Origin of the sequence: Pseudoalteromonas rubra (assembly GCF_005887115.1) — a bacterium.
Taxonomy (GTDB): domain Bacteria; phylum Pseudomonadota; class Gammaproteobacteria; order Enterobacterales; family Alteromonadaceae; genus Pseudoalteromonas; species Pseudoalteromonas rubra_F.
This window is the reverse complement of the sequence record NZ_PNCJ01000015.1, coordinates 115343-173013: the sequence shown is the minus strand read 5'-3', so window position 1 is coordinate 173013 and position 57671 is coordinate 115343. Positions and strand designations below refer to the sequence as shown.

The 57671-nt window shown below is 48.3% G+C and carries 44 protein-coding genes and 1 tRNA gene (2 of these 45 running past the window's edge); 22 read left to right on the top strand and 23 right to left on the bottom strand.

What is annotated here, in order from left to right:
* The 11 genes from fabZ to CWB98_RS11415 form a co-directional block, all read right to left on the bottom strand.
* On the bottom strand, nucleotides 1–261 hold the 5' portion of the coding sequence (gene fabZ, locus CWB98_RS11465; RefSeq protein ID WP_138545004.1) for a 3-hydroxyacyl-ACP dehydratase FabZ. The gene continues 186 nt to the left of window position 1, outside the view; the window shows 261 of its 447 coding nt (coding positions 1–261); its start codon is at nucleotides 259–261; its stop codon lies beyond the left edge, outside the window.
* A complete protein-coding gene (locus CWB98_RS11460; RefSeq protein ID WP_138545003.1) occupies nucleotides 258–1364 on the bottom strand; it encodes an ABC transporter permease in 1107 nt (368 codons plus the stop codon). The genes fabZ and CWB98_RS11460 overlap by 4 nt, the downstream gene beginning before the upstream one ends.
* Entirely contained in the window at nucleotides 1361–2125 is a 765-nt protein-coding gene (locus CWB98_RS11455; RefSeq protein WP_054013675.1) for an ABC transporter ATP-binding protein, read from the bottom strand. The genes CWB98_RS11460 and CWB98_RS11455 overlap by 4 nt, the downstream gene beginning before the upstream one ends.
* Before the next feature lie 2 nt (nucleotides 2126–2127).
* Nucleotides 2128–4353, bottom strand: a complete 2226-nt coding sequence (locus tag CWB98_RS11450; RefSeq protein WP_138545002.1) for a beta-ketoacyl-[acyl-carrier-protein] synthase family protein — start codon at nucleotides 4351–4353, stop codon at nucleotides 2128–2130.
* Complete coding sequence (locus tag CWB98_RS11445) at nucleotides 4340–5869, bottom strand: hypothetical protein (protein ID WP_138545001.1); 1530 nt, start codon at nucleotides 5867–5869, stop codon at nucleotides 4340–4342. The genes CWB98_RS11450 and CWB98_RS11445 overlap by 14 nt, the downstream gene beginning before the upstream one ends.
* The gene (locus CWB98_RS11440; protein WP_212751134.1) at nucleotides 5866–6414 is read right to left on the bottom strand and encodes a MaoC family dehydratase; all 549 of its coding nucleotides are present in this window, start codon (nucleotides 6412–6414) and stop codon (nucleotides 5866–5868) included. Before CWB98_RS11440 ends, CWB98_RS11445 begins: the two co-directional genes overlap by 4 nt.
* Entirely contained in the window at nucleotides 6374–6646 is a 273-nt protein-coding gene (locus tag CWB98_RS11435; RefSeq protein ID WP_054013672.1) for a phosphopantetheine-binding protein, read from the bottom strand. Before CWB98_RS11435 ends, CWB98_RS11440 begins: the two co-directional genes overlap by 41 nt.
* A 19-nt stretch (nucleotides 6647–6665) precedes the next feature.
* Nucleotides 6666–8300, bottom strand: a complete 1635-nt coding sequence (locus tag CWB98_RS11430; RefSeq protein WP_138545000.1) for an HAL/PAL/TAL family ammonia-lyase — start codon at nucleotides 8298–8300, stop codon at nucleotides 6666–6668.
* Between the two features lie 229 nt (nucleotides 8301–8529).
* On the bottom strand, nucleotides 8530–9189 hold the full coding sequence (locus CWB98_RS11425) for a GIN domain-containing protein (protein ID WP_138544999.1): 660 nt from the start codon (nucleotides 9187–9189) through the stop codon (nucleotides 8530–8532).
* A 1317-nt stretch (nucleotides 9190–10506) separates the two neighbouring features.
* Nucleotides 10507–11019, bottom strand: coding sequence for a DUF2141 domain-containing protein (locus CWB98_RS11420; protein WP_138544998.1), 513 nt, complete (start codon nucleotides 11017–11019; stop codon nucleotides 10507–10509).
* Nucleotides 11020–11245: 226 nt separating this feature from the next.
* A complete protein-coding gene (locus tag CWB98_RS11415; RefSeq protein WP_138544997.1) occupies nucleotides 11246–12709 on the bottom strand; it encodes a collagenase in 1464 nt (487 codons plus the stop codon).
* Nucleotides 12710–13123: 414 nt separating this feature from the next.
* On the opposite strand from CWB98_RS11415, the gene CWB98_RS11410 reads away from it, so the two are divergent.
* Both CWB98_RS11410 and CWB98_RS11405 read left to right on the top strand, forming a co-directional pair.
* Nucleotides 13124–13540, top strand: a complete 417-nt coding sequence (locus CWB98_RS11410; protein ID WP_138544996.1) for a VOC family protein — start codon at nucleotides 13124–13126, stop codon at nucleotides 13538–13540.
* 80 nt (nucleotides 13541–13620) lie between these two features.
* Nucleotides 13621–14994, top strand: a complete 1374-nt coding sequence (locus CWB98_RS11405) for a winged helix-turn-helix domain-containing protein (protein WP_138544995.1) — start codon at nucleotides 13621–13623, stop codon at nucleotides 14992–14994.
* A 47-nt stretch (nucleotides 14995–15041) separates the two neighbouring features.
* Here CWB98_RS11405 and CWB98_RS11400 read toward each other — a convergent pair whose 3' ends face one another.
* Nucleotides 15042–17840: a hypothetical protein gene (locus tag CWB98_RS11400; protein ID WP_138544994.1), complete on the bottom strand. Its 2799-nt coding sequence runs from the start codon at nucleotides 17838–17840 to the stop codon at nucleotides 15042–15044.
* 232 nt (nucleotides 17841–18072) lie between these two features.
* Between CWB98_RS11400 and CWB98_RS11395 the strand changes: the two genes are divergently transcribed.
* On the top strand, nucleotides 18073–19512 hold the full coding sequence (locus tag CWB98_RS11395; protein WP_138544993.1) for a S41 family peptidase: 1440 nt from the start codon (nucleotides 18073–18075) through the stop codon (nucleotides 19510–19512).
* Nucleotides 19513–19729: 217 nt separating this feature from the next.
* The gene (locus tag CWB98_RS11390; RefSeq protein ID WP_138544992.1) at nucleotides 19730–20959 is read left to right on the top strand and encodes an MDR family MFS transporter; all 1230 of its coding nucleotides are present in this window, start codon (nucleotides 19730–19732) and stop codon (nucleotides 20957–20959) included.
* 139 nt (nucleotides 20960–21098) lie between these two features.
* Here CWB98_RS11390 and CWB98_RS11385 read toward each other — a convergent pair whose 3' ends face one another.
* Nucleotides 21099–25523, bottom strand: coding sequence for an AMP-binding protein (locus CWB98_RS11385; protein ID WP_138544991.1), 4425 nt, complete (start codon nucleotides 25521–25523; stop codon nucleotides 21099–21101).
* A 375-nt stretch (nucleotides 25524–25898) separates the two neighbouring features.
* Here CWB98_RS11385 and CWB98_RS11380 point away from each other — a divergent pair, with 375 nt between their 5' ends.
* The 3 genes from CWB98_RS11380 to CWB98_RS11370 all read left to right on the top strand — a co-directional run bounded on the left by CWB98_RS11380 (nucleotide 25899) and on the right by CWB98_RS11370 (nucleotide 28107).
* The gene (locus CWB98_RS11380; RefSeq protein ID WP_171045632.1) at nucleotides 25899–27068 is read left to right on the top strand and encodes a PQQ-binding-like beta-propeller repeat protein; all 1170 of its coding nucleotides are present in this window, start codon (nucleotides 25899–25901) and stop codon (nucleotides 27066–27068) included.
* A 215-nt stretch (nucleotides 27069–27283) separates the two neighbouring features.
* Nucleotides 27284–27688 carry a hypothetical protein gene (locus CWB98_RS11375; protein WP_138544989.1) on the top strand — a complete coding sequence of 135 codons (405 nt, stop codon included), beginning with the start codon at nucleotides 27284–27286 and terminating at the stop codon, nucleotides 27686–27688.
* Between the two features lie 47 nt (nucleotides 27689–27735).
* Nucleotides 27736–28107: a DUF4440 domain-containing protein gene (locus CWB98_RS11370; protein ID WP_138544988.1), complete on the top strand. Its 372-nt coding sequence runs from the start codon at nucleotides 27736–27738 to the stop codon at nucleotides 28105–28107.
* A gap of 52 nt (nucleotides 28108–28159) precedes the next feature.
* Here CWB98_RS11370 and CWB98_RS11365 read toward each other — a convergent pair whose 3' ends face one another.
* Nucleotides 28160–29344 (bottom strand): cellulase family glycosylhydrolase, encoded by a 1185-nt coding sequence (locus CWB98_RS11365; protein ID WP_138544987.1) that lies wholly within the window; start codon nucleotides 29342–29344, stop codon nucleotides 28160–28162.
* Nucleotides 29345–29711: 367 nt separating this feature from the next.
* On the opposite strand from CWB98_RS11365, the gene CWB98_RS11360 reads away from it, so the two are divergent.
* The 3 genes from CWB98_RS11360 (at nucleotide 29712) to CWB98_RS11350 (ending at nucleotide 32532) form a co-directional block, all read left to right on the top strand.
* A complete protein-coding gene (locus CWB98_RS11360; protein ID WP_138544986.1) occupies nucleotides 29712–30122 on the top strand; it encodes a DUF2809 domain-containing protein in 411 nt (136 codons plus the stop codon).
* A 264-nt stretch (nucleotides 30123–30386) separates the two neighbouring features.
* On the top strand, nucleotides 30387–31505 hold the full coding sequence (gene glf, locus CWB98_RS11355) for a UDP-galactopyranose mutase (protein ID WP_138544985.1): 1119 nt from the start codon (nucleotides 30387–30389) through the stop codon (nucleotides 31503–31505).
* A gap of 4 nt (nucleotides 31506–31509) precedes the next feature.
* Nucleotides 31510–32532, top strand: coding sequence for a beta-1,6-galactofuranosyltransferase (locus tag CWB98_RS11350; protein WP_138544984.1), 1023 nt, complete (start codon nucleotides 31510–31512; stop codon nucleotides 32530–32532).
* Nucleotides 32533–32593: 61 nt separating this feature from the next.
* On the opposite strand, the gene CWB98_RS11345 is transcribed toward CWB98_RS11350, so the two are convergent.
* Together CWB98_RS11345 and CWB98_RS11340 are read right to left on the bottom strand one after the other, a co-directional pair.
* A complete protein-coding gene (locus CWB98_RS11345) occupies nucleotides 32594–35167 on the bottom strand; it encodes a reprolysin-like metallopeptidase (protein WP_138544983.1) in 2574 nt (857 codons plus the stop codon).
* Between the two features lie 357 nt (nucleotides 35168–35524).
* Nucleotides 35525–35920 (bottom strand): hypothetical protein, encoded by a 396-nt coding sequence (locus tag CWB98_RS11340; protein ID WP_138544982.1) that lies wholly within the window; start codon nucleotides 35918–35920, stop codon nucleotides 35525–35527.
* A 544-nt stretch (nucleotides 35921–36464) separates the two neighbouring features.
* On the opposite strand from CWB98_RS11340, the gene CWB98_RS11335 reads away from it, so the two are divergent.
* The 4 genes from CWB98_RS11335 (at nucleotide 36465) to CWB98_RS11320 (ending at nucleotide 41555) form a co-directional block, all read left to right on the top strand.
* Nucleotides 36465–37226, top strand: coding sequence for a substrate-binding periplasmic protein (locus CWB98_RS11335; RefSeq protein WP_138544981.1), 762 nt, complete (start codon nucleotides 36465–36467; stop codon nucleotides 37224–37226).
* A 335-nt stretch (nucleotides 37227–37561) separates the two neighbouring features.
* A complete protein-coding gene (locus tag CWB98_RS11330) occupies nucleotides 37562–39193 on the top strand; it encodes a trypsin-like serine protease (RefSeq protein WP_138544980.1) in 1632 nt (543 codons plus the stop codon).
* Between the two features lie 59 nt (nucleotides 39194–39252).
* On the top strand, nucleotides 39253–40467 hold the full coding sequence (locus CWB98_RS11325; RefSeq protein ID WP_138544979.1) for a hypothetical protein: 1215 nt from the start codon (nucleotides 39253–39255) through the stop codon (nucleotides 40465–40467).
* Between the two features lie 65 nt (nucleotides 40468–40532).
* Nucleotides 40533–41555, top strand: coding sequence for a tetratricopeptide repeat protein (locus CWB98_RS11320; RefSeq protein WP_138544978.1), 1023 nt, complete (start codon nucleotides 40533–40535; stop codon nucleotides 41553–41555).
* Here the strand turns inward: CWB98_RS11320 and CWB98_RS11315 are convergent.
* The 5 genes from CWB98_RS11315 to CWB98_RS11295 form a co-directional block, all read right to left on the bottom strand.
* On the bottom strand, nucleotides 41552–42235 hold the full coding sequence (locus CWB98_RS11315) for a response regulator (RefSeq protein WP_138544977.1): 684 nt from the start codon (nucleotides 42233–42235) through the stop codon (nucleotides 41552–41554). The genes CWB98_RS11320 and CWB98_RS11315 overlap by 4 nt on opposite strands.
* Nucleotides 42232–43674, bottom strand: coding sequence for an ATP-binding protein (locus tag CWB98_RS11310; RefSeq protein WP_171045631.1), 1443 nt, complete (start codon nucleotides 43672–43674; stop codon nucleotides 42232–42234). Before CWB98_RS11310 ends, CWB98_RS11315 begins: the two co-directional genes overlap by 4 nt.
* A gap of 63 nt (nucleotides 43675–43737) precedes the next feature.
* The gene (locus CWB98_RS11305; protein WP_138544975.1) at nucleotides 43738–44241 is read right to left on the bottom strand and encodes a hypothetical protein; all 504 of its coding nucleotides are present in this window, start codon (nucleotides 44239–44241) and stop codon (nucleotides 43738–43740) included.
* 15 nt (nucleotides 44242–44256) lie between these two features.
* On the bottom strand, nucleotides 44257–45756 hold the full coding sequence (locus CWB98_RS11300) for a YHYH protein (RefSeq protein WP_138544974.1): 1500 nt from the start codon (nucleotides 45754–45756) through the stop codon (nucleotides 44257–44259).
* Between the two features lie 212 nt (nucleotides 45757–45968).
* Complete coding sequence (locus CWB98_RS11295) at nucleotides 45969–46874, bottom strand: LysR family transcriptional regulator (RefSeq protein ID WP_138544973.1); 906 nt, start codon at nucleotides 46872–46874, stop codon at nucleotides 45969–45971.
* Nucleotides 46875–47017: 143 nt separating this feature from the next.
* On the opposite strand from CWB98_RS11295, the gene CWB98_RS11290 reads away from it, so the two are divergent.
* The 3 genes from CWB98_RS11290 to CWB98_RS11280 all read left to right on the top strand — a co-directional run bounded on the left by CWB98_RS11290 (nucleotide 47018) and on the right by CWB98_RS11280 (nucleotide 48208).
* Nucleotides 47018–47542, top strand: a complete 525-nt coding sequence (locus CWB98_RS11290) for an NADPH-dependent FMN reductase (protein ID WP_138544972.1) — start codon at nucleotides 47018–47020, stop codon at nucleotides 47540–47542.
* A gap of 157 nt (nucleotides 47543–47699) precedes the next feature.
* A tRNA-Ala gene (locus tag CWB98_RS11285) sits at nucleotides 47700–47775 on the top strand.
* Between the two features lie 118 nt (nucleotides 47776–47893).
* Nucleotides 47894–48208 carry a cupin domain-containing protein gene (locus CWB98_RS11280; protein ID WP_138544971.1) on the top strand — a complete coding sequence of 105 codons (315 nt, stop codon included), beginning with the start codon at nucleotides 47894–47896 and terminating at the stop codon, nucleotides 48206–48208.
* Here CWB98_RS11280 and CWB98_RS11275 read toward each other — a convergent pair.
* The gene (locus tag CWB98_RS11275) at nucleotides 48188–50581 is read right to left on the bottom strand and encodes an ATP-binding protein (RefSeq protein ID WP_138544970.1); all 2394 of its coding nucleotides are present in this window, start codon (nucleotides 50579–50581) and stop codon (nucleotides 48188–48190) included. The two genes, CWB98_RS11280 and CWB98_RS11275, sit on opposite strands and share 21 nt — an antisense overlap.
* Nucleotides 50582–50819: 238 nt before the next feature.
* Between CWB98_RS11275 and CWB98_RS11270 the strand changes: the two genes are divergently transcribed.
* Both CWB98_RS11270 and CWB98_RS11265 read left to right on the top strand, forming a co-directional pair.
* Nucleotides 50820–51752: a cytochrome-c peroxidase gene (locus CWB98_RS11270; protein ID WP_138545052.1), complete on the top strand. Its 933-nt coding sequence runs from the start codon at nucleotides 50820–50822 to the stop codon at nucleotides 51750–51752.
* The gene (locus tag CWB98_RS11265) at nucleotides 51749–54562 is read left to right on the top strand and encodes an EAL domain-containing protein (protein WP_138544969.1); all 2814 of its coding nucleotides are present in this window, start codon (nucleotides 51749–51751) and stop codon (nucleotides 54560–54562) included. The genes CWB98_RS11270 and CWB98_RS11265 overlap by 4 nt, the downstream gene beginning before the upstream one ends.
* Before the next feature lie 4 nt (nucleotides 54563–54566).
* On the opposite strand, the gene CWB98_RS11260 is transcribed toward CWB98_RS11265, so the two are convergent.
* Entirely contained in the window at nucleotides 54567–55022 is a 456-nt protein-coding gene (locus tag CWB98_RS11260) for a DUF3293 domain-containing protein (RefSeq protein ID WP_171045630.1), read from the bottom strand.
* Between the two features lie 77 nt (nucleotides 55023–55099).
* Between CWB98_RS11260 and CWB98_RS11255 the strand changes: the two genes are divergently transcribed.
* The 3 genes from CWB98_RS11255 to CWB98_RS11245 form a co-directional block, all read left to right on the top strand.
* Nucleotides 55100–56221 (top strand): type 1 glutamine amidotransferase domain-containing protein, encoded by a 1122-nt coding sequence (locus CWB98_RS11255; RefSeq protein WP_249364667.1) that lies wholly within the window; start codon nucleotides 55100–55102, stop codon nucleotides 56219–56221.
* Between the two features lie 369 nt (nucleotides 56222–56590).
* Complete coding sequence (locus CWB98_RS11250) at nucleotides 56591–57001, top strand: winged helix-turn-helix domain-containing protein (protein ID WP_054013635.1); 411 nt, start codon at nucleotides 56591–56593, stop codon at nucleotides 56999–57001.
* Nucleotides 57002–57295: 294 nt separating this feature from the next.
* Nucleotides 57296–57671, top strand: the 5' portion of a protein-coding gene (locus CWB98_RS11245; RefSeq protein WP_138544967.1) for a hypothetical protein. Its footprint extends 44 nt past the window's final position; the window shows 376 of its 420 coding nt (coding positions 1–376); it begins with the start codon at nucleotides 57296–57298; its stop codon lies off the right edge, out of view.

Sequence of the window (57671 nt, the reverse complement as noted above, 5' to 3'; positions counted from 1 at the left end):
CGACAACATGCCTGCGCTGTACTCGCTAAAACACAGGCCACTGATCTGTGCCATTGTCTCGATGATCAGCACACCCGGAAAGATTGGCTGATCGGGAAAGTGGCCCTGCAAGCTTGGTTCGTTGTGGCTAATAAACTTGTGCCCTTCGATATATTCGCCCGCTTCAAGACGCACAATGCGGTCGGCAAATTTAAACGGTGCCCTGTGGGGCAGCCGTTCACTCAAAGTGCTTAGGTTGTCTGTAAGCTCAGTGTTGCTCATCCGTTGTCTCCCCAGTCAAAGCTCAGATAGATAGCGATAAACAACACCACCGAGGTGCCTGCGAGTATTGTTAGTTGTGGTGCAACCTGCTGTAATCCAGCGGCTTCGTTGGCCACCAGACGGAAGGCATCGAGGAAAGCGGTGGACGGTAGCCACTGCACAAAGGCTTCAAAAACGTCCGGGAAATAACTGGTTTGGAAATAAATGCCGGACAAGAACATCAGCGGAAAATACAGCATATTGGCGATGCCGGTAGAGACTTCGACCCGGGTGCTGCGGGCGCCGATCAAGACACCTAACAGGCACAGACAGGCAGATCCACAAAACAGCACAACGGCGATATTGGCCCAGTTGCCGGGCGGCTTAAAGTCGAACATAAAGTAGAAAATGGCCAGCAGTAATAATAGCTGGAAGCTCAGTAAAAACAGTCGAGCCAGCACCACGCCCATAATGTAATCCGATTTCTTAAAAGGTGATAACTTGAGGCGTTTAAAAAAGCCCTGCTGGCGATCTGAGACCAGGCCATTGGAGATGGAGAACAGCGCCAGACCAAGGATCTGCAGCACGATTATCCCGGGGATCAACCAGTCGACATAGCGATAGCCGACGATGCTGAGCTGCTGACTACTCAGGGGGTTGCCCGATAATCCGCTTTTCAGCTGCATCAGGTAGTTGATTGCCTTATCGTTAAATTGGTCTGAGTCCCCTGTGGTATAGATTTGTCCCTGATTTAAAATCAACAAGGAGTCATACTGAGCCAGCAAGTTTTGCAATGGACCTGAAGGTTGGATCTCCTGTTGCGCATCGGCCAAAGAGGCCAGAAGCTGTTCGGTTTGCTCCTGACTAAGCGTGATCAGGTTGACCTGCAGGTCGTCTCGCATCAACTCGCGCCAGCGCTTGTCTGGTGCCTCATTGTAGGTCACTGCAACATTGATTTCCTGCAACTGGGTGCTGCCGGAAAAGGCTTTGACCATTAACAGTGCAATCAACACCGGCAATGCAAAGGTCCATAGCATAGCCGCCGGCTCGCGAAAAAAGGGTCTGACATTGAGGAGCATTAATTGCCAGAATGGGTAAAGCTTAGGGCTGATTGTGTGGCTCATGCCATGCCTCCCGAAAGGTCAAATCCGGTTAATTTTAAAAACACGTCGTTCAGGGTCGCCTTGCGTGGCTCTTTGATGACCGGCTCGGCAAAAGTGCGATGGATAATGTCCTGAGGTGAACCCGACTCGATAATGGTGCCCTTGTCGATGATCGCCAGGGTATCGCACAAAAACTCCACTTCATCCATATAATGAGAAGTCAGTATCAGGGTGACACCATCGGCTTTGAGTTTGTTGAGGATCTCCCAGAATTCCTGGCGGCTGGTGGGATCCAGTCCGGTGGTGGGCTCATCGAGAAAGATGATCTCGGGTTTGCCGACCACTGCCATCGCCAAAAAGACCCGCTGACGTTGTCCACCACTGAGCTCGCACAGCCAGTTGTTGCGCTGTGGCGTAAGATTAAACTGCTCCAGCACCTCGTCGATGGCCTGATAGTCCGGGTAAAAGCTGGCGAACAATCTAACCGCTTCCACTACCTTAAGGCGCGCATACATCTCATTTTCCTGCAGCACACCGGCAATGCGACGGCGAAGTTTTTTCTCGTTACCCTGCCACGGCATGCCAAATAATTCTATGCTCCCGGCTGAGGGCTTTTTCAGGCCCTGTAACATTTCCAGTGTGGTGGATTTGCCTGCCCCGTTAGGCCCGATAAAACCAAAACATTGGCCGCGTTCAACCTCAAAGGACACGCCCGCAACGGCCGTTTTTTGTGTTCTGTCATAGACCTTTTTCAGATCTTTGACGGCAATAACCTGTTCCATCCTTAACTCCTTGGTGCCGATGCGACACTATGTAACACACAGCCATGCATTATCTGCTCGGCATTAACAGACACCACCAGCACACGGCACAATGGTGCTTCGCTTGTCTGACTGGACATCTCATCAAGCCCCTGGATCAGGGCCTTTAAACCTTGACTTGCAATGCACAAATGGTTGTCGACCAACGGAGTGACGCTTTGTGCTTGCGGGCATAATTCGCTGAGCAGGTGCTGAGCATGCTGTAGCTCATGTTGGCGAGTTGCCGCAACGACCACATGGTCCACTTCCTCTAAGCTGACCATTTCGGGCAATTGCTTCCCTTGTGCTGTGGAAATGGTAAAGCACGTCACCACTTCGGCCAGCGGTTGGGTGTTTGTCGCGAGCCCGGATTCATTGACCATGACTAGTGCCGCGGCATTCGCCTGTTGGGTGTCTGCTGCATCCACCGCCTGGGCTTGCCAGATCTGTTTACTGCTGTTGCTGCTGTCTTCGCCAGCCACCACCAGTGCCCGCTCAACCCGGTCGGCGCGCAGGTCGTAAAAGGCCTGCCACAAGGCTTGTAAACCCTCGTTACCACAGTCGCTGAAGTTTGCTGCTGTACCCCGGATCGAGTGGGCAATCGCCAGGCTCCCCAAAGAGGCATTCAGCACGGTATCGGTAAACAGGGTGCTCTTGATATTGTTAGCGCCCAGCTTTGCCAGATCATCGTAGTTACGCTCTTGTACTTCACTGCAACCCAGTGCCGTGGCGAAATAGCCGCCGCAGCGAGTCGGGTCGTTTGTTTCACGCTCTAACCCACTGGCCGCCAGTGCAAACTCGGCAGCGCCAATGGCATACTGGGACAAACAACTCATCCGGCGTCGGTACAGTGCCGGGAAATGCGCCTTGAGACTAAAGCCGGCCTCGTCAAGCTTGGCGCTTATGGCTGTTTTATCAGCAGCTGTGCGGATCTGGCTATCGATTCGGGCATGTGCCGCGATAAAAACGCGCTGGTGGGGTGCTGGTTTCTTTGGCGTGAGTACAACCTCTCCACTGGCCAGCACTAAGCTGGTGTTGTGGCCACCAAATGCCGAGTTGGTACTGGCAAACCAGTCAACCTGGTGTTCTGCCAGGCGCTCTCGGATCAGGGCATATCCCTGACAATCCTCACGCACGTCGTTGACGCCCAGAGTCGCTGGCAGGTAACCGTGACGTTGTGCGGCAAGTACAGAGATAAGCTCCAGTGCACCAGCGGCGCCCAGGGCGTGGCCGAAATAGGATTTGGAGCTCGACACTTTTGCTGTCATTGGCTGCTCACCATTGAGGGCTCTGCGGATCCCCTGTAGCTCGGCACCGTCATTAGCCGGTGTCCCGGTGCCGTGGCTATTCACATAGTTTATCTGTGTGCCCGACACGCCCGCATCCGCCAGCGCCATACTGAGTGACCGCGATACGCCCCGACCTTCTGGTTCTGGTGCTGTGGCATGATAGGCATCCAGGCTGGAACCGCTGCCACGTAGCTGAGCAAGTATATTTGCTGCGCGCTGCTGTGCAGCTTCTGCCGTTTCCATCACCACAAACCCCGCGCCTTCTCCCAGGCTCAATCCGGTATCCACGCCATAGGGCGAACAGACGCCGGCAGAGACTGAGCGCAGTGAATGAAAACCGGCATACACCAGTCTGGCCAGCGAGTCGCTGCCTCCTGCGAGCACTATGTCGGCCTTGTTATCGCGCAGTAACTCGCGACCAAAGCTGATGGCGCTGCTACTGGCGGTACACGCTGAGGTAAAACAAAACAGTGGACCGTTCAGGTTGAAATGACTGTGCACATTAGCGGCCTGCCGATAAGCCGGGTATTGTTTGATTTTTTCATTGTCTTGCTGCGCCATTCCTTCAAGCAAAATGTCGGTACCGGAATTGGCATTACCAAAACACAGCGCAACGCGCTTATCGGCCAGTTGTTCGAGGCTTAAACCGGCATCTGCCAACGCTTGTTCCACCGCAGAAATGGCAAACAGGGTAGCAAAGTCGAACTGGTCTGAGCGTGCTTTATGGCTGGTCCTAAACTCGTTGAGCAGGGCGGCATGATGGCTTTCCAGCTGCAACTGAGCAAAATCAGCCTGGGCTCTGACGCCTGAATGTCCGGCAGCCATACTGGCAAACAAGGTTTGGTTGTTGCCGATGGCTGATTCCAGGCCATAGCCGGTGATCACCGCCATGGCGTTGTCATTATGGTTATTGCTTTGCATGAGTTACTTCCAATAGTGAGCTAAGGGTCGTTTTTCCCATTTGATTGAGCGGAAAAGACGGTAGCAGGGCGATATTAGGCACAGGGTAATCGCGAAAGGCGTCCCTGAGTGCCTGCTCGCACGGGTGCTGCTGGCTTTGGGTTTCGACAAAAGCCAGCAGCTGTCCGCCGCGTTTGTCATTGTCGTCTTCGACAAAAAACAGTTTTAATGGCGCCGTACCAAAAAACACCTGTAAACGTTGTTTTGCCTCTTCCAGTGACAAACGTTTTCCTTTGTATTTAAAGACCTTGTCTTTGCGTCCGAGGTGACGTATACGACCATCGCTAAGTAAGGCAATCCTATCCATCATGACGAACTCTGGGTGGTCGCTCAGCAGATAGGGTGAGTGCAATATGGCCGTACCCTGGTCATCCAGCCGCAGTCGGACTTCGGAAAATAAAGTGAAGGTAGCGATACAATCCTGGGCGATTGTCCGAAATCCGATCCCACCAGTTTCGGTACTGCCAAGGACTTCAACCCCACTTAATTGGGGGACTGTTTTCTGTAGCGTGGCAAATTCAGCTTCGCGCCGTGCGCCGAAAGGTGCGCCCGAGCTGATCACCGCGCTGCCCGGAGTCAGGTTTTCATGGGCCAGTAAATCCCAGACACTGGGGACCAGGATATTCAACATGCTGAGCTCGCCACAGGGCGTTGCATCGATATATTGGGCGTCCTGATAGAAAACAGGCTTGTTTAATCGTATCGGTATCAACCAGGTCCAGATAAACCCATACATATGTTGCGGACTGATCAGCGCATTGATAAGCGCATAGCCAGAGAGATCCAGGCTCTGACAAATCCCTTCAGCTTCGGACCACATACTATGCAGTGATTTAAAAAACAAATTTGGCTTTCCGGTACTGCCTGAGGTGAGAAAGCCCACCCTGGCGTTACCTAGCCGGTGCATCAGACTGGCATCTAACCCTGTGCAATGTGGAGTAGCCGGCTCACCGTTATCGGTCCCGGCACACAATTGCTGCCAGCTCAGTCCGTCATTACCGCCAAGCACGGGTGTGCGGCCACTTAGCAGCAAACTAAAGACCGTTAGCATCAGCGCAATGGCATTTTGCTGTGCAACCTGCACTTCCTCTGTTTTACTCAGACGAGCCAACTCAGGACTGAAACTGAGCACCCGATTGAGCAGCTCAACCAGCCCGGCTTCGTCATAATGGCTGCCATCGCTTGCCATAAAACGGTGCAAGTGCTGCTGCGCTACCTGTGTCTGTCCCAGTTGTGAGATGATCAGAGTGGCCAGATCGGCAACGCAATTACGTAATGTATGGCGCTGCGGATAAAGCTTGATGCAGTAGTGGCGCTCGCAATCCGCGATAAGCTGCAACATATCAATAGAGTCTAGAAACAAAGGGGCACCAAGCAGATCGGCCTGATTATCCAGCTCTGCCAGTTCGCTTACTTCTATTTCCAATGAGTGCTGCATCAGCACGCGGATCTGCGCGACAACTTGCTGATGTCTCATACCCGGGGCTCCTGTGCAGTTTCCGTGTTATCTAAGCTGCGTAAACGCTCGGCAAGCCGTTTTTTGCTCGCCGCTTTGGGTGGTAAAACCACTGCCTTACCATCGCTGACCAGTTCGCCTCGCTGGTTGTGCCAGCTGAGTGTTAGTTCAACCTGGCGAGTGTCTGCGAATTTGGCACTGACTTCGGCTTTGGCAAAAATGGTGTCACCGATATAAATAGGCGCGTGAAACCCTATCTCCATCGACAGCACCATTGAGCCAACCCCGGGCAGTTTCATGCCAATAACCGGAGCTATCATGGCGGGCGCTATACCGGCATGAGCTATGCGTCCCTGTAAGCCGAAAGAGTGTGCAAACACCTCATCAACATGCACCGGATTGAAGTCTCCTGTGATGCCAGCGAAGTTATACACATCCGTTTCGGCAATGGTCTTGCTGTGCCCTGCCTGCTCACCTATGGTCAGCTCTCTGAAGGTTTTACCTAGCGTGTACACAATGGCGACCTCAGGCTCTGGCTTCTTCGCTGACAAATTGTGCCAGAGCATTGATTGATGCCATTTTTTCCTTGATCACTTCATTGCCGTAGTTGCTAAACTTCATGCCATACTTTTTCTCGATTGAGACCACGAGCTCAAGCACTTCAATACTGTCCAGTTCCAGGCCGTCGCTTACCAGTCCCTGTTCGTCGTCCAGTTCGTCGATGGAATCCACCACCTCCAGGTTATCTACGATGATGTCCTGTTTGATAAAAGTTCTGATCTGGTCGAAATCAGCCATGTGAAAACTCCTTATTTTATTAGTTATGTAATTGATATTCCGGGAACAGCTTCTTAACCATAGTGTCAATGTCACGGTCCATCGGGCGGTCCTGGATCACTGGGGTGAAGTAGTCGCGTAGTTGCTCAAAGAAACGCATGGATTCGGTATTGAGCTTGTCTGCACTACCATCTTTATCGAGTACGTAAAAAGCCTGACGGATTGCCATAGCGTGGATGGCTATCACAGGTTTCACCAAAGAAAGAATGTGTTTTAAGTCGCGGGCTGCAATGGTGCCCATGCTGACGATATCCTGGTTAAGTGCCTCGGTGGTGCGGGAAAATACGCTCATCGGTGACGCATTCTTCAGTGCTTCAGCGGTCAGTGCCGAGGCGGTGATTTGTACAGCCTTAAAGCCATGGTTGATCCAGGACTCATCCCCTAAGTCGTCAATGGCGACCAGGTTGTTTGGGATCCCGCCGTTCAACCTGTCATCAACTAAAATGCCCAGCTCGCGCTCCAAAAGGGCTGCAAGGTTAGCCAGTTGTGGTTTTAGTGCGTCGCAGACAGCAGCAACATGCCCACCATAAAAGTGCCCGGCGTTGAGGATCAGATCTTTTTGATTGTCGAACAATGGATTGTCATTAACAGAATTAATCTCTGTGGTGATCACCCGTTTGGCCCAGTCCAGGGTATCCAGCAGTGGCCCTATGACCTGAGGCGAACAACGAATGGAGTAGCTGTCCTGTAATCTGAACTGCTCTTTTTTTCCTGCCCCAAATTCATCGTCACTGCGCAGGCGGCGTCCCAGACGCTGCTCCGGGTTTGATAAGCGTTCGTAGATCATCGCAGCGCATTTGATCTGGCCCGGATGTGGCTTGAGGTTGTGTACCTGAGGGTGAAAAGGTGAAGCACGACCGTCTATCAGCTCAACGAACAGTGCCACTTGTTGGCAGCTTAGTTCGATAGCACGTTCAATTTCCAAAAATGACATGACGGCTATACCACACATCACCGATGTCCCATTCATGATGGCCAACCCTTCTTTGGGCTTAAGGCGGTATGGGGTGATATCTAACTCAGCAAATACCTCATTGGTGGGGCGGATCTCTCCACGATAATAGACGTGACGCTTACCGGCCAGTGCCGCGCCTATGTATGACAAAGGCGTTAAATCGCCACTTGCACCAACCGACCCCATAGCCGGGATAGCTGGGAAAATGCGGTGATTTAACAGACATTCCATTTGTTTGAGCAGTTCCCAACTTACGCCAGAAAAGCCTTTGGCATTACAGTTGAGGCGGATCAGTAAGGTCGCTGCACAGATTTGTTCAGGCAGGTAATCCCCGACACCACATCCATGGTAGGCGATTAAATTCTCTTGTAGACTGGCGGCAAGTTCTGGCGATATACGGTTGCTGGCAGAGTTGCCAAATCCTGTAGTAACACCATATATATCTTCACGATTTTCTATTTTATCATCAAGATAATCACGATTTTCTCTGATGATTTTCTCTAATGCAGTATTCAGAGATATATCCACATTAGGGTTGGTTACAAACGAACCTACATCATCGATAAGTAATTCATAGTCGCCCCCGATTTCAAGGGTTAGGTGGTCTGAATTTCTGCTCGTTGATTTTGATACCAAGTCTTTGTCAAATATGTTTTCCATAGTTTATACGCCAATATAATTATTAAGATTACCCATGTGACCTGCACTGTCTGACAAATCCCTTTTCAGATTTTACGCATGCCAAAATAGACTCGCCTTTTAAAAAAGAGAGGTTTAAATTAAAGGGGTGTTTTAAGACGCTTCCTTTTCTTTTACTAATTACTCAAATTACGATAATCCAGAGTATTTATTTAAAAGCGCCCACCTAAGTGGACGCTAAAAAAGCGACTTATTGACAAAGGTCAGTGCGGATTGAGCTTGCAAAGCTCTGACTGACATTGTGTTGAGTCGTTGCGCCAAGGTGCAGGCTAGTGCCGAAAGACAGGTAACCAGACACCGCAGTGGCGTGACACAGTTCGGCGTGGCTGCCGAATTCCAGGCTGAGGTCAACGCTGTCAATGACAAAGTTACCGTCTCTGGCTGTGAAGTTACCGCCCTGAAGCAAGGCCAGATTCAAATGTTCGGTTTGACCTGCAAGGCTAATGTCGGTGCCAACCGTACCTGTAACTGAAACTTGAGACGTATTCACTGCGCAAGATGCAACATCCAGCTTTACGCCAACATAGTTTTCAAAGTTTGAGATAGGTTGATTGGTGTAGATGGCAAGTGCTAAGCGGTTGTCTTTGTTCCACCACTCACGCTCGCTGTAAGCTTCGTTGCTGACACTGAGTTCACCGTTTTGAGATACCAGTTCAAGCACATCAAGAACATGACTTTGTGCTGTCGCGACTACTTTTGGCTCGTTATCACAGTACACGGTTGCTTCGATGCCTTTTTTCAGGGTGAGTTGATCGAACGCCGCTACATTGAATGACTCTTCAGCAGAATGTGCCAAAGAAGCACCTAGTACGCCTGTCGCTAAAACCAGGCTATTTATTGCCGTTTTCATTTAAAACTCCATCTATGAGTAATAAAAAATTAAATCCGTTTATTTGACTTAAACAATAAATTATTACTATCTGTAAAACAGATAAAGCGTAATATACAACATACATTAAAACCAAATAAATATAGAGATATCCAATTTATTGCATGTAAAAAACACAACATTCCAAGGAATTAAATAGCGTGTTGTGTCGGCAAATATAATAACCATAAAAAATGCATGGTCAAGCCATTGTGCAACAGCTTTTTAACCGCTTGTAAGCAAGTGATTATCGAATGGTAAGGGTGGAAAATTAAAAAATAATTACAGAAAACGGTATTTTGAATTGTTCACAACATTAATTAAAAATCTAATATTGGTCAAATAGCAATAATACCAATTGCTGTAGAGTAAAAGCTTTATTTTCAGGTTTCAGATTATTCAATGTGGAATTTGTGTACAATTTCGCGACAAATGTCGGGAACTTGTGTAAAAGTTGTCCCTAAAATGAATTGGTCAAAATAGCGCCACTTAGTAGCGCGCAGGTGTTGGAATTTCCCTGCGGTTGTCGGACCCATTGCTATCACTGCACAATACACAATAAAAAAATGAACCAAAAAAAAGAGAAAAAAATTTCACAGCCAGGTGTATTAAGTTATTCAGTCTGCATACGGAGCTTGTACTGGAGGTCTATTACTCCCCGGCTGGGGGGGATCATGATGGGTTTTATTGGGCCTTATTTGTGACTGGGAGCGTTGAATAACTAAAACTGTAAGTTGCAGCTTACTAAAATTGGTTATGGTAGTGGGCCTGAAAGTTACTGAGCACCACAAAATAACATGGCCACCTCTATTGATGAGCAATCGAATCAGTATTTCTAGTCAATGGGTAGAGCTAATTTGGGTACCTTGGCCGGCTTAGTCGACCTGTTTATTCATCACTATCTCACTGCCGAGGCCCATTTACACTGATATGATACCTATTGGGCACCTTTAGCGCTCGTTTTCGTTGCGTTAAATAGCCGCGATAGGGCGTCATAGCAGCTCAGAAAATACGCTGTAAAATAAGCTTTGAACGAATGTTTGCGCTGACAATAGGCGTCGAAATCACGGAAGAGGGGCTTTGTCTGTTCAGTCATCTGCAACGGAGTGTGCTCAGTGCTTTATTTAGCAGCCTAACTAATGTTGCAGCAATACAGAGTGTCCTAAACATCTTATCTTGTCTTGTGCAGCCGACAGGGGCACCAATACTGATATGTGCTTTGCTCGGCGAGTGTAATCAGCAACAGCTTGGCGCCAAAAAAACCAACTGACTGCACCAGCGCAAGCAATAAAGATAGCGTTACAGCCCGCTTATCTTATTAAGATGAGTTGCCAGTGTCAGATGTACTTCACTGCCTGGCGTCTGAACTGTTATCAAGGCGTCTTCAAAGTCGCCTTTACTAAAGGTGTCATAAATATTATTCGACAGAGCGTAGGGCTCGCTGGGCATACCTAAAAAAGGAAACACCATGCGATCCAGCCCGCCGTCTTTATCCTCGTCATGTACTACATTGATAGCGTAACGGCCTGAGGGGATCCCTTCAAACGTGACGGTTGTGCTCGGCATACTGGGTGAAACCACCTGGCTGCGGAAGTATCTGCTGTCTGTGTCGTTGATGTTATCGTCTGAATGAAAGCTCTCACTGTTGTCGTGTAAGGTCACGATCAACTGCCCTTGTTCGCTGGTGACATTGTCTATCACAACAGTCAAATTGGCCGGCGCGGCATCAGCCGAATTAATACTCTGCGAGCTGGTCGACTGGCATCCGGACAACACCAAAGTGAGTGCTGCGACTAAATAAAGTGGTTTCATAGCAAATCCTGGCTGTAGTTTTTCACGAATACTACCTTAATGTGTTTTCAAAAATATTAACACTGGTTAACACTGATTGCAGTTGTTATTTTTTTAGGAACGACGGGTGTTTTGCTGAGGCCCATGTTTGTACTCATTGTTTGGACCTGATGGCGTTTCTTATATATGTCGCGAAGTCGGCATGATACAACAGCAGGCGTAAACCCTGCTGTTGTGTGCGTCAGAGTTACTTGAGGTCTACCTGAACTTCTATCCAGGCATCGGGTGTTCCGGGCGTACCGCCTTTTTGAGTAGGTGTAATGGTGAATCCGCCCCAATGATCGGTGTAGCTTTTGCCAATGACCAGCTCTGAGTCAGTTTGGTCATCGCCCCACCAGCCAGGTGTTTTCGAACCTGGTGTCATGTCCAGCAAATAAGAGGTGGTTTTCCAAAAACGCTCGTCGCTTTCATTTTCAAAATAGCCTTGCAGGTTGATAAGTACACCGTTTAGCGTTTTGGTGTAGCGATCGTGAGAGGTACGATATTCCAGCCAGTATGTGTATTTGCCGTCACCAGACTTTAGTCTAAGGCCAATGTAGCCGCGGTTATTCGCACCCTGATCAAAGGCGTAAATTCGATAGGTACCCGAGGCGTTGATGACGGGTACTTCACTGTCATTCAGCCAGCCAAAATAGTGTTTATACAAGAGGTTGTAAGCCTGTAAAGAGTGTGCGCCCATGCCCATCATGCTGTACACATTGCCATAATTCAGACTTTCTGTGTCGTAATCACCGACACCAATCACTTTACCCGGACCTGCTTCAATGGCTTTTGCGTGACGCAGCCCCAATGCATGTCCCAACTCATGAGCAACTACCCCAGTTGTGTGGTGGTACAGAGAAATGCTCGGGGGCGCGGCGCTGGAGTTAAAGTTGCCGACCTGAGGGGCAACCATCATTACAACTTGTGCGTTGCCGGGTGCATCCGGATCGATACCCAGGGCCCGGATCTTACTTTTCCACATGGCAGTCCAGCCATGAAAGTCGTTATCGTACGTGCTCTTTGGTTGGTTAATATTTATGACAGGTGTGCTGGTGTCATAGGTGACATTGAAACGCCCATAGGATTGCTGGTCGTAGTAAGTGGTCACCCCCTGCATATCGCTTTCCATAGTCGGCCAATCTAATGGTGTGTCGCTAAACTGAAAGCGATACACCTGAATATTGACGTGATCATACGGATACCCGTCGTTGCCACCGGGTGGCTCCGTTGGAGGCTCTGTGGTATCGGCAGTGCGGCAGGACGTGGCACCTAAGTCGACCACAATAGAGCTGCCGCTGTGATTGCCATCCAGTGTAATGTAGCCCCAATAAGATGCAGGGCGACTTAATACGATACACTGAGCATTACCGGGGGCAGTGGAGCTGGGGTCGCTGCCATCCAGTCTTGGCCAGCCGCCACTTCTGGCGTACAAGTTCAAATCACCAGTGCCATAACCCGTGCTGATGGCAACGCTATCATAACGATTGACATTTGCTACGCTCAGGTAACTGCGTGAGCCTGCTGGCACACAGACTGTCTCTCCATTTTGCAAGGTTCTGCCTGTAAAAGGGGCCGATGAGGCACATTTGTCTTCAAGCTGAGCCGCGAGGGCCGGGCCAGTAAGTAAGGCAAGCAGTGGTATGCACCAACTGTGCTTAATCAGATTCATAGTTGTTTCCTTTACATATGTTGTATTAGCGCTCATGTGAGCGATGGTGTCTTTGTCCGTCGACGGTGGGATGTAATGCGCATTTATCTCTATAAAACAGAAGGATAAATACTCTGTATACTGCATCCTGTGTATCGAGCAGAGCACCTCTGTATAAAAAACAACCAGAGGCAACTTTAATTTAATATATTTTATACAATATTCAAGTTGGGCTGGTGAATTATCCCCGGCGTAGTCTGTAACAAAGAAATTCAAAAAGTGCTTTACCACAACTTAACTTGAGGTTTTATCTTGGCTGCACATCATAAGAAGGAGCCAGGTTATGCCAGTATCCATATTCACCCCCACGCCATTTACGGCGAAGTTATTACGTATTTTCAATGCCACCATGAGTGTTAAATAAGGAGACGTTTTATGTATCTTGAACATGTAAATTTAGTTGTCGATGACATCGAACAGGCCCTGCACTTTTATCAGGCGGCTTTTCCCCATTGGCGTGTGCGCAGTGAAGGGCAGGGAAGCTGGCATGGTAAACCCAGAAACTGGCTGCATTTTGGCGACGATTACCATTACATTGCTTTTAGCGACCACGGTGAGGGTGTCAACCGGGAACTAACGGGTCATTCAGTGGGGCTGGCGCATTTTGCTTATGTAGTACAGTCCATTGACGCGGTGATTACTCGATTGAATCAGGCCGGGTACCCCGTTGATAAAGACGGTGCGCAACACCCCCATCGTAAGAATGTTTATTTTATTGACCCTGCCGGGTTTGAGGTGGAATTTGTTGAATATCTGAGTGATTTGCCCGCCGAACGAAATAGCGATGCATAGAGAGGCAATCGGTACGAGACTTCACAAAAAGTTTACTTTATTATCTGTTTCCAGAGAGGGTTCTATCAGAGGCTGCCGGGATGGCGACAGTCAACATTATTGCTAAACCAGATTGGGTTCTAAATCATCAGCATCAGCAGTTGTACAGTGGTCAGCGAGTTGTCTCGCTAGATGATAAACAGTATGCGCTGCTGATGTTACTGATGGACAATGCCAACACGGATGTGACTAAAGAACAGATCTTTACTACTTTATGGCCGGGCAGAGTGGTCAGTGAAGATGCCATCTATGTCACTGTCACTGGCCTGCGTAAACTATTGGGCGATAATGTTAAACAGCCCAGCTATATCAAAACCATTACAGGTGTTGGCTATCGCTGGGTTGGTCCACAAATAGGCGCAGATAAGTCCGTTTTTTCAAGTTCTCTGATGCTGTGTAGCGCAATATTATTACTGGGGGCCGCTTTGCTTGGCAGTCAGTTTAACATGCTCTCTGATCCCGTTCCTATGTCACCTGAGCAATCTGAAAACTTTCAAAAGGCTCGCTACTTACTGAATAATCAGGCCGAATCTATTGGGCAGAGTATTGCTTTATTGCAGCAATTAACGCTGACCCGCTCAGATTTGATTGAGCCTAAAGTCTGGCTGGCTGATGCGTATTTACGTCAGTTGCAGGAAGACCCGCAGCGCAATCCACATCATCGCAGCCGTGCCCACACATTGTTACAGTCCGTATTGGCCAAAACACCGGAGCACTTAAAAGCTAATTTGTTGATGGCGCAATTATACTTATTGATAGACTTTGAGCCGCAGGCTGCCCGGCGCTATTTCAAAGCTGCCTTGGGACATGCGGAGGGGCACCTCTGGTTTGGTCAGTTTTTAATGGCGACGGGGGATTTTCAGGGCGCGCTTGAACATATTGAGCAATACAGATTGCTGGATCCGAATGGTTATTCCAGTGAGAGTGTCGCCTGGGTCTATACCATGAGTCAGCGCCATGAAGCAGCGCTGGAAGCTTTGCTTAAGTTACAGCCGTATAGCGACACCAGCCGTTTTTATCATACCTGTTTGCGCACGGTTTACGAGCAGCTGGGCGAATACGATAAAGCATTTGCCCAGATGCAGTGGGTGATGCAGGATGCAGGTTACAGCCCATCCCTAATGGCGCAGGTTGAGTCTGCATTTGCCCGCGATGGCTTATCCGGTGTATATCGCTGGTTGTTGCATGAAGATCCATTGCGCGCAGAGATTGGCCATTACACGCCGCCTATGTCACTGGCGCGTTATGCGGTAATGGCGGGCGAGCCCCAGATGGCTGTTGCTTATCTTGAGCAGGCGTTAGACCGGCGTCAGCAGGCTGTGGTGTGGTCGGCGGTAGACCCGGTTTTTACCCCTTTGTACCAGTATCCGTCTTATCAGCATTTTGTTCGACGGTTGGGTATTATTGCCCGATAAAATTAAAAAGGCGCCTTTTTGCGCCTTTTTACATAGTCAGAACCGAGTTAATGCACCCGTCTGAAACGATTGCGCTTTGGCAACAGCAGCGTCATTGCCATCAGTAGCCAGGCCATGCTACCGCCTGACCCACCATCGTTTTTGGCGGTGTTACTGGTGTTGGTTGTGCTCTTTGTGTTGCCCGTGTTTGAACTTGTATTACCATCGGTTGTCGTCTCTGTATCTCCACCGTTACTACTATCCTGTGCGCCAACGTCAGGTTCTTTTTCAGAGTCAGAATTAGAGTTGCCTGTTTGTTTTGAAACGTTAAATTTCAGCACATGGGTGGCTACGGCGCCATGCACGTTGACTGCACTGAAAGGAAGTTGATATAAGCCGGGTTCATAGAAAGTTATTGTGATTGTTGAGCCTGACAAGGTCATGTCTCCTTCAGCGTGGTTGACCGTCACAGCCAATGCATCTGCGACCAGTGTTTTCAGGTCTACCGTGTAAGATTCATTCTGAGTCATCTCAATAAGCAGGCTGTCTTTGGCTTCGGGACCTGGCATAAAGGTATTATGCACTGAAAAGGTTGCAGTTCGCTGATGACCATCGAGCACATTAACCGTGATATTGGTGTCATACGTAACTGTGCCGTCAAAGCGCATCAGGCCTTGTGCCGACAGGGTGAGACCGGCTGGTAAATTTTCTGCTGAAAACGTTAGCTTGCCATGTAAAGAGGCGTTAAACAGCTCGTTGAGGTCAAACTCCGCTTTAACCCCTTGCAAGGTGGTGATGTCCAGTGTGTCGGTAATGGGTTGCAGGACTTTACTGACAAAGACACTGCCCTGGCCATAAAAATGCAGTAGTTGACCCTTTGGTGTATAACTGCCCTTGTAACCGTTGTAGTCACCCAATTCAATCAGGGAGTCATCAACTGATGAGTCAAACACAAAGATCTTGTCGTCACCCTGGTCGGTTAAAAGCATCATCTGTGTTCCACTGAGTGCGTGCGGCGGCGCAAGCAATGTGCCCGGCAAACTGTCTTCTTCAATGAGGGTGTTTTTTTCGATTCTAAATATTTTGATCGCCCGGATGTACTGGTAACCGCGCTGAGTTTCAACAATCAGGCGATCATTGAGCATATAAGTCGACAAGTTTCTGTCGAAGATATCTCCGGAGTCGAGTGGACCAAAAGGTATGGTCGTGTCGTATGTGAGCTCATCGCCTGTGTAGTTATAGCGCACCAGTTGCTTGTTGTCTCTGTCGAACAAATTCAACTGGTTATTTTGGTATAAAAAGTCGACGTCGGTATAGCCGTAATAATCAAACTCAATATCAATGTTTTGAGTGAATTTATGGACATACCCTGTCTGGGTTTTAGTAAAGACAGACAGGGAATTGCCGTCAGTCAGCATGAATTCTGTCTCGTTCAATGCAATGGCTTTGAACCAAATACCCAGAGACCCACTGTTGCTCAAAGTGAGTGTACCACTGAGTGTGCTTAGTGTTTCCTCTTCATCGCTTACACTGTAACGGGTAAACTGGTCGTTATGCAATGCCACCACTTCTTTACCCAAGGTCAGCCATGCTTTGCATTGGTATCTACATTCGGGGGTGAGTGGACTCTCTAGCGGGCTGTCAGATACAAAGGTTTGGCCTTGCTCAGGCGTTAAATGGCTGTGGGTGAGTAAGGTGCCATTGTAACTTAGGCTGCTGTGTTCCCCCAAAGGAAGATTCATTTGGCTGTTACCCGGTGATTTGATGCGCCCCTGCTCTAGCGGCCGGGTTATCCTTTTAATATCATTAATATTTTTAATATCAACGACATTAAGACCCCTGTTAGGCATAAGTAACTTGCTACCGTCCGCGCTGATATCACTGATATTGTAGACCGATGGATTACATTCCAATTCTGTAGCGGTATAGGTATTGGTGTCGTTTAAGCTTAGTGTATGTAAGCAGCCCAGAGTCTGAGCGATTAAACGATCCGCTGTCTGGTGTAAATTATGCACGGTGATGTCAAGCCCAAACAAAGACTCATGGGGCAGTGTAGTGACTGCTGTGACGCTGTTGTTTGTGTCCAGCTCTAACGTGATGGTTTCTTTCCAGTAATGTACCAATAAACGGTTATTGATGGTGTCCAATTTGGTTACAATACGGTTATGGCTGAAAAACTCAAAACCCTGTTCCAGCTTAAGTTCAAACCCCTGGCCACTTTCCTGATACAGGTAGAGTGTTTCTGGAGAGACTGCGACCATCAGCCCCTGTTCTGGATAGCTGTGAAATTCAAGCTCATGAGACGGGGTTGCGTTATTGAAGGTTAAACGGCTGTGCTGTGAAAAGCGATTGTTAGCTTGATCCCAGGCAAATACTTTGCGGACAAAGGTGCCATCTTCTCTCTGGCCGTACAAAATATAATGACCATCCTGAAAGGCTTCGTCGACAAATCTCATTTCCTCAGGCGGCTTGTTAAAGCCAATCTCAGATAATAACTCTAACGAAAAGTCGGCATTGATCTGCCAGATTTTTGCAACTTCATTGGCTTTGTCAATCGAGAGCAGCTTTTTACCATCGTCAGATAGCTCGTACTCCATAATAATGTTTGTCGGTTCAACAAAATGCGACTTAGGATACTGGCGTTTAAAAGTGATGTCCTGGCTATCAACATGATAGAGGGTGTTGCCTTCTCTGCCTTCCCTAAATAGGGTGTTCCCTGCAATTTTTGATACCCCGCCCGAGGCCTCATAATTTATATATTCATGCTCAGCAACTTTGTAGACGCTGAGCTGGCTGACATCTACTTGTGCTTGGGCCTGCTTCATTACGCCCATTATAAAAAGCATGCCAATAATCAGATACTGCATTCAAATTCTCCATGAAAAATCCGGCGACATTCTACAGGATGACGAAAAAGCACTCAACAAAATAGGTACAGGATGTGCTGTCCGCGGACTGTCCGGTGTCCGTCCGGTTGGATTAGGTTTGTTTGTATCTTGTTGATTGTTATTGGTTTATTTTTGGCATGCAAACTGCTCTGTATATGAAAGTGAATATGAGTGACCGCAAAACAAAAACCATAGCGCAAAGGATACAGACATGAACTTTAATACTTCTTACTTCTCGACTCAGGTAGTTAAACCTAAGAGCGAAACATTGAGCAGCTCGCTGAAACGCTTGCTTGGAACGTCACTAGCCGGTGCCCTGATGGTGCTTTGTGGAACGCAAGCTGCAAAAGCAGATGAAACACTCGGGCATTTCTCTGCAGTGTACAGTGCAGAAGCAATCCAGGCCGACATCAATCAGTGGGTTCACTGGGTACATACTACGCACCCGGATCTGACGCACAGTATTCAGGATATTGACGGATTCTATGAGCGAATCGATACATTGCGTGACAGGCTGAATAAACCGATGACTGGCGAGCAGATATGGCGTGAGTTTGCCAGCCTCAATAGCATGATGGCAGATGGCCACCTGAGTATTGGTGACGGTACCAATACGCAATGGCGACAATGGGTGGCGCAGGGCGCTAAATTGTTTCCTTTTGAAGTTGCGTTAAGTGACCGGGGGCTCAAAGTGGTGAGTGAATTGGGTGGGGCACCGTCTGCTCATGATGGCAAATACATTCAAGAGATCAATGGGATTCCTGTAACTGAGGTGGTTGCGACTTTGCTGCAGCGCATAGAGGGCGACAATGTTGCTTTTCGCAGCGCATTACTGACTCGTCGCTTTGCCATGACGTATCGTTTAATGTACGGCATAAAAAACGCATTTACGCTAAAGTTTCAAACAGACGGAGCAGGTGAGTCTGTGCGTGTTGCTGCACTCAACAAGGCACCAGTAAGCATTAAGCAGCGCACCTTCGACGATAATTTTAATCTTAAGTTGCTCGACAATCAGCAGGCTTTGCTGACCATCAAGCAGTTTGGCTGGGATGAACCGGATGCATATTTCCAATTTATGGCTGAGACATTCGAACGACTGAATAAAGCACAGACTAAGCACCTGATGATTGATATTTCTGACAATACTGGCGGAGATGATGTGTACTGGAAACAGGGCATTTTGAAGTATATTGCTACCACTCCATATCGTCATGGCTCGACTTATCAGGTCAGGATTTTGGAAAAATACCGCGACCCGGGTGAGGTCGTCGGCTCAGTGTTATCAGGGGAACTGACAAAAATGACTGAGCCTGAAACGGATCCTGGTTTGTTGTTTAACGGTAAGGTCAGTGTATTGACGGGTCCCCTGACTTATTCATCTTCAGTGTTGTTTGCCAATACTATTCAGGACTATAGTTTTGCAACCCTGGTGGGCACTCCGACAGGCGGGCGTAGCTCGCAAAGTGGGGGGATCCAATTTCTGACGCTCAAACACACAGGTATCCGCGCCGTTACACCTCGCTTTATTCTGGACCGTCCGTCTGGCAAGCAACAAATGACGCCGGTACAGCCAGACATTGTCATCAGTCAGCAAGGTCTGAACAAAGCAGAATTTATTGCCAAAGCATTGAGCGCAACTTACTCGCTGTAATGTGCTTGCTTATACTGAATGATTCCCAACCAGTGCGGCTTTGATGGCCGCATTTTTTGTGTATGGCTGTGTTGCTGTGTGAATTTATTATTGTTTGCACAATCTTGCGCGATGATATGATGAAATTAAGTGTATAACAGACAAGGTTAAGCTTGACCTAAACTTAACTTGAGGAATTAGTCTGGCCATCACAAAAAGAACGATAATAGGGAAAAGTATGGATATAAGTAGTTTACCAGCTCAGCTATCGCGATTCACGCCACTGGTCTGGGTGATGTTGATCGGCAATTTCTTTGTGCGGGCCAGTTATTATATGGTGTGGCCGTTTCTGGCAGTGATGTTGTACGAAAGTTATGGATTGAGTGCCACTGAAGTTGGGTTGTTGCTGACTGGTTCAGCGACTTTGGCGGTCTTCTTAGGGTTTTACACGGGCAATCTGGCGGATCGCTTTGGCCGTACCAAGATGCTTTATATTGCTGTGGTTGTTGGGGTGATTTCCTTTGCAATGCTGGCACTGGCCAATTCATTGTGGTTATTCTCTGTGGCGGTGTTTCTGGCTTGTCTGCCTCGCACCTTGTGGGAAGCCCCCAGCAAAGCTTTGTTAACCGAAGAGCTAGTAAATCCTAAAGATCGGGAGCTGGCGCTACATTTACTGTATTTTCTGGTCAATGTAGGCGCGGCGTTAGGACCGCTTTATGGCTTATGGGCAGGCCTCAATGGAGAGCAGTTTAGCTTTATTTATACCGCGATATCATATCTGGGTTTGTTGGTGGCACTGCTGTATTTCCGGCCCTCAAAGCCAGTCTCTTCGACGACACCCCAATCAGTACCTAACTTTTCTAACTGGCTGAAAATACTCAATAAAGATCGGGCTTTTCTGGTGGTACTGTTGGCTACAACTTTAGTGTACTTTGTGTATGCGCAATGCGATACCAGCCTGGTACAGTATCTTACCCGAGCAGAAGTCCCTGAACTTGCCTGGTTGATCTCTGCCGTGATCATTACCAATTCGTGCGTCATTATTGTATGTCAGTTTCCGCTGCTGCATATCATGAGAAACTGGCGTCTGGAATATCGTCTATATCTGGGTGGCGCCATTTTGGTGGTATCACAAATAATGATGGCCTTTAATGATGTCCACAATACTTGGGGCTGGATCACAGCAATGATAGTGCTTAGCTTGAGCGAGGCGATTATGTTCAGTAATATCAATGTGTATATAGACAGGCTGGCCCCCGATAATCTCAAAGCCAGTTATTTCGGAGCAGCAGGCCTGTGCTCGCTAGGCTACGCTTTCGCGCCCATTTTAGGAGGAATGGTACTGGACCTGTCGAGCGGCGTGATGCTGTTTGTGCTGACCACGCTGACATCGTTTGCGGCTCTGGCCTTTTATAAAATTGCTGAGGGTCAACTGAAAGCAACAACCAGAGTGGTACATGAGGTTTAAGTTACCAGCGTGGGCAGCTTGAATGACCACGCCTGCAACAGTTCAATTTTAATGAGCAGTGCGCCCGGCGTGAAAGCCGGGCTGATTAATGATGGGAGTTGTAGAGCCAAGGGCTGCGGAGTGGGTTAGGCTATCTAGGCTACTCCCCATAGCGTTTCAGTGGCGCCTTTTGCTCAGTGATACTCAGTAACTCAGAAAAGCCGGTTATCATGCTTGATATCATAGTGTCGGACAAAGCACCTTCCACGTAGTGCCAGTTCATGACCAGGTTTTCGCCCGATTGCACTGCGACGATATTCAGCGGCACCCGACGTGAGACCCCCATGTTTTTGATCACATCTTCCTGATCGCCATGATCTTCGGGTTGTAGCGTAAAACCATCAAAGTCGAGCGCCAGTAGCTGATTGCTATTGGTAATGTAATTGAGCTTAAAGTAGGGTAAATATTCGCTTAGCGACGACTGTGCAATAACCTGAGTGAACTCAGGCACACATTCATTATAGATTTTGGCCACCCCCGAGGCGACGGACGCTTTAAAGTCATGTGCCTCATCGGGTTTGACCAACAACGGAGCCACTTTGTAAAGCGGGCCTATCATATCGCGTGTTTCTCTTGAAGTCCGTCCGGTAAAGGTGACCGCCATGAGGATCTCGGGTGTCATCAGGTAACCTGAAAAGACCTGACATATTGCGCCTACCAGGGATTGGATCTGACTTACGCCCGTATGCACAGCTGATTGGCTAAAGAAATCTACCAGGGTACAGGATTGCGTCCGATACAGCGACGGTGTCCAGAGTGCACCATTCAAATGCCGGAATTTAGGGTAGGGTGAATACTGCGCCAGCGCTTTTTGGTAGTCGCTGACAATCTGCTTACCTTCAGCGGCACCGAAGAAACGTTGCTCTTCCCAGGCATAATCAAAGAAGTCTACCAATTGCGTGTGTGGTGTCTGTTCTGCTTGTTGATCATAGTATCGCTTTAGCGCGCTGATGATATTAATGTTTGAGACCGCATCGGTAATGATGTGATGAATATTCAGCAGCAGATATTGCTGATTATTTGGCAGAGTAAGGAGTTGCACATGGATCAGCTCGCCCTGCTCCAATGCAAAGCGATGGCTTTTTTGTTCACTACAGCGCAACTCGAGCATATTCTGGGCCGCTTGTGAGCTGAGGTGGCTCAGGTCGATGTGCTCGAACGGATTTAATACGTCGGTGCCATTGTTGCAACACCACAGGGTATCGCCACGCATTTCAAAGCGGCTATTAAACAGTTGGGTGCTCTCGACCAGCTGCGCAAAGGCCAGGTGCATTCGCTTTGGGCATACTGTGCCCTGAACGGCAAAACACTGAAACATATTGTACAGGTTGCCCTGTTGCCACTGACGAAAAATGTTTGTCTGAGTGAAGGTTGCCGGTGCATGATCTTTGCCCAACTTTTTGACCTTTTGACCCGGTGCAACAGAGGTTGGCGAGGTGACCCGGGCTGTTTGAATATAGGCAGAGATAGTTGCCACACTTGGGTTGGCGATAAAGTCATCGGTATTAAGTTGCAGCCCAAAGGTCTCCGACAAATGGGTCAGATAGATGATGATACTGAGCGAATCCATGCCACAGGTGCGCAAGTCTTCCTCAAGGGTACGTGGGTGAACACTGCATTTTTGTGCCAGTACGGCCAGCACTTGTTGCTCAATGAGACTTTTCTGGCTGGACTGCTCTGTGTCAGTCGAAGTCAGAGCGTGTTGTTTGTTTTCAAACTCGGCCAGCAAACGCCTGGTATCGACCTTGCCATTAGCGGTTCTGGGGAAAGTGCCAGTGGGCACTAAGGTATCTGGCACCAGCCAGTTTGGTGCGCTATCAAGGAGTTTTTGGCGAATACTCAAAGATGACAGGTCGTGCTCATTGCCGGTAGAGGTCACAAAGGCAATCAGCCTCATCACACCATGACTACGGTAAGTGGTCGCGCAGGCATCGGCGACATCTGCTATGGCCATGAGTCGTTTTTCCACCGTTTTAAGGTTTACAAAACGGCCGCGTACTTTAACCGAGTCGTCCTCCCGGCCGCTGAATAATAGTCTGTCCCCTGACAATCTGATAACACGATCCCGGCTATTAAAAAACAGCGATGCGTGTGCAGGTGCGGGCAAGTGGACAAATCGCTCGGCGCTGAGCTGAGGAGCCTGGATATATTCAAGTGCTACACTGGGACCGCCGATGTACAATACTCCCTGATTGTCGCTGTTCAGGTTGCTGCTTCGATGCATCGCCAGTCTGACATTACAAATAGGTCGACCTATGGGCACCGCATCGCCGTTGGCCAGCGAGGCCAAATCATAGAGGCTGTGCTGAGTAACCACGTGGGTTTCGGCGGGCCCGTATTGATTGATTAAAGTGGCGCCAGAATTCTGTAAGAAGGTACGTACCTGCTCGCTCATCACCATTTGTTCGCCGGATACAATGATCTGATTCAGCATGTTAAATGGGTTTTCATTAAAGGTCGCCTGAGCAGCCAGTATATGCAGCAAACTGGGGGTGACTATCAGTCTGGAGATCTGATTGTTGACGACATTATCGAGAATATTGGCCGCTTCTTTGCGCACATTTGAGGTGGTGAGATGCAAAGTGCCCCCACAGCACAGTGTAGTGAGTATGGTCTGGATGGCGACATCAAAACCGAGAGCTGTGGTGTTCAGCACGTGTGCTGGAGCAGACAAGTTGGGATCAAGACGGTGATGCAGGCACAGATTTGCCAGTGTGCGCTGTGCCAGCATAATACCTTTGGGCACACCGGTGGTACCGGAGCTAAAGACCAGATAAGCAAGTGAATCCAGACACACAGCGTGATTATGTAACTGAGCGCCTGCGCTGTTTTGCTGCTCGCAGACAGACTCTATGGTGGCAACGTTAAACTGGCTAAGTGCGCTCGCCCAGTGTGGGTTGTCCACAATTGCACACGCTGCTTTGGCACGGGTAAGTATGTCTTCGACATAGCTGACCTCAGCATCGGCGTTAACCGGCACTATCACCCGGCCCGTGTTCAGGCAGGCGAGCATGGTTGCAACCATATCGGCAGTATGCTCCATAACCACAGCGACGTTTTGCTGGGCTAACGTATTGGCAAGCAACCAATGGGCAATCTTTTGTTGGCGTGAATGAAGCCATTGATAGTTATACTGTTTGCCATGATGGTCGCGGATCGCCACGGCCTCTGGCGTATTGTTTGCAGTACAGCGGATCACCCGACCAGGCAAATCAGAAACGCTCAACGGGTGACGTTTGCCACGTATAAATTGCCATTCATTCAGCGCTGGGATTTCATGGGATTGACCAAATTGCAGTGCCTGCTGTGCGCCCTGACGCAGTGCTTTTTCCAGTAGTACGCTCAGTTTCTGCAGGTGTGCTGGTGTCACGTAAGCTGGATTGGCACTGAGCATGACTTCCATGCCACTGTGCTCGTTATATACTAAGTTAACAGACACCGGATGAGTGTGATCGGATTGCACCAGCATTTCACTGTTAAGCTCGACCCCGTCTATATCATCCAGCAAAGCGCCGGGGTTGAGGTAGTTGATCATGACATCAAACACTAAATTGCGGGCACTGGCCGATACAGCAGCACAGTGATTGATTTCACCAATCGGTACCTGACTTTTACGAAACAGCTGGTTAAAGTCGGATTGTAGCGACTTGACAGAATCGATAAAGTTTTGCCCGGCTGGCGGCACTATCTGTGGTAGTACTTTGGATGACATGCCATAGCTGTGCTGGTCTCGGCGCTGATTATTGAGCGCATACCCAACCACCACGGACTGCTTAAAATGATGCTGATAGAATTCACCCAGCAGATGGGCAATGTAAACATGAAAGCCCACATTGTGTTGCTGACACAGACTTTGCAGCGCATGTATCTGGGTATTGGGCACCGAAAAGTGTGCGCTTAGTGTCTGTGTGCCTGCCTGCGATGGCGGAGTATAGTCAAACATAAAATCGGGTAAGTCTTGCAGGTATGTCTGCCAGAATGCCAGATGGTGGGCCGAGTACTTGTGCGTATTATGATAACGCATCTGAGCCAGTTCGGTGGTGATCTCGTCAACCGACATAGATAGCATCGCCAGCGCTTTGCAAAACAGCCGGTAAAGGCTGAGCCCGTCGAGTAGAATATGGTGGGCAACCAACACCAAAAAGTAGCCTCCCTGTGCCGCGCGTCTCAGTGCAATGCGTACCAGTGCTCCATGCGTTAGTTCAAACGGGCATTGTTTAAATTGCTCAGCAAATGCCCGGGCCTGTGCCTGATCGGCAAGTGTCTGTGTCATATCCAGATCCAGCTCGCTTTCGCCACACAGGTGGTTAAACACTAAAGTAACCTGTTTGACCAGGTCTTGTGCGCAAAGATCTCCTTGCAGATGAAACAAGCCCCCAATGTGGTATTTCAGGGTGTCGGGATTCAGTACACTGTCGTTCGCAATTTGCAATTGCTCATGAACCAGCTCGTGGCAGCCCAGTTGTGAGATAACACGTGATTTAAACGCATTCAGTGTATGTTGTTTGGTTGTTAAATCGTTCATTTCAATATTCCTTCTGTGGCGTTGCCCGTTTTAGTACTGCTCCCAGAACTCTGTTCACAGGTCTGATGTGTCGTGAAACGGTGCCAAAATGTACTCAAAGCAGCTGGCTGCTTCGCTGTTTTTAAAGCTAGAAAGGAAATGCGCAAAGAATGTGAAGTTGTATAAATAATTTCATATTTTTGTCATTGATAAGTGGTTTGGAGCTGTAGAATAAAAATTAAAAGTATTAAAAACAGTGACCTAACATTATTTCGTTAGTCAGTTTGAAAACTAAATAATTAGGGTTAAGGATCCTTAAGAATGTTTCAGAGTACTTTCAGGACTTTCGTACGTGCTGTGTTCCAGTGTGACTGCAAACCACATAAGGAGAACACCATGAACTCAGTAAAAACACTTCAACAATTTGGACTGGCCAGTTTACTGCTTGCCGGGCTCAGCCATGATGTCGCTCAGACTGCACTTGCTGCCAGTGGCGATTATCTGTTTAGTTATCAGGTGAAAGGAGAAAACTGGGGGGGCATTACGCTGCGCGACCACACCGCATATTTTGGTAGTGATGATGGCCACCTTTATGCCCTGAATATTGACCGACCCAAACTCGCCTGGTCGTTTAAAACGGGTGGCCTGGTGCGTTCAAAGCCGACTATAAAAAATCATCAGATCTTTGTAAGCAGCGATGATGGTTATCTTTATGCGCTCAATCGCTGGCAGGGGAAGTTATTATGGCGCACCAGCTTAAATGATGCGGATGTAGAGCGCATTTTACCGGCTAATCATGCGCCATGGGAGTTTGACTATACCAAGTCCAGTGCGCTGGTCCACGGCGATAAAGTCTTTATTGGTAGTGGCGATGGTCAGCTTTATGCGCTTTCGCGATTTTCTGGTGAGGTCCTTTGGCACTTTAAAACCCAGGGTAAAATTCGTACCACACCAGCACATTACAACGGCTTAGTGTTTGTCAGCAGCTGGGATGGCTCGGTGTATGCCCTGAACGCACAAAGTGGTGAACGGGTTTGGCAATATGAAACCAAGGGGGCACTGACTTCCAGCCCACTGGTGGTGGACGATGTGCTGGTGATAGGCTCTCGGGACACCCATCTGTATGGACTGGACCCAAACAGTGGTGCGCTGCTATGGCAACAAGCGTATCCGGGCGGTTCCTGGGTTGAGTCATCGGCAACAGCCGCCGCAGATGGTGAACACTTTTATATCGGCAGCTCAGATTCCAACTTACTCAATAAGTTTCATGCCCGAAGTGGTAACCTGATCTGGCAATTTGAAACCGGAGGCTGGAGTTGGGGGCAGCCGGTTGTGAGCAATGGCACTGTGTATATCGGTGCGACAGGCCATGATGAACCCGGCTGGTATGAGACCAAGCGCGGCTTCTTTGCTGTAGATGGTCAGACCGGCCAGCAGCAATGGCAGTATCAGCCCAAAGCTATTGACGGGTTTGTGCACGGTGGCGTCTATGGTGCACCAGCGGTTGGCTATGGCAAAGTGATTGTGCCGGACCTGGATGGTTATGTGCATGTTTTTGAAGAGTAAGCTGCTATTGCAATCTTGAGTTTCAGGCCCTGAACCGCCTTGTTCAGGGCTCAATTCTGTGAAGGCAGCGGAGATAAGGCCACTGTCTGGTTGTGTTTATACCTGTATTTCAGTTTGGTGTATTAAACCATTGATAAAACCAATGCTGGACCTGTTTTGGGTTTTCTTTATAATCCACTGAATTGTAGAAAAACAGAATACGCAGAGGATGCAATATGAGTGTGGGTGTTTTCAGGACGATAGTACTTGTGAGTTGGTTGACCCTGGTTATTACCCTCATTCAGGCAATTCTGAGTCCGCAAGATTTACCTCCATTGCTAGCCGAATATGAGGCGCATACTCAGAAAACAGCATTGACGTCACTTGACTGGATTGCCAGTGTGCTTGCTGTTGCAGGATTAGCTGCTAGTGTGTCTTTACTTATCTTTTCTAACATTGGACGTTGGGTTTACGCTGTTAGTATGCCCGCAGTGTACTTACTCGGGTTCTTTGGTACAGACTTTTTTGTGTCATCCAGTGCTCAAAACGCACTGTTTGCGGTTGAAGCCATGTTGACTGGCATGATCCTGTGCCTGTGCTTTTTCTCCGATGTAAGCCAAAATTTTACCCGCAGTGCTTAAACTATGTTATTGAGTAAACAGGTGAGGTGAGTACACAAGGCAGCAATATGGAAAAGTTAATTGCACAGGAAATAGCGTTACACCAGTATGAAACAAGGCAAAACCGCGCAGCCATAGAGCGCCTGTTACATGTCGATTTTTCTGAGGTGGGTATGTCGGGCACCTGTTACAACTTAGATTCTATTGTTGCCATGATGGGCAGCGAAACGCCGTCAAAGTTGAGCGTGCATTCGCAAAATTATCACTGCAATGAATTGGCTCCGGGCGTACATTTATTACGTTACCAATCTGCGCTGGTCGATAAAGCGGGCAAGGCGTCTGATTTTGCGCAGCGTTGCTCGGTCTGGGTGTTAGAGGGTGATAAATGGCAGCTGAAATATCACCAGGGCACAGCCTGTGCGCCCTTTGAATTGGTTTAGCTGAACCTTCCAAAAGAGCGCTGTCTGCTAAATCACAGACAGCGTCATATTGCTATCTTCCTTCTTCTATCCAGCCCTTGACCCAGGTGCCTGCTTCTTTGAGCTGGCTGTCGACAAAGTTCTGAGTGTTACAGGTTCCTTTTTGCCAAACTGCGCCACTGCGAAAATCATCGGAATAGTTCCAGTTGGTCCAGCTGATCTTTTTGCGTTTCATCAGGTCTATGTACTTTTGTGAGCTGACTGGGTCGTTCGGGCCGTCACCATCGTAGTTTTGTGTGCCCCACTCACTGACAAAAACAGGTAATACATCTGATGCCTGATCTAACACGGAGCGGTGGTAGTCTTTATGCGATGCCGCGTAAAAGTGGAAAGTGTACATGATGTTGTCAAAAGGTACTGGATCATTAATTACATCCTGTACGCTCCCTCCCGTTGAAGCGCCAAAGGTTGACCAACCATGTGTCCCTATCAGGATCAGTGCATCGGGCTGAATGGCTCGGATCACCGGGATTATTTGCTCACTGTAATGGCGAACCTCAGGCCAGCTGACGTCATTGGGCTCATTGGCGATATCGTAAATCACATTATTCCGGTTTTTGTTGGCACTGACGATGTCGGTGAAGAACTGTTTGGCCAGCGCCAGGTTATAGTTAGGGTCGCCCGGGTTGAGTTGGTGCCAGTCAACCAGTACATATAAGCCGCGCTGGCTGGCCATATCAATCAGGGTATTCATTTGCTGAGTGAATCCAACCGGGTCAGTTTCATAGCCGCCTTCTTGTACGTACAAGCTGAGACGCACGATATCTGCCTGCCAGTCTTGTGCCAGTACATCCAGGGAGGCATCGGTCAGGCACTTATTAAGCCCATACCATTGCAGACCATGGCTGCTCATGCCACGCAGCTGGATCTTTTCTTGCTGTTCACTACACAGGCCGGTCCCGCAGACACTCAGCTTGCCATATCGTTCAACGGGCGTAATGCGATTACCCGAATCGCAGCGACCCAGGTATTGCCAGGCTGAGCTGGTGCCCGGCTCCGAGCGGGTCCACCAGTTTGCACGATAGAGTTTGTTCTGATGTTGCATTTTGTCATTGGTATTGGCATGGCTGGGGTTGCCTTGCCAGTCTGTTTGCGTCCAGTCTGGATAGGTATTAACGCCCTGGCAGCTTGCTGCATGCGCCTGGCTGAATGCCAACCCGGCTGTGAGTGAAATTGCGATCAAATGTTGATAACTCATAATAATGCTCCTTTACATGTGTTGGGTCTGCCGGGATCTGCTGCGTATCAGAATAGATGCAGGTATTAAATCGCCAGCGGACCTTATCCAACATAACTGAGATTGAGCGCACTGAGATTAGACTTTGGTCTAGGTTTGATCGTTAAGTATTGCAATTAGATAGATGTGTGTTATCCGGCCACCAATATGCAGCGCTACCGGCAATCTGGGCATTGGTCCCGTGGCAGAATCAGCAAGGCGATGTTTTGATATTAATTGATGGACCTCTATAGGGTATGGCTATAATCTTGTATCCTCTTGGCATAGAGAATTAAAACAAAAAGGCAATGGGGTGGTACGGATATACAAAAATCGAATGAAGCAGACAATGAACCGGGTCATTATCAAGCGCAATATTGCGCTATATATCAGCCTTGTCTTGATGACGATTCTTCTGGGGCTTCTTTCTCGTGCTTCATTTGTTGAGTTGCCCAGCCTGCTTGCACTTTATGCAGGAGATATATTGTGGGCCATGATGGTGTTCTGGTTATTCTGCTGTGTTCAGCCCGCGGCGCGCACTCGGGTCATTACCTGCCTGGCTTTGGCATTTTCTTTTTCCATTGAATTATCGCAGCTATATCAGGCGCAGTGGCTCAATGATATCCGCCATACCCGACTTGGTGCTCTGGTGCTGGGTTTTGGCTTTAAACTCAGTGACCTGGTGTGTTACTCGGTGGGCATTTTAGGAGCAGCGGGCTTGGATTGGTGGTGCTTTCGCAGGCAAGTACCATCGACCTGAAACAAAGCCGCTTTTCCTGCTTAAGGTTTGGACTGATACTGGCCCGAGCGCTCGGGTTTTCGGTGCCGTTACAGTGACAGGTAGTCACAAATGGTGATTTGTTTATGCTGATGAAAGTAAAGGCAGATTGAAAGTTGCCACATTGTGCTTATATCGGCACGTATTTTCGAATTTCCTCTGTCTCGCTTAATCATTTCTTCACTTTTTCTGATATAGTTTTGCGCTTACGATAGAGCCAAGACCGATTCAAAAAGGCAAATTTAAATGAATGAAGCTCAATATGACTACCTGATTGTTGGTGCAGGCCTGTTTGGTGCTGTATTTGCAAGAGAAGCAACTGATCAGGGTAAGAAAGTTCTGGTGATTGATAAGCGTGATCACACTGGCGGAAACATCTACTGCGAACAGGTAGAAGGGATCAATGTACATAAGTATGGTGCGCATATCTTTCATACCAGTAATCAGCAGGTATGGGATTATGTCAATCGTTTTGTGTCGTTTAACCATTACGTCAACTCGCCTGTCGCAAGACACGAAGATAAGCTCTATAACCTGCCTTTTAATATGAATACGTTTTACCAGTTGTGGGGGGTGACCACACCACAGCAGGCAAAAGACAAAATTGCTCAAGAGCGTGCGCCGTATGCCGATTTGTCGCCTAAAAACCTGGAAGAGCAGGCGTTATTTTTAGGCGGTCGTGACCTCTATGAAAAGCTGATTAAAGGCTATACAGAAAAGCAATGGGGCCGCCCGGCAACGGAGATACCTGCTTTTATTATTAAGCGACTTCCTTTTAGATTCACTTTCGACAACAACTATTTCAACGACCGCTATCAGGGGATCCCGATTGGGGGCTACAATGCTCTGACTGATGCGCTGCTTGACGGGGTAGAAGTTAAAACGGGTGTCAATTACTTTGAAGATGCCGAGAAATACAACCAAATGGCAGATAAAGTATTGTACACAGGTAAAATTGATGAGTTCTTTGAGTGTCAGTTTGGCAAGCTGGAATATCGTAGTTTGCATTTCGAAACAGAAGTGCTGGACGAAGAAAACTACCAGGGTAATGCCGTAGTCAACTACACTGAGCGCGACGTACCTTACACACGTATCCTGGAGCACAAGCACTTTGAATTTGGTACTCAGGAAAAAACCGTGGTCACCAAAGAATACCCGCATGAGTTCAGTAAAGACAATGAGCCTTACTACCCAATCAACGACGAAACTAACAATGCCCTGTTAGCTCGTTATCAGGAACTGGCAAAGACAGCGCCGTATGCAGACAAGTTTATTTTCGGCGGCCGTCTGGCGGACTACAAATATTATGATATGGATGACACCATTGAGGCGGCACTCGCGCTAACCAGTAAGGAATTGGCATAACATCATGAGTCGTAAAGTTTATATCGCAAGAAACTATCGTTCCAAGTTTGATGCAGCGGGTAAAGCCAAGATGGATTGCGAAACCATCCTGGAAAACAATGGCTGGAAAAACATAGGCTTCAAACAAACCTGGATTTCAAACTCGGTGCTGGGTACCTTGATCAGTGCGCTGGGTGTCAGCTGGGCCTTGTTGAGACTGAAGTCGGGCAGTACCGTGTGCCTTCAGTATCCGTTTAACAAGTTCTATGGCTATTGTTTGTGGGGCGCCAAACTTAAAAATAGCAAAGTGTTGACGCTGGTACACGATGTGCGCAGCCTCAAAGGCAAATATGGTCACTCTGAAAAAGAGATCAATATGCTCAATAAGTCGGATCAGCTGATTGTGCACAACGACAAGATGCGCGCCTGGTTTGAAGAGCAGAATATTCAGAGTGAGATCACCAATATTGAAGCATTTGATTATCTGCACACGGATAATCCGGATGCGCAGCGCACACCTACGGACTATGACAAAATTCGTGTGGTCTTTGCCGGTAATATGGGGCCGTTTGTTTATGAGCTGGATGCCCTGGAGCGTGGTAACTTTAAATTCGATCTGTATGGTGTTGGTTATGATGAGAAGAAAGTTAAAAACATCAACAATACCATGCTGGACTACAAGGGGTGTTTCCCATCAGATAAAGTGATCGATCATATTGATGGAGACTTTGGTCTGGTTTGGTATGGTAACACACTGGATACCTGTGATGGTGTCACGGGTCAGTACCTTAAGTACAATAACCCGCATAAACTGTCGCTGTATTTGCTGTGTGAAATGCCGATCATCATCTGGGATAAAGCGGCTATGGCCGATTTTGTCGAAGAGCAAGGCATAGGCTTCAAAGTAAGCTCACTGCGTGACATTAAAACCCGTCTTGCAGAGCTGACACCGGAGCAAATTGACCAGATGAAGCAAAATGTGCAGCGAGTTAAGGCGGATGTACAGTCCGGGCAATATCTAACGCGTGCACTGGAAAGACTGTCCTAAGCAGGGCTGTCTTATATGAATCATGGCCAGCGCATTTTTATGCTGCTGGCCATTTCTTCGATTAACGGCGGCGTCTTCTGCCGAATAATAACAGGGCACTTAGCATCGCCCAGGGGCCGAATGAGCCTGAATCGTCATCGTCTTTGTCACCCCCGCCGTTGTCCGGATTGGGGTTGTCTTTTACTGTCACCGTAACGGTCGCAAAATCGCTGCCACCTTGTCCATCCTCAATATCGTATCGAAAGGTCTCGGTGCCTGAAAACCCTGCTGCCGGGGTATAGACCAAAGCACTGCCACTGATAGTCACCTGACCTTTACCCCGATAGTCGACGTTGCTGATCTTCAGTACATCACCGTCTGTATCCTGGTCATTGTCCAGTACAGCCAGCGAATTATTCTTAGATTCAAAGTCAAGGGTATAGGTATCGTTTTGCGCTTCAGGTGCATCGTTGACAGGTGTTACCGTGACCGTGAGTGTAAACGAGGCACTGGTCAACGAACCACTAGAGACTTTCACTGGCACGTTTAGTTCGCCATGAAAGTTGCTCGCCGGTGTAATGGTAGTACCCGTTATCTGATAGTTTTGCCCGCCAGACAGGGTGAGGGTATCTATTTTCATAGCCTGGGCTAATATCAGGTCGTCGGGTTTTACTTGTATGCTGCTATCTTCTGTGAGGCTTAGGGGCTTGTGTCCGGTTATCACCGGTGCAACATCACCAGATGCGTCAGCATTGACGCTAAAGTTGCCTGAGTTGACCGCAAAAAAGATGTTGTCGTGGCATTTTACCTGAATTCGCGCCTGCTCAGTGCTGATGTTGCTAAGCTTTACCTCTGACTGGCCAGAGTTGGGAATACGTTTGGCCAGTTCAATGTCAAATGTCTTACCGCCGTCTTTGGAAAGCAATATATCGACATTTTCACAGGAAACGGGCGCACGCTCAGTGCCTGCTGTGTGCCACTTTACCAGTTGCGTATTACCGCGCCACTGGCTTGAGCTGTCAGGTAAGGTGACGGCAAAACCTTGTTCATTGCCAACCACAGAGACTTGCATTGCATCATCACTGACCCCTCCCTGACCATCTCTGACAACCAGCCTAAAGTCGAGTTTACGGGTTGTGGTTGCATAGGCTTCACCAAAGCTGGGCTGGCCAGACAATACGTCTGCCATTTTTGGTAGTGTCCGTTGTGGCGCACTGTGCGGATTAAAGGCTCTGAACAGAGGACGCTTACCATCATCAATGCTGTCATCTGCTTTACTGGCTGACGCTCCGCCCAGGTTAAACTGTTGCCAGCTGTAGCTGAGTGTGTCCTGTGTGTTGCTTGTTGCGCTGCCGGTGAGGGTAAAGGGTGTACGGGCCGGAATGGTGTAGTTGGCACCTGCGTTCACTTCGGGGCGTGAATTGCCGCGCTCCGTATGCACACCACAGTTTTTGCCTGATGACATTCTGGCGTAACGATTCATCTGATCCAAAGAATGAATATGAAAATAAGGGTCTGAATTGGGCTGGAGATCCTGCTCGTCACAAATGCCGGTATAGCCCATGATGGTAGAGCCACTGCCCGGTTCATAGGCACTGTTTTCAGCCCGGTTACCGCCGCACGCGCCGGCTTCGCCATTAAAGGTATGATCTGCCCCCAGCTGATGGCCTATCTCGTGGGCAACATAATCTATATGAAAGGCATCGTTGGTTGGCGTTTCGCTACCCGTTATCCCCTCGGCCTTCAGTTCAGTACAGACCACTTCGAACCCAGCAAGACCGCCACCACCAGTCCCCACCAGATGGCCTATGTCATAGTTATCGGCACCAATTCGGGTATTAATTTGTTCACTGATCTTGTCGATGTCTTCATCAGTGTTAGCGAATGGGTCTGTATCGGGGTCGAGAAAAAGTAACTTGTCATTGTCGGCAACCAGCTCAAACTTAATGGCCAGGTCACGTTCATAAACATCATTGATTCGATTGAGCATAGTGACCACGGCGGCTAGTGTTTTTTCTTTAGTGCCGCCATGAAAGCGAGCGTATTCGCCAGTGGTAGCAACGGCTATGCGGTAAGTGATCTGTGTGTTTGGTATGGCTTGTGGTGTGTTGTTCAGGGCGGCTTGTTCGAGCAGATTGCGCTGATGCAAGTCACTCTTGTGTTTTCTGGGGGCGTGCTGTTTGAACGCTTTTTTACTCAGAGCCTGGCTGTTGTCATGATAGCTGCGGTAATGGTGTTCGCCCGATTGGGGTTGCGGGTCCAGATACACCTGCTGCCCCTGATGGTTAAAGACACCATAGAAGCCGTGTGGTCCGAAATCGAAACGACCAGAATGAGCAGGATTGCCTTTCTCATGTCCACGGAAAGTTTTAATCCCCGGATACTTACCAGCCAGCTCCGGTGCCATAACCTGACTTGGTCTCACAATAAACTCAACCAGTTCACCGTTAGGTAAGGGGAGCATCAGCTCAATAGTCTGCGCTTGAGTCAGCTTTTCAAGCTGCGATGAAAGTGCATGATGATCCAACTGATAGTGACGCTGGGCGCTTTGTGTCTTTGTCCGCTGCTGATCCAGAGTGTGCCACATAGTGGGTGAGGCCAGTGCCGAAGTACACATAAACTGTGACAAGGCCAGTGCAATAAGGTGTTTTTTCATAATTGTATCCCATTGATATGCTTCAATAGAACTGTAACTGGTTAGATGGGGTTACTGGGTATCAGATTGTCTGGCTTTTGTAGCGGTACTGATACATATTGAGCTGCGCTATTCGTTTACTCTTAAAGAGCGTATCAGAGCATGCTCTCCCCCTGAGAAACCGCTTGGCGCAATTATCGGGATTTCTTTAAGTTTGGCGTGGCAGGGACGTTAATTAAACGAATTTAATGGACACATCCAGGGTTGAATGCGAAGGCCGCTTTTCGTGTTGAAAAGCAGCCCGTTGAGTCTTCAGAGCAAAGCGCGATGCCGAATTTTCGGCGAAGTTAATTTACTCCAAATTGGTATCGGTTTAGCTTAGTAAACCGTTACATAGTTCACGTTGACTGCGCCTTCGTGGAACAGCTGGTTGAACTGATGGTAGTCCACGTCAATCTTGACCATGGCATAATCTGTTTCCAGTGAGTAATCTCCGCCAACGGAGCGAGAGTAAGTACATTCAGCTTGTGCATAGAAGTAAACAGGCGAAGCGGGTTGCACAAAGTAGTTGATCACATGCTGATTACACCCTTGCAGACGGTATCCTGATTCCAGTAGCTGAGCTTTAATCTCCTGATACTGTCGGCCATATTCAATGACCTCGTTGACACTGGCATATCCCGCTCTGACAGGCGCGTGCTCCGCTGGTGCGACCGCGGCAATTGCTGTAGTGCTTGCAAGTGAGAGTAATGTAACAAGTAACGCGTTTTTCATGGTTAAATTTCCTTTTTGATAGATATAAATCAACCCGTTTCTTGTGCGTTATTCGCTCACACGCACAATGAAACAGCCTGATACAAGTCACTGTAGTCAGGCAGACATCTGTTTTTACCTTGCCCTACCACAGCTGAAGAAAACCAATGGGGTATCTGCCCCTGTGTCTTTCTTAGGACCAATGTTGGTACATTATCATGAAACTTATGTTTCTATAAATAGACGAATTAAAGAAAGTTTTATTTATTTAATTTTATTTTAGTGCAAAAATCATTCAAATTAACCTCGATTGTTGATTTTTATGTTTTGTATGTATGTACTTACTTATGGTGTGGGTTTGTCTAATGAATATTTTCATATTTAAACTTGGTTCGCCTTATGCAGATAACCTCAATACCCAATGTTTGTATTACATTTTATTTATAAAATTTTGCCTAAGCGCGTTGCTTAACTAAGCTTAAGATCTGTCTTGTGCAAAATTAAGTGCCTATTGTCATGCTTATATTTCGAAACCTTCGGGTTTGCTTCGCTTGAGCACGTTCCAATGCGTGCAGTAACCCAAAACGCGGTGCACTATTTGCTACTGGTGTTGGCCTTATTGTCGGCAAGTGTTCAGGCCGAGCGTTTCTCTGTTCTGGTCTATCATGGTGCCAATCCACCTTATAATTATCTCGAACAGGGAGAGCAGGCCGGGATCTTCAAGGATATTTTTGATCGAATCGGCGAATTAACCGGCCATGAGTTTGAGTTTGTTCTGCTATCCGTTGCCCGGGGACATAAATCATTTGAGTCTGGTGAAATTGATATTGAGCCTGGTGTGAATCCTAGCTGGCGTCAAAGTTCGAGAGTGCCTGGTATTTACAGTATTGATTATGCCTTCTCCCGAGAAGTTGTATTAGGCCGGAAAGAGGCGAACCCTACACGACAACCCGAGTCATTTTATGGCAAGGTTATGGGGCGCGTGCGTGGCTATCGCTATGGATCATTTGAGCGGCATTTTGGCCCCGGAAAAATAGCGGTATATGACAATATCTCGGAAAGAGAATTGTTAGTTCAGTTGGCACACACCCGCCTTGATTACATCATGATCGGCGATGTTACTGCCGCTTACTACATCGCAAACTATCCTGCTTATAGTGGTTTTAGGGAAGTCTATGAAATAAGTAAGTTACCTGTATCTATGCGCATTCAGCCCAAAAGAGCAGAACTAAAACGAGAAGTCGATCAGGCATTAAGACATATGCTGGAACAAGGTGAGATAACTCAGATTTACCACAAATATGGCATTATTATGCCTCCTCTTTGACTCACGTCTGCCCGCCAAAGATTGCAGCTCTTGGTTTGCTTAGCTATTTCTGAGAGGTTTTTCTTTCAGTTAAGGGCGGTTTAAGTGCTTGTAAATTAAAACGTTCCAAATTCTTTAACTGTCATTTCGAAGAAATTATTGTGCAATCAATTCTACGTAACACTGTAAAATTCTTGTTACATTTAAGTGTTTAAAATACAAACTAATGATCAGCGAGTAACTAAATTTTCCACTGGTCGTGCCAGTTGTTTTTTTCACCATGATTATTGATTTTTATGTGTATCTCAGATTATTTCTAGATTGCTTTTTGAGCAATAACCTTACAAGGATACAACATGAAAATTACAATTTTGGCCGCAGCAGTCATGTCACTGTCAGCGGGCTATGTCTCTGCAAATACGCAACAGTCAGGCCTGCCTGATATTACTCCATCTGTCGTTGGAGGAATTGAAACCCCAGCTTATTCAAGACCATATCAGGTTGCTTTGTTGATGAATGGACGCCAGGGCTGTGGTGGTACCTTGCTGAGTGAAAACTGGGTACTTACTGCTGCACACTGTTTAGATAATGCTTCTACGGCTAGCCTGACGGTACGTGTTGGTGCCCATTCAATCAGTCGTGGGGATGGTGATACACTGAGGGTATCTCAGATTATCATGCATGAAAATTGGCGCGGTGCGAACGGGATCCGTTCAGGCTATGATATTGCCGTATTACGCTTGGCTAGTCCGGCGGCAAGCAAGTATACCCCTGCAAAGCTACCCACTCAGTCCATTGCCGATCAGTATGCCGGTATTGGTGATTATCCAACGGTTTCTGGTTGGGGGCTGACCTCCAACCGCGGCCGTCCCAGCGATGTACTTCGCGAAGCGCAGCTGCCAGTGATTTCAAATGCCAGTTGTAGTAGCCAGCTGAACTTTAATATCCCGGGCTCAGTCATTTGTGGCGGAGGCGAGGGCGGTCGTTCAGCGTGTAACGGCGACAGCGGTGGCCCTTATGCTGTGCGCGTCGGGAATGATTTCTACAGTATCGGTACCGTCAGTTGGGGCATTGCCTGTTCAGGTGCGACTGCGTTCACCAGAACGACCAGTTATCTCAACTGGATCGAGCAAAAGACAGGTCTTACACCGGATAATCCAACAGATGCTAAACCAGTTGCTGATTTCAGTTCATCGGTATCAGGCATGACGGTTAGCTTTGCCAACCGCGCAACCGATGATAAAGGGATCACAGCATATGACTGGAACTTCGGTGACGGTAACCGATCCAGCGCTGCGAACCCAAGTCATACCTATGCGACTGATGGCGATTACAACGTCACTCTAACAGTGACAGATACCGCACAGCAGACAGCCAGCGTATCGAAGGTAGTCTCTGTTGGTGAGCCACCGGTATGTGATGTTGAAGCCTGGAACCGTGCAGTGTCATACGCGTTAGGCGACAAGGTATCTTATCAGGGCAGTATCTACGAGGCTATTTGGTGGTCTGCGGGTGCACAGCCAGACTTGTATCCTAATGTCTGGAAGAAGTTAGATAACTGCAACGGCTCAGGCGACCCTGCTCCTGTGGCTGGCTTTACTGTGGCTCAGTCAGGCCTGACTGTCACCCTGACTAATACCAGTACAGATAACGGCCAGATAGTGTCAAGCCAGTGGCAATTTGGGGATGGTCAGAGTGCTTCACAGCCTTCTGTGACTCATACTTATGGCGCAGCAGGGCGCTACACCATTCGTCTGACGGTAACTGATGATCAGGGCCAAAGCAGCACCCTGGCTAAAGAAGTGGTTATTGGTGGGGATGATAACTGTCAGGGTCTGCCTGCCTGGAATGCGAGCACGATATACAATACCGGCGACCGGGTTGCCAAAAGTGGTGTAGTGTACGAAGCGCAATGGTGGGTGCAGGGTGAGGATCCGGCTCAGTCAGGTCCTTGGGGCCCATGGAAGTCTGTAGGCAACTGTAACTAGTCGCTTTTTTGCTCAGTCCTAGGTAATCTATCAACTATGAGACGTAAAGTTAGAAGACCATGGGACTGAGTAACCAGGCACACAGTGAACTACGCAGATTGGGTGAGCGCGTTAAAAAAGTGCTCACCGCTATCATGCGGGCATTACCTCCACAGGCACAGACCATTGGCGGTTTTGCCCGCCACATAGGGTGTCACCGTTCAACCAGCCAGCGATTATTTAATGCCAACAAAGCCAAGTCTGGTGAACAAGTCCTTTACCATTTACCCGGGCTACAGGCTTTGAACGCACTGGGCAATCAGCTGCAAGACCACATTCCGGATAACCTGGTGGCGCAGTGGTGTCAGGTCAGCCAACGTTTTGCTGCTACCATGCCCCAATACGCCAGAAGTCATGCCGAGTTAAAACGCTTACTGGCGGGTGATGAAGAGAATAAAGTGAAAACACCCGATGACAATATGTCAGGTCAGGATAAGCGTGCCCAACTCTACTATGCAGCTAAGTCTTTGCTGGGCATGAGTATGGATGAAATTTTTTGCGCTTATGTGTTAACCCGTGGACGAGGTCGGGAAGGGTTTTTACAAGAAGTGGCCATGATCAGCAAATCGCAAGTGACGCGAGAAATCGGCGCAGCGCCATTTGTGCAGTTCTACACTCATCCTCACAGCGATGATTTCATAGCGCCGCTGGACATTGATGCGCATAGCAGGCTCGATTCCAAGCGATTTAGCATTGGCATCGCACAAGAGTTATCGACCCCGGGCTTACTGACTGCGTTTGCCAGTTACTCCCCCGGAAATAGCGGGTTAGTATTTGACCCTATTCCAGGTTATGAACGCTTTGATGCAACGTTTATTTTCAATAATCCGGATGAATTAGTTGACCCTTTAAGCCACGCCAGCAAATGCAGCTCTACCAGTATTTCAATTAAGAACCCGGCCAAAAAATTGCGGTTACTGGTATTGATCGAAAAGCAGTTAGACCGTCACAGCTGTGTCAATGTCGGTTGTTATCACGGCAATCAGAAAGTTGAGGAAGGAAAGCTCAGTGTAGAAGATATGTGGACAGAGCGATTACCTGAATTTCCGGAACTGCGTTTAATTGATTTGGCTGCTGGCGCTCAGGCGTTGCATGGCGACACGACGCAACAGAAAAAGCTTGATTATTTGTTCCGTTATGCCGAACTGGACCCTGCTAACTATCGCTGCTATTTGATGGAAGTAGATTACCCCATTTGGTCGACCACGTATCGTATTTACTTCGAACACCAGTGAGTGACTTTGAACAATTTTGCCGTGCAATCTATAGTTTCAAAGGGTAAGTAATCGCGGATCTAATGATGTTGAAAGCAATTATAGGGCTGTGGATGATGCTGATACCGCTGACTATATGGGCTGCGACACCATCACAGATCATAGACAAACTGCAAGAAGCCGAAGATTACCTCACTGTTGACCCCGCCACGACACTTTCATTGTTGGCGCAGATTGACGAAGTAGAAGGCCTACCTACTTCTTTGTTTTTACGTTGGCACTTGATCCGTTTACGAGCTGCCGTACCCACCCATCAAATGAAAATGATGGAATATTCGCTGGAGGCCATTTTTACGCATCACACCCACCCTTACTTTATCGAAAAGCTGCCTACCGCCATGAGTGCGCTGGGGATCTGGTTACGCCGTCATGATTATCTGAATGATGCCAGACTGAGCCTGGAGTGTGCCTACAAACATGCGCAATCAGACCAACAAAGGCTGATCCTGACAAACAGTCTGGCGCTGGTGTCACGACAACTGGGTGATTATGAGAAAGCTCAGCGTCTGTATGGAAGAGCAAACAGCATTGCCGATAAGGCGGGTATCACCTCTAAAAATGGCATCATCGCCAATAATTTGGGGATTATTGCACTGGAACTCGGAAACGTGGCTGAGGCAGAGCGCCAGTTTCGAAAAGCACTGGCCAGTTATCAGGAGATAGATAAGCGCTCCGGGCAGATCTCCGCGGGCGTCAATTTACTGTTTGCTTTTATTATTCAGGAACAATTATTGAACTATCAGCGCTTGTACGGACCTACGTCCAGGCTGACCGAATCTTTCCCCAATGAGACCAAACAAGCAATGTTACTGTGGGTCAATGCTCGCTTTATGCAACTGGAGGGTTATTCCGTGAGTCAACAGACCAAAGCCAGTCTCAAACTGGCATATGCGCAGCTGCAGGATGATAATATTCGAAGGCTGGTATTTCAGCACCTTGCAAAACCGCTGGGCGTTGATGTTCTGCTACCAAAACCTGTGATAGTCAGACAATTTGAACGCAGCTGGTACAAAGCGGCCAAAACCTGTGACTGGCCAAAAGCCAGTTAGTGCTCTGTGGCGTATTTGTAGCCCACGCCATACACCGATTCAATGAGACTTTTTTCAGGCGCGATAAGGCTGAGCTTCTTTCGTATGTTTTTTACATGGGTATCAATGTTGCGATCCACAATGTCCTCGCTATCGGGGTAAATCTGCTCAATGAGCTGAGTGCGCGAAAAGACTTGCTGTGGGTGACTAAGCAATATGGTCAGCAATTTAAATTCACTGGGCGTGAGGTCCAGTGGCTGTGTCTGATAGCTGGCGGTAAACTGTGAAGGGTTGACAATAAAACCACCGACTTTCAGTTCGTCGCTATGACTGGGCGTAAAGCGACGCAGAACGGTTTTAACTCTGGCCATCACCTCGCGAGGACTAAAAGGCTTGCAAATGTAGTCGTCGGCACCGAGTTCGAGTCCAAGCAGGCGGTCTATTTCATCTTTTTTGGCCGTGATCATGATCATGGGCACATCGCTGAATTGGCGGATCCGTCGACAGATACTGAGCCCATCTTCACCCGGTAGCATGAGGTCTAAGAGGATTAAATCGACCCGGTTGTTTTGCAGGTAATCAACCACCTCATCACCACGCACCATATGTGTGGTGCTATATCCCGCTGCCCGGGCATAAGCAATGAGCACTTCTGCAATATTGGCCTCATCCTCGACAATAAGTAGTTGTTGCTTGGTCATTTTGCGTTCTCTTGTTGGCGATATGGGAGACAGACAGTGACACACAATCCACCGAGTGAGGAATCTGTCAACGTGATGGTGCCCTGATGGGCCTCGACTATGGTTTTGCACAGGGAAAGCCCCAGTCCGCTACCGCCATAACTGCGACTTCTGGAAGGCTCGACTCTGTAAAAGCGTTCAAATAACCGGGCTTTTTCGTCTTCAGAGACACCCGGCGCAGAATCTTCGATACGAATAATCATTCGCCTGGTCTCGTGGGCAATGACAACCCTGAGCTGACCACCTTCGTCAGTGTAACGCCTGGCGTTCTCAATCAGGTTGCTGAATAGTTGATGCAGGCGCGCACTATCGGCAACAATACATCGTGGCGTCAGGGTCTGGGCATGAGTCAGTGAAGTTAAATCCAAAGCGATTGAACGCTCGGAAAATTTACTTTCAAACCCCTGAATAAGCTGCATAAGTAGTGGCAAAGGGTCGACTTCAGTCATGGTATAACGGTAGTTACCTACATCGGCACTGGTCAGTTGATACAGGTCGTCCACCAGTCGACTGAGGTTGTCGACTTCGCTGAGCAGTAAGGCTGTTTTACTGGCATCCATGGTAAATACGCCATCTTCAATGGCAGTAAGCTGGGTCTTGAGTACGGTCAGCGGTGTCCGCAGTTCATGGGAGGTGTCCGACATCCATTGCCGGCGATTTTTTGCGTTGTCTTCCAGGATTTGTGCCAGTTGGTCAACGCGCCCGGCCAGAACACCAAGTTCATCACGCCCACTGTGGCCAACACGGCTGCTGTAATCCCCTTGCATGAGTTTGTCCGTGCACTGCATTAGTCTGCCAATGGGTTTGCTCAGCAGTTTGGATATCACCCAGGCCATCAGTAATGCTAACAACAAGGCTGACAGTGCGATCCACAGGTAATTGGTCAGTTGCTGGCTGATAAAGGCGTCATTGCTGGTTTGTCTTGTTTCGCCAGGGTCGCGCACTCGCGCGGGATCCCAGCCAAGCCAGCCAATGAGTTCACCGTCAAGCTCCAGGGCTTGCTGATAACGATTACTTTGTAATCTGGGCTTACCTTCAATGCGCTGTTTGTTGCTGTCGTACAGGCTGATCCGTTTGCCTGTATCAAAGTAACGACGTTCGCTGTGCTGCTGCGAGTTAAACGCGCTATCCCGGCGGACAGGACGGCTGTGTTGGCCAGGTTGTGGTTGCATCAACTGCTGCCATAGCAGCCGGTTGTGTCGTAACTTTTGCCAGCTTCCTTCCCTTTGATAAAAAGCCAGCAAGCGCGCACGGGTTTGTTCCACATGGCTTTGCTCACTGTGCTGTACTAAGGTCGCAAAATCATTGGTCAGGCTGCCAGCAGTGAGGCCAAGCTGGATCGCAATGATTGCCGTATTGGTGAGCACAATGGCCAGAAACAGTTTGGCAAATAGATTCAAATGTGACTCCTGTGCTCGTTGCCATGAAAAAGAGAGTGTACCGGTCGCACTGCCCATATTTCTCTATTTGAAAGAGATATGCGCCGTTTTTCCTGCGCTCAGCATACGATATTGTGGCCGCGTCACACTGAGGTGCACGGCCCCCAGTGACGGCGGTAACGTCAGACTAACCTGTTCGATCGCTTGCCCTGCGTGAGTGTGTTCTCCGAGCAGGAGTAACTCGGCCTGTTCAGGATGATGCTTCGAAGTGTGCAAGCTTTTCAGCTGCAAGGCAACCATGGTGTTATTGAGGTGCAGTTTTGTCATGGTTTCAAGCAGGTGAGTAATAAAGCTATGCACCTCCTGAGGGTTCTGGTTGTGAGGCATAACCGTGGTGGTGTCTCCTAACAACCAGGCTTGCGGGTTTTGCAGCGTGTGCTGCCAGTGCTGCATATTGACCTGTAAACGCAGCTCGGCCTGACCGTCACGCAGGGTCAGCCTGGCTTTATTACTCTCTAATACATGCGCTTTAGCCGCGCTTAAGTTGAATAAGACACTGAGCAACAAGATACTTATCAGATATTTCATCTCATTCCTCCTTGCTTATCTGCAGAATGTGCCGGTTTCAACAATGCCACCATTGCTGACTGTTTTCTGCTCAAACTGATAGCAATTGTCCTGATCGGTTATTGGCGTGTAGTTGACATAATATTGCGTGCCCTGATGGGTATACGTCATGCTGCGTGTGCCATCTGACAAAATGGTATGCGTCAGGTTGCTTACACCGCCCTGAGGCGGAGTCAGATTGGCACGCATCTGGGGATTGTCGCCTGTCATCGGCGCGACGCGTGGCAGGATTTGTGTATTCACTTCTCCCATTAAGCACTGAAAGACATAAGGTGCCTGTTCGGACGTATGATATCGATAGCCATATTCACTATCGGACTGGCCGTTACATAAATCCAATGTGCCAGAGGCAATGGCGCTGCCGTCGGGGTTATTATTGCCGTACAAGGGGTAGCCATCATAGCCCCAGCCAAGAATTGCGTCATCTCCCTGGTTGGTCATGGCAGCTATCATGCAAGTTGGTGCGGCATGGTAGTGATAATCGTCTCCGCGCCCGGCATGGCCTCCGCAATTATCAAGCTGGCCCAGGGCTTTGGTATCAACTGCTGGGTCATACTGGTAAAGATCCAGCTCTCCTTGTGCAGAATAATCATAGATAGGTACACCATTGACGGCGACACCCAGTGCTGCGTCGATACTTGTCGGGGTGCTGCTGAGCTGTCGGTCGAGCCGGATCGGGGCTGCGTAACCGGGGGCCGGTACCGGGATTTGTTCATTGGTTCCCGTTATACCGTTCATCAGGTCGTGGTCTGGGTATGTATCGGATGTGACGTATGCATAGTCACTATCGCAAGTAACGGCGACATCACTGAACCCTGCATTGCTCACTGACAGCTGCACCTGCTCACAGGCACTGAGCGCAACATCTGGAAAGCGGTTTACACTGACAGTTAACGCGGTGCTGTTCAGAGTAAGTGGGTTGATTGCAGCCATAAAAGTGGCTCTGTCCACCACCGCATTCTGATCAAGCGAAGGGCGCTCTGATAACGCATAAAGGGTAAATGTATAGTAGTGTGTGCCGGGGCTTTCAGGGCAGGGGGGCGCGTAGGCTTGCTCGCCATTGACACTGTTGTTGCCGAGCACACCGGACGAGTCTCCTGCAACAATTGCCTGTACATCGTTATCTATATGATAAACTAACCAGTGTAGCGTTTGCGTACTGGTTTCCATACTGAGGGCAAACTCTTGGGTTGCCTCTGGCGCGCCTTGCCAGCTTAATGGGGGGGATAAATTGTCACCATCACAGGTATAGCTGACAGGTAGGGCTGCCTGATGGGCAAATGCCGGGCTACTCAGGACAAATGTAGATGATTGAGATGTATCCTGATTGGTGTCTCCTGAGCTATTGCCTGAGTTGTCCTGGGCATTATTATCGGTATCCGAGGTGACATTAGTCTGATCTGTGGTTGCAGAGTCGGATCCTGAGCCACAGGCACACAGTACAGTACACAGGGTAATTAAGAGTAGTTGTTTCATATAGACCTCGAAAGCTGCGGTTGTCTTATTATTTAGTCTAGACGGCAATTGTGGGGATAAAATAGTCAAGGTCCAAATCTATTAACTTATATTAATTAGTGACTTAGAGAGTTTGCTGCATAAATCTGGTGCAATTGTGTGGAAATTGTGTGGGTTATTAAAAAGATATCAGTGTGCACACCATTGAATATCAGCTGTGCACAACGCCAAGATCAGGCGCGTATTTTGTCAAAATGTGCCGATAGCAGGTCAATAAAGTGTCGCACTTTTGGAGAGAGATGACGGCGACTTGGATAAACGACATAGACGTTGACGTCTGGCTGTGGGAAGTCAGGGAACAGGGGCACCAGTTGCTGTTGCGCCAGTAAGGTGTCGACATAAAAGGCGGGCAGGCGTGCAATACCAATCCCATCGCGCGCCATCGCAGTTTGCATATGACCATTGTTACACAAGATCCGTTGTCGTACCTCAACATGAAAAATACCGCCCTGCTTATCTTTGAACTCCCAGCGGTCCGGCGTTTTGAGATTGCTATAGCAAATACTATGATGCTTTTGCAGCTCCTTTGGGTGATGTGGCTGCCCGAAACGATCGAGGTATTGCGGGCTGGCAACAACGTATGTTTTGCAATGATAAACCCGTTTGCAGATCAGACTGGACTCTTCCAGTTGCGGGGTTGCCCGTACAGCCAAGTCGTAGCCGTCAGCAATCACGTCAACGGCTTTGTCTTCCAGATCCCACTCCAGTGAAACATTCGGGTAGCGATTCAGGTAGTCTGCTAGTACCGGTTGTAAATAATCGGCGCTAAAAGCCACCGGACAGGTGATCTTAAGGGTGCCCCTTGGAATATCGTCGGTCACATTCAAGCGCTGTTGTGCCGCCTGAGCATCCTGGATCAGTTGGGCACAGTTTTGGTAATACGACTCTCCTTCTGGCGTCAGTGCCAGTGTTCGTGTGGTTCTGTTCAACAGTCTAACACCCAGACGTTCTTCCAGCTTGGCAATCACTTTGCTGACATGTGACGGAGAATGCCCCAGCTTCTGGGCTGTAGCAATAAAGCTTTTGTTTTCGACGACCTCGGCAAAGATCTCAATGCCTTCAAATAGATTGTTATTCATTTAGAAATAGTGACTTTACTTTTGCCTTATTAATTATTATTAAAACCTAATATACACTGGTTGTCATCAGCTTGAGGTGAATACAAATCAAGTCATCACCCTGAGTAAACACCATTTTTGATTTATTTTGAGAGGGTAATACCATGAAAGTTTTAGTATTTGCAGCCAGTAACAGCCGTCAGTCAATTAACCAGCAATTAGCCAGCTATGCAGCTTCGTTGATCCCCAATGCTGAGGTCGAAGTACTGGACCTGAATGAGTATGAAATGCCGATTTACAGCATTGAACGGGAAACTGAGGGTGGTATTCCAGACGAAGCGCAGCGTTTTTACGCAAAAATTGGTGCCGCGGATGCGATTATTGTGTCATTTGCTGAACACAATGGCAGCTATTCAGCCGCCTATAAGAACCTGTTTGACTGGACATCTCGCATAGATATGAAGGTATATCAGAATACACCAATGCTGATGATGGCAACGTCACCGGGCCCGGGTGGCGCTCAAAGCGTACTGGGATCGGCGGTGGCTTCTGCGCCTTATTTTGCTGCGGATGTTAAAGCGAGCCTGTCAGTGCCAAGCTTTTTCGATAACTTTGACCTCGAAGCGGGTGAGCTGACTAACCCTGATATCAAACAAGCGCTGGAAGCGGCACTTACATTGCTCCACTAATACGGCGCTCAGTAACACCGGGTATTTTCAGCAGGCACGTGTATCGGTGCACACGTGCCTGTTCGATTTTTACCCTAACGGATTCATTTCTATAAAAAAGTGACTTTTGGGGGTTTTCAAAGGTAGAAAAATCTTCTAGTATCTTTGACGTCGATTTGGGGCTATAGCTCAGCTGGGAGAGCGCTTGCATGGCATGCAAGAGGTCGGCGGTTCGATCCCGCCTAGCTCCACCAAATCTCTTATCTACTATTCTTCTCACATTCATTTTTTGCTTACGCTTTGATTCTCTGCTTTAGTATTTATCCTCAATACGTGAAACTTTTCGTGTGATATTCAATTAATGGGTGAATAATGAACAACTTACTATCTAACCTTCCCGTTGATCTCAGCGAAGAAGTATTTCAGACGTTACTGTCTCATGAGCAGCTCAAGATTGAGCGCATTGTCTCTCAAGGGCATACCTCACCACCGCAAGGCTGGTACGATCAGGATGAACACGAATGGGTGCTGGTTTTACAAGGGGCCGGTGAACTGACGTTTGAGGACGGTCGGGTGACACGCCTGTCAGCCGGAGACTATCTGAATATTCCCGCACATTGTAAGCATAAAGTCAGCTGGACCGATCCCGAGCAGGAAACGGTCTGGTTAGCCATTTTTTACCGCTAACCATTTGTCCAGCACAGTTTTGAGTTGCTCCAGCGCAATGGGTTTACTGATGTAATCGTCCATCCCTGCAGCGAAACAGGCTTCGATGTCTTTGATAAGGACATTGGCGGTCAACGCGATAATCGTCAGCTGCATGTGCTGAGGCATACCACGGATGGCCTTGGTAGCCTCTATGCCATCCATATTGGGCATGTGCATGTCCATCAGAACCAGATCATAGTGTTCTTTCTCGAGCTGCTGTAAAGCCTGTTCGCCATCAGTGACTATGGTGACACTCAAACCTAGTTTCTCTAAAATGGCCTTAGTCACAACCTGATTTACTGCATTGTCCTCCGCCAGCAGAATATGGCCATGTAGCTCTCCAAATGTTACCTGATCGCTGTCCTCAGAATAGATCAGGCAGCAGGGCGCCACAGGCCAGTTAAAATCAAACTGACTGCCTTCCCCCTGTACTGACTGGCAATTGAGGTGACCTCCACATAATTCAATGATCTGTTGACAGATGCACAAGCCCAGACCGGAGCCGCCATAGCGCCGAGTCGTACTTTCATCTTCCTGATAAAAAGGGTTAAAGATGTGGGGAAGTTTATCCTCGGCAATCCCGATGCCGCTGTCAGAGACGGCGAACCTGAGCATCACTTGTTCCATATTGCCAATATTCTCAACTTCCAGTCGAATAAAGCCTTCATGGGTAAACTTAATGGCGTTATTCAGCAGATTAAGCAGTACTTGCTGTAGGCGATGTTTGTCGCTGACGACCTCTTTTGGTACGGTATCACCAATAACTAGTTGAAAACGCAGCCGCTTTTCGATGACTTTTTCGCTGAACAATTGTTCCAGGTGATGTAAAACGGCATACAAGTCAAAAGGCTCAAAATACAGTGACACTTCACCCTGATCGAGTTTAGAAATATCGAGAATATCATTGAGCAGGGTAAGCAGATTTTGTCCTGATTCGTTGGCAACCCGGATCAGGGTTTGTTGTTCTCCACTGTAGTTATTCTGTTGATTGAGCAACTGCAGGGTACCCAAAATGCCGTTCATAGGCGTGCGTATCTCGTGACTCATGTTGGCCAGGAAACGGCTTTTTGCGCTGGCGGCTTCTTCCGCAGCAATTTTGGCCAGTTCCAGTGCCTGGGTACGCTCTTCGACTCTCTGTTCCAGCTCAGACTCTCGCTGATACACTTTGTCGCGCATCTGTGCGAATGCACGGCTGAGTTTCGCCATCTCATCTTTGCCACGAGTCGACAGTGATACGCTAAAGTTGCCCTGTGTCAAAGCTTGTGCTGCCTTGGTCAGCTTAGCGATAGGCTGATAAATGCTGTTTGAAAAGCGCCACACGACCAGCAACGAAATAACCACCGCAAAACCAAGGATAATCAGCAGCTGCTGACGTAATGCATAGACGGGGGCAAACACGACATGTTCGGGTAAGGTCAGGGCAATGCTGTAACCCGCGGATTTTACTGGTGCATAAAAAATATAAGACTTGGGCTGAGTGGCGGTTTTATCTAACTGGGCATAGCCATTAAAACCCGCGATCATTTTCAGGCCAATCTCGCGTAGTTGTGGGTTGGCTTCCTCGGTAACTTTCAATCGAATAGCAATTTTTTCGCCAATGTCATTTACGACAAACTTGCCCTGTTCACGTTTTAGCTGAATTATTTTGTCTGGCAGCCAGTGATACATGTAAATGCCTTCCTTAGACACCAGCATAAAACGTGCATTGTCATAAAACTGATGGACAACCTGCTGTGATACCTCCTGAACCAGGCGGTCTATTTCTCGCCAGGGAATGCTGCCACCAAGCAGGCCCGCTACTCTGCCGTCGTTCCCGAGTATCGTGGCGGCGACCACTATCTGCTTGACTCCCGTGGTGTAAGAGATCATGGGTTCAGAAACATAAATTTCAGCGCTTTGATTCACGTTACGGCCAATGGTTTCCTGCCAGTAATCGCGGCGGGTAATGGTTCTCTTGCGGGCTTGCGGCGAAGTGTCATCAAATGTTCTGAGCATATTTTGAAAAGGGTTGCCGCCCTCGGTATTGTGAAAGCTCCCGTCGGGGCGCCCGAGAATAAACTTTTCATAGGTTTGCCGATAGAATGCTTTTTCATTTTCCAAAATAGGTGCTATTTGCGCGAAGTCCATGGTTTTAAGGGTGGGCTGGCGCGCCAGTGCCGCGACCTCGCTCTTGCGTTTAGCAAAATAGCGGTCGAAAATCGCGGCTGCGTTGTAGACTTTTGCCTGAGCTGCGGAAATACTCAGACGCTTTGCCTGCTCGGTACTGTGTAACATAGCCAACAAAAAGATCACCAGCATGGGAGCCAGTGCGGTTAAACCCAGTATGATTGTCAGGCGCGTTTTTAATTGCATAAGGTTGATTAAAAAGCTTCTTATCTCACAAGTTTAGACAAAATTTTGCGTTGCACCTCCCGTTGTCAGAATTTTATTGTTGTGCCTGCTTGGTCCTGCCGGACTTTTTACGGGGGCGTACAAGCCTGCGTTAGCAACGACTGAGATCGCGGTTTCTTTATTCCATATCAAGTCAGGTATCACTAATAAGTGCTACCTTAGCAAGGTGTTTAGTTGCTAAGAGTGGTACTAAAGCGTGATGTTGAGGTCTTTGATTTGGGTACTGTTTGTTGGCTCGGCCGGCGCGGCCGCTGAGCCTATATTACCTTTGCAAAGTGTCGCCACCGATGCGCGCAAAGTTGCACTGGGCAGACAGTTGTTTTTTGATACTCGGTTGTCACGAACGAACGATATTAGCTGTGCTTCTTGTCATCAGTTATCAAGCCACGGGGCCGACAATTCTGCCCGTTCCAAGGGCGCATTCGGGCGGCTTGGAGAGGTTCGTGCGCCGACAGTATACAACTCAGTGTTCAATATTCGTCAGGCCTGGGACGGCAAAGCCATTGATTTAAAAACGCAGGTCACGCTGCCGGTAGAAAACCCCAAAGAGTTTGCAACCACCTGGGCCGAGCTAATCGCGACACTCAACCAGGATCAAGCGTTCAAAACTGCGTTTACTCAGGTATATCGGGAAGGGCTGTCGAGCGATTCAATCAGTGACGCCATCGCCCATTACGAGCGTAGTCTCATCACTTTAAATGCCCCGTTTGATTTGTGGCTGCAAGGTAAAGCGACCCTGTCTGAACAAGCACAAGAGGGATATCGTTTATTCAAATATTATGGCTGCATCAATTGCCATCAGGGAAAAAATGTCGGGGGCAATATGTTCGCGAAAATGGGCACTTTTGGTGATTATTTTGGCGACCGTGGGACGGCCATTGAGCCCTCTGATTATGGTCGATATAACGTCACGGGTCGCGAAGAGGACAAGTTTACCTTTAAAGTGCCTGGTCTCAGAATGGCCGCCAGACAAACGTATTTTTTCCATGATGGCAGTGAACAAAGCCTGACCGGGGCGATTAACACCATGGCACGTTATCAGCTCGGGCGCTCGCTCAGCGAAGCCGAGTTGGCTGCAATTGCCGCTTTTCTGGAAAGTTTAGTCGGACATCACCAGGAAATGGATCAATGAAGCAGAAAGTAAAAATCAACCTCCCCGTTATTGGTCAATGCTTGCTGATGTGCGTGCTCACGGCCTTGATGGTGTATTTTTTCCGCGCCCACGTGACGACAGGAGAGAGACAACATGAGCAGGTGTCACTGCTGTTCGATGCCAAGTCGATTGATGCTAAACTGGATAAGTTTGCCCTGACGCTGAGTATCGGCAGTTTACGCCATTTTGATGAGTTGCAACAGCTGGACAAAGCTCTGCATCATTTGACCGACAAACAGCAAACTGGTCAGGTTGGCGCCGAGTATCAGGCGTATCTGAAGTTACTGAGCCATAAAATGGCGCTGATGGAGCAGTTAAAAACACGAGCGGTGGGTATGCGAAATGGGTTGACCTACCTGCCTCTGGTATTGGATGAAATGATTGCGATACAGCATCCGCAGGCGTTACTTGCCAGTACCATATTGGCCAGTCTGGTTACCTCAGGTCAGCCACTCGACGAGGTACTACTGGATACCCGGATCCGGATGCTGGCCGAGACAGCTAACAGCAATGAGAGTTTTGCATTGCTGAGTCGCCGATTTGTCAATCATATTCAGGTTGCTGTGCACTATTACCGCCTGGTGCGCAAAACTCGCCAGCAGTATCTTGCTATCGACAGTAAAGCTGCGTTTGCCAGCCTGTATCGGGCACAAATGGATTTACACGCTATGCAATTGCAGCAAACAGGCACACTGAGTGAGCAGTTGTTTGGCCTGGCGGTGGTGCTTCTACTGATGTTGTTGTTTATTTTACAGCGACTTAATAAAGCAAAAAATCACGCCCTGCAAGCAAGCCAGTTACTTCACGATGCCATTGAACGATTGCAAGAAGGGTTTGCGCTCTACGACAGCGAAGGCACACTGACACTGACCAATCAATGCTGGCTGCGGCATTATGGCGTGTTATCCAAAGCGCAGTTTCCGCAAACTCTGGATGACTGGCATTTGCGTAAATCCGACTTTGTCCATGAGCAAAGTGAGACACCACAGCGGCTGCAAAAAACCGCACAGGGGCGCTGGCTGCAAATCCGTCATGCCCGAACGGCAGAAGGCGGGTATGTGTACATAAGCGTTGATGTTACCGAGTTTAAAGAAGTTGAGGCTGAACTTAAAACCGCTGCGGCTGTGTATCAGGCAACGCAGGAAGGGATCATGACAACCAATGCTGACCTTGAAATCACAGCAGTGAACCCGGCTTTTACCCGCATTACGGGGTATCAGGAGCACGAAGTACTTGGGAAAAAGCCAAACTTGCTCAGTTCAGGTCGTCACGATACACGATTTTACGAGCATATGTGGCAGACGCTGGAAACTAAAGGGGAGTGGGCTGCTGAGATTTGGAATCGCCGAAAAGACGGCACCATATACCCGGAATGGCTTGCGATCAGTGCTGTTCAGGACGAGCAGGGCCAAGTGCAGCAGTATATTGCCGTGTTGTCAGATATGACAGAACGCAAAGAGCAGGAAGCTAAAATCGCCTATCAGGCCATGTATGATGCATTGACAGGGCTGCCAAATCGACGCTTATTGCTGGACAGGATCTCTCAGGATCTAAAACAAATTGAACGACAGCCACATTTGAGTGCGTTGCTGTTTATTGACCTGGATCGCTTTAAACGCATCAATGATGCGATGGGGCATGACGCGGGTGACAATTTGCTGCTCGAAGTTGCCAACCGGCTTAATCATCTGGTGCGCCGCACAGACACGCTGGCGCGCTTTGGAGGCGATGAGTTTGTGCTGTTGCTCAGTCAGATCAGCGATGTTGAGGACGCAGCAAAAGTGGCCGAGAAAATTCTCACATCACTGGCACAACCGTTTATCATCAATGGGTTTGAAGTGATCAGTGGCGCCAGTATCGGCATTGCCATTATGCCCGATGATGCCCGCGAACAACAGGAGATACTGCGCCGGGCAGATTTGGCGATGTACAAAGCCAAAGAAAGCGGCCGTAATCAGTACCACTATTTTGCGCCTTCCATGCAGCAACAGGTTAACCGTCGTGTAGAGCTGGAGCAGCTGCTTCGCAAGGCCATTGCCAACAATGAGCTGGCGGTATTTTATCAACCAATAATCGAACTCAAGTCGGGTCAGCTTTATGGATTTGAGGCACTAACACGCTGGCCCCATGACGGGCAATATATAACCCCTGATGAGTTTATTCCGGTTGCAGAGGAAAGTGGCTTGATCTCTGAGCTGGGTGAGTGGATGCTGACACAGGCTACCTCAGACATTGAGATGCTGAATCGCTCACTCAACCTCAACTGCTGTTTGTCGGCAAACATATCCAGCCAGCAGTACCGGCTGGGTTTTAACGCGACTACATTACGCCATATTTTGCGCCAAACCGGATTTGCACCCGGCAATCTCGCACTTGAGATCACAGAAAGCATATTGCTGGATGATGATGAAGCCATTCTGGCCTGGCTTGAAGGTCTCAGGGCTACCGGCGCACAGTTGTCTATCGATGATTTTGGTACAGGCTACTCTTCGCTGAGTTATTTGCGTCGCTTTCCGATCAACACAATCAAGATCGATAAGAGCTTTATTCATGAGTTTGCGCATGCGCCGGATTCGCAAAATCTGGTGCGTGCTATTTTGTCGATGGCCGCCAGCCTTGGCTTATCTGTGATTGCAGAGGGGGTTGAGCACGTTGCGCAACTGGAGGGCCTCAAAGAAATGGAATGCGATTTGGTGCAGGGATATGTGTATGCAAAACCGATGTCAATGATGGAGTTGCAGGTGTGGTGTGAGGAATTTTGTCAAGAGCAGGCTAAGAGTCTTGCCTAGCATTTTAGATGCTTGGGTACAGAATGGCTTCATTGTAAGCAGGTGGTCTGCGGTAGGTGAGTCGCGCCTTAAAAGTGGCGGGCAGCGGCGAGCATTGCTGCGGATTTTGCGTGTTGTATAACCAGATCTGCCCCTCTTTTACAAAGTAAAAGGCTTTTTGGCGGCACACTTTTGCCAGTCGGGTTGCTTGGCTCTGTGAGCAGTTTACCAGTACACTTAACTCGCGATAACCGAGATCGGGGCTGCAGCCCCACATGAGGTGCATGTCGTATCCTTTGCGCTTAAGTGCCTGATATATATGTCGCCGGTATCGGTTGTTATCGGCATAACTTTTCTTTACACCATTCGGGTTCCATAAACTGATGATTGCGCCACTGGGTGACAGCGGCAGTGTGCCGCAGGGGCGGAACCATACGCCCAAGTAAAGTTGCCACAGGCTATCCTCAATCTGATTTTGCACACCTATATCCCGACTTTTTTCACAGTGGCTTCACAGTATCAGCGTTACGGTGAGTCTGTCCAAACAAAGGAGACTCAATGATGAAGAGAAAGTTGATAGTTGCATCCATATGGTCACTGATGAGTACCACTTTGCTCAGTACTGCTTATGCCGCAGATCAGCCACACGTGTTGATGGTATTAAGTAGTTTCGGTAAGCAGGTTGATGGGAAAACCACTCAGCCCGGGTTTGAATTTGATGAATTAAGCAAAGCATATCAGGTTTTTAACGACAACGGGATTAAGATCACACTGGCCTCGCCTGAGGGGGGGCAGCCACTAGCAGATGAGTACAATAAAGAAAAGTCCTATAACCAGGCGTTCTTAAATGATCCTCAGGCGATGCATGCCTTGTCCGACACGGTTAAATTGGCGAGCCTGCAAGGTCAGCCATTTGACGGGGTGTTTATTGTCGGTGGTAAAGGCCCAATGTTTGATTTACATAAAGACGCCGAGTTGCAGCGCTTGATCCGGGAAATTTATGAGCAGCAAGGCGTGGTGGGTGCAGTGTGTCATGGGCCCGCTGCACTGGTTGATGTCACGTTAAGCAATGGCGAGTACCTGGTCGATGGCAGAAGAGTCAACGGTTTTACCAATCTGGAAGAAGACGCCTTTGGCAAAAAGTGGCGACCTCAGTTTGAGTTTTTACTGGAAGACAAGTTAAAAGAGCGCGGAGGCCAGTTTGAACAGGATGGTTTAATGCTTAATCAAGTGACCATAGATGGTCGATTGATCACCGGCCAAAATCCGTTTTCAACTGCAGATACTGCCGTTGCAATGGTCAGGGCAATGGGTGTAGACGATGTTAATGAGCCGGCTTATAAAGACGATCAGAGTGTGAAGCTGGCGGAATTATTGTTCAAAGACAAAGCTGCTGCAATAGTTGAATTTAAGCAGTCACCACAACGCTATGATGTGCAAATGCTTGCCATGATAGGTGTCTATCAGGCGAAGTTTGCTAAAACACAGTTGCAGCTGCACAACGCCATTGAATTAATGACATTTGCCCAGTCTCAATTTAATCATCCCATGATTGAACTCACGATTGCGCAGTCCTATGTTCGGCAAAATGATTTTGCTCAGGCGAAGTCAAGCTTGTTAAAAGCACAGAAAGCCTACCCGGATAATGACAAAATTAAAGCGATGCTCGCAACACTATAACCTGATAAAACGACCACAAAAACAGGGTAAACAGACCGGTGTTTGCCCTTACATCTATAACTATGAAATTTACTAATAGCTGAATAGCTGGTTACTTTATGCGCATTGTCACTAATAACGGTATAAAGACTGGGAAATAAAATGCCCAGCGCACTCTGATGCCCTAAATTGTATATTTTTTGTTTTATATTTGTGCTTTAGTTGATCTATGTGAACAAAACCTTGCAGTGTACTTACGATAACCTATCATTTTTTCTATTAACAAAAGTCATGTACTTTCATCGCAAATTGGATTTTAAAAAGCCCAGTCAGACGCTACACTAACCTTGCTTGATAACTCAAAACGTCAAAGGAAGTGTGTCTATCATCATGAAGTTAAATGATAATTATGATGCTGACTTTAGCCGTGCAGTATTTGGGCCCTATGAGCTTCACAAAAGGAAAAGGTTGTTAACATATTGTGGTGAAAGCGTGCGGCTGGAACCTCTTATCTATGACTTATTAGAATATTTTATCTGTCATAGAGATAGAGTGATTGGCCGGGATGAATTGTGCCGGGAGATCTGGCAACAAGAGTATGTCGACAACAATGCCATTAACCGGGCAGTTTCCGAGTTACGGCGATGTGTTTCCAAGCACAAGCTTGGAGTGGACGTGATCAGAACGCATTATCGCAAGGGCTATAGCTTCAACCTGATGGTTGAACTGGATCCCAGACCAAACCCGTTCCGTTGGATAGCTAAGTGGTTTCATCAGGCTGTGCCATGCAAAGAACAGTGATCAGTCAAAATCTGGCTTTTGTTGTAAAAAGCCTAGTGAGCCTGCGTCGCTCACGCTGGTCGTGCTTAATACCTAAATGCTTTGCATTGGGTTGGTGGATTTATAACTAAACCAATGTTAAATCAACTATGCGTGCTGGTGGCGGGTTAATTTTGTCGATTTGCCTGCCCACATTAAGCCGCTTAGTGTGTAATTATGCTTTTCCCTCTTTTTTACACTAAACACTGACGCTTTTTACGATAAAAGCAGCGTGTGGTAGACTTTCCTTAATCAAGGGACTACTCGGGAAACACTATGGCACCGCCACTACAACAACTGACTCACTGGTTTTGTTCTTTGCCGCAGGGTCACAGACAAGTGCTGATTGACACAATGAGCGGGGTCTTTACAGAATTAAATGACTACCCTATACCTCAAAAAGAGCAACGACTTGTTGAGTTATTAACCCATCAGGCAAGCAATACCAATCTGTTTACCCTTATTCTTAATCTGCGTACACATATCGAGCATATGTTTACAGTGCAGAGCGATTCACTCCCCAAGCTGGCGACGGCGCAGGATCTGCTTTTTTATAGCCGGGCGAAAAATGAAGATATGCTGCGAAAAATTGCTGATGAACAATGGCATTGGCAGCAATCGCGTGATTCCTGGCTGAAACTGAAACAAGAGT

Bases quoted from the DNA above. Each gene is read 5' to 3' on its own strand.
- CWB98_RS11460 (WP_138545003.1), bottom strand. From the start codon at position 1,364: ATGAGCCACACAATCAGCCCTAAGCTTTACCCATTCTGGCAATTAATG.
- CWB98_RS11455 (WP_054013675.1), bottom strand. From the start codon at position 2,125: ATGGAACAGGTTATTGCCGTCAAAGATCTGAAAAAGGTCTATGACAGA.
- CWB98_RS11450 (WP_138545002.1), bottom strand. From the start codon at position 4,353: ATGCAAAGCAATAACCATAATGACAACGCCATGGCGGTGATCACCGGC.
- CWB98_RS11445 (WP_138545001.1), bottom strand. From the start codon at position 5,869: ATGAGACATCAGCAAGTTGTCGCGCAGATCCGCGTGCTGATGCAGCAC.
- CWB98_RS11440 (WP_212751134.1), bottom strand. From the start codon at position 6,414: ATGCTCTGGCACAATTTGTCAGCGAAGAAGCCAGAGCCTGAGGTCGCC.
- CWB98_RS11435 (WP_054013672.1), bottom strand. From the start codon at position 6,646: ATGGCTGATTTCGACCAGATCAGAACTTTTATCAAACAGGACATCATC.
- CWB98_RS11430 (WP_138545000.1), bottom strand. From the start codon at position 8,300: ATGGAAAACATATTTGACAAAGACTTGGTATCAAAATCAACGAGCAGA.
- CWB98_RS11425 (WP_138544999.1), bottom strand. From the start codon at position 9,189: ATGAAAACGGCAATAAATAGCCTGGTTTTAGCGACAGGCGTACTAGGT.
- CWB98_RS11420 (WP_138544998.1), bottom strand. From the start codon at position 11,019: ATGAAACCACTTTATTTAGTCGCAGCACTCACTTTGGTGTTGTCCGGA.
- CWB98_RS11415 (WP_138544997.1), bottom strand. From the start codon at position 12,709: ATGAATCTGATTAAGCACAGTTGGTGCATACCACTGCTTGCCTTACTT.
- CWB98_RS11410 (WP_138544996.1), top strand. From the start codon at position 13,124: ATGTATCTTGAACATGTAAATTTAGTTGTCGATGACATCGAACAGGCC.
- CWB98_RS11405 (WP_138544995.1), top strand. From the start codon at position 13,621: ATGGCGACAGTCAACATTATTGCTAAACCAGATTGGGTTCTAAATCAT.
- CWB98_RS11400 (WP_138544994.1), bottom strand. From the start codon at position 17,840: ATGCAGTATCTGATTATTGGCATGCTTTTTATAATGGGCGTAATGAAG.
- CWB98_RS11395 (WP_138544993.1), top strand. From the start codon at position 18,073: ATGAACTTTAATACTTCTTACTTCTCGACTCAGGTAGTTAAACCTAAG.
- CWB98_RS11390 (WP_138544992.1), top strand. From the start codon at position 19,730: ATGGATATAAGTAGTTTACCAGCTCAGCTATCGCGATTCACGCCACTG.
- CWB98_RS11385 (WP_138544991.1), bottom strand. From the start codon at position 25,523: ATGAACGATTTAACAACCAAACAACATACACTGAATGCGTTTAAATCA.
- CWB98_RS11380 (WP_171045632.1), top strand. From the start codon at position 25,899: ATGAACTCAGTAAAAACACTTCAACAATTTGGACTGGCCAGTTTACTG.
- CWB98_RS11375 (WP_138544989.1), top strand. From the start codon at position 27,284: ATGAGTGTGGGTGTTTTCAGGACGATAGTACTTGTGAGTTGGTTGACC.
- CWB98_RS11370 (WP_138544988.1), top strand. From the start codon at position 27,736: ATGGAAAAGTTAATTGCACAGGAAATAGCGTTACACCAGTATGAAACA.
- CWB98_RS11365 (WP_138544987.1), bottom strand. From the start codon at position 29,344: ATGAGTTATCAACATTTGATCGCAATTTCACTCACAGCCGGGTTGGCA.
- CWB98_RS11360 (WP_138544986.1), top strand. From the start codon at position 29,712: ATGAACCGGGTCATTATCAAGCGCAATATTGCGCTATATATCAGCCTT.
- glf (WP_138544985.1), top strand. From the start codon at position 30,387: ATGAATGAAGCTCAATATGACTACCTGATTGTTGGTGCAGGCCTGTTT.
- CWB98_RS11350 (WP_138544984.1), top strand. From the start codon at position 31,510: ATGAGTCGTAAAGTTTATATCGCAAGAAACTATCGTTCCAAGTTTGAT.
- CWB98_RS11345 (WP_138544983.1), bottom strand. From the start codon at position 35,167: ATGAAAAAACACCTTATTGCACTGGCCTTGTCACAGTTTATGTGTACT.
- CWB98_RS11340 (WP_138544982.1), bottom strand. From the start codon at position 35,920: ATGAAAAACGCGTTACTTGTTACATTACTCTCACTTGCAAGCACTACA.
- CWB98_RS11335 (WP_138544981.1), top strand. From the start codon at position 36,465: ATGCGTGCAGTAACCCAAAACGCGGTGCACTATTTGCTACTGGTGTTG.
- CWB98_RS11330 (WP_138544980.1), top strand. From the start codon at position 37,562: ATGAAAATTACAATTTTGGCCGCAGCAGTCATGTCACTGTCAGCGGGC.
- CWB98_RS11325 (WP_138544979.1), top strand. From the start codon at position 39,253: ATGGGACTGAGTAACCAGGCACACAGTGAACTACGCAGATTGGGTGAG.
- CWB98_RS11320 (WP_138544978.1), top strand. From the start codon at position 40,533: ATGTTGAAAGCAATTATAGGGCTGTGGATGATGCTGATACCGCTGACT.
- CWB98_RS11315 (WP_138544977.1), bottom strand. From the start codon at position 42,235: ATGACCAAGCAACAACTACTTATTGTCGAGGATGAGGCCAATATTGCA.
- CWB98_RS11305 (WP_138544975.1), bottom strand. From the start codon at position 44,241: ATGAAATATCTGATAAGTATCTTGTTGCTCAGTGTCTTATTCAACTTA.
- CWB98_RS11300 (WP_138544974.1), bottom strand. From the start codon at position 45,756: ATGAAACAACTACTCTTAATTACCCTGTGTACTGTACTGTGTGCCTGT.
- CWB98_RS11295 (WP_138544973.1), bottom strand. From the start codon at position 46,874: ATGAATAACAATCTATTTGAAGGCATTGAGATCTTTGCCGAGGTCGTC.
- CWB98_RS11290 (WP_138544972.1), top strand. From the start codon at position 47,018: ATGAAAGTTTTAGTATTTGCAGCCAGTAACAGCCGTCAGTCAATTAAC.
- CWB98_RS11280 (WP_138544971.1), top strand. From the start codon at position 47,894: ATGAACAACTTACTATCTAACCTTCCCGTTGATCTCAGCGAAGAAGTA.
- CWB98_RS11275 (WP_138544970.1), bottom strand. From the start codon at position 50,581: ATGCAATTAAAAACGCGCCTGACAATCATACTGGGTTTAACCGCACTG.
- CWB98_RS11270 (WP_138545052.1), top strand. From the start codon at position 50,820: ATGTTGAGGTCTTTGATTTGGGTACTGTTTGTTGGCTCGGCCGGCGCG.
- CWB98_RS11265 (WP_138544969.1), top strand. From the start codon at position 51,749: ATGAAGCAGAAAGTAAAAATCAACCTCCCCGTTATTGGTCAATGCTTG.
- CWB98_RS11255 (WP_249364667.1), top strand. From the start codon at position 55,100: ATGATGAAGAGAAAGTTGATAGTTGCATCCATATGGTCACTGATGAGT.
- CWB98_RS11250 (WP_054013635.1), top strand. From the start codon at position 56,591: ATGAAGTTAAATGATAATTATGATGCTGACTTTAGCCGTGCAGTATTT.